Genomic DNA, 57,000 nt, shown 5'->3' on the forward strand with positions numbered 1-57,000 from the left:
GATCTCGGGCGACCTGGGCGATCGGCTTACCCGTCTCCTCGACGATCCGGACCGCCCCATCACGAAACTCCCGGTCGTACTTCTTGCGCTTCTCTGGCATCGTGCTCCTCATTATCGATGCCTCTACGGTTCGGGGGGGAACCTCAGAGATCACCTCGTAGACCAGGTGGGTCGCCGTGGACGTGGGTGTGACGCTGCGCTGCGCGAGTGTGCGCGGCACACCGTCGACGAACAACGGCGTGCCCGAACCGAGTACGACCGGGGCGAGGTGCAGCGAGAGGATGTCGACCAATCCTTCGGCGAGTGCGGAACCGACGGTGGCCCCACCACCCATCACGATGACGTCGAGGTCCTCGCCGCGGGCGTGGGTCGCCGCCTCGGCTCGCTCACGTGCCGCGGCGACGGCATCTTCTATGCCGGTGGTGACGAATGTCCAGTCCATGTCGGTGAGACGTACGGTCTCCGGCGGTGAACCGGTGACGACGACGAAGGACGGCTTGCCGACCTCGCCGGCGCCGTAGCCGACCTCGTCGTCCCAGCCGCCCGGTCCGTCGACCACGTCGAACAGCCGGCGTCCGAGGATGACCGCACCCGACTTGGCCGTCGACTCGGCGAGGAGTCGCCGGTCGTCGGGATCGTCGGAGAACGCCCAGGTGTGCAGTGCTTCTCCGCCGGTGCCCAGGCCGTTGTCCGGCCCCGGGTCGGGTCCGGTGACGAAGCCGTCGAGGGAGATGGAGATGTCGGCGATGATCCGGGTCATGTCAGTACAGACCCGGATGACCGCCCGCAGTCATCGGTGTCAGCGGTCGGTGGCGAGGACGACGTTGCCGAGCGCCGGTGCGCCATCCCGGTCGGCAACCGATGCCGTGATCAGGAGGCGGCCGCCTTCCTCCCAGACGTCGACATCGAGGGTCTCACCGGGGAAGACGACACCGGCGAAGGTCGCCGAGAAGTCCGCGACACGGGCGACGTCTCCGTCCAGGAGTGCGTCCGTCACGGCGCGGCACACACTTCCGTACGTGCACAGGCCGTGCAGGATCGGTCGCGGGAACCCGGCGTTCGCGGCGAAACCCGGATCGGAGTGCAGTGGGTTGCGGTCGCCGCACAGCCGGTACAGCAGCGCCTGTTGCGGCAGCGTCGGCACCGAGATCCGATGATCGGGTGCCCGGTCCGGGTAGGCCACCTTGTTCGACGATCCACGCTCACCGCCGAAGCCGCCCTCGCCTTTGGCGAAGATCGACGAGCGGGTGGTCCACAGTGGTTCGCCTGCGTCATCGGTCGTCACGGTTTCCTGGATGATGACCGCAGCCGACCCCTTGTCCTGCACCTCGACGATCGAGGTCCGGCTCGTCGCCTTGCCTGCGGCCGGCAGCGGACGATGTGCGATCACCTGCTGGGAACCGTGCACCACCTTGGCCAGATCGATGTCGATGCCGGGGAATGACACCTTCGGCGGTTCGGTGGCATGGAACGTGGCGGCGACGGTGGCGAACGACGGCAACACCTTTGGTGACGTGTCGTCGACGTAGGCCAGACCGACCGCGTCCATCGGGTCGGAGGCAGCGCCGACGGCGAGGTGGTACAATGCGACGTCGGATGCCGCCCATTCGAAGCTGACCTCGGGGAGTTCGGCACCGACGGCGACGGCGGGATCGATGGGCACGGTGTTCAGGCTCCTGTAGTGGTCGAGGTGGATGGGGTGGACGCTGCTTTCGATGCGGCGTCGAGGGCAGCGAGGTAGCCGAAAACGAGTGCGGGACCGATGGTTGCGCCGGGCCCGGCGTAGGTGTGTCCCATCACCGGTGCGCTGGTGTTACCCGCAGCGTAGAGGCCGTCGATGATCGATCCGTCGGGCCGCAACGCGCGTCCGGCGGCGTCGGTGTCGATGCCGCCCTTGGTGCCGAGATCTCCCGGCACCATCTTGACCGCGTAGAACGGCGCCTTGGTGAGTGCACCGAGACTCGGGTTCGGTTTGTTGGTGATGTCACCGTAGTAGTGATCGTATCCGCTTGTGCCGCGGCCGAAGTCGGCGTCGACACCGGACCGGGCGAAGCCGTTGAACCGCTCGGTGGTGTTCGCGAGCGCGTCGGCGGGCACGTCGATCTTGTCGGCGAGTTCGCGTATCGAGTCGGCCTTGACGACGACGCCTGCCTCGAACCATTTCTTCGGAAGGGGTTGGCGCGCATTGACTCCGGCGAACAGATACCGGTTGCGGCAGGTCTGGTCCATGATCAGCCACGACGGTACGTTCTCACCGGGGCTCTCGCCGTGGCCGAAGTCGCCGCCGTACATCTGATGGACGGCCTCGACATACGGCAGCGACTCGTTCATGAACCGTTCGCCGCGAACGTTGACGATGAACGTGCCGGGGACCGACCGCTCCGACAGTGCGAACCACGGTCCGCGGGGCAGCGGGATCGTCGGACCCCACCACGAGTCGTCCATCAGAGACACGGCCGCACCGACTTTGAGTCCGGCGGTGATTCCGTCACCCGTGTTGGACGGTGCGCCGGTCGTCCAGTCCGACCCGATCGGCTCGCGCTGGTACTTCTGCCGCATCTCCGCATTGTGCTCGAAGCCGCCGCAGGCGAGGATCACGCCGTGGCGGGCGTGGATCGGGAACTGTGTGCCGTCGGATTCCGCCAGCACCCCGACCACGCGGCCGTCGTCGGTGAGGAGGTCGGCCAGGCCGGTGTTGAGCTTCAGCGGCACGCCGAGTTGCCGCGCCCCGAGCAGTAATTCCGCTGCCAGTGCGGCACCCATCGCGATCAGCTTCTTACCGCGGGAACGGGCCCAGAAGAAGCGGGCGCCGACCTTGGCCATCCGCGCCGGGCCTCGCCAGTGCCGCATACCGGTGTTGAGCCAGCGGTAGTCCGACTGCAGCACCACCATGTTGAGCGGCGCCTTGGTGTACTGCGGGTGCAGCGTCTTCAGGTCGTCGCCGAGTGCTCGGGCATCGAACGGACGCGGCTCCACCGACCGTCCGGCCAGTCGGCCGCCGGGTGCCTCGGGGTAGTAGTCGGAATAGTTCTTGACCCACTCGAGGTCGAGCGGCGCATGCTTCATCAAGAAATCGAGCGCCTCGGGGCCGCGATCGATGTAGGCGTCGATCTTCTCCGCGGGCGCGTGTTCGCCGATGATCGCATGCACATATTCGCGGGCCTTCTCCACGGTGTCGTCCACGCCGTCGCGCTTGAGCACCGAGTTGTTCGGAATCCAGACACCGCCGCCCGACCGCGACGTCGAGCCACCCCAGTACGGGGACTTCTCGATGATGACGGTCTTCAGACCACTCGCGGCCGCGGTGATGGCCGCGCTGAGTCCGGCGGCACCGGCGCCTACGACGATGACGTCGTAGGTTTCCGCGCTGGTCTCCGGGGTGGAAGTGGTCTGGTCTGTCGGTTCGGTCGCGCCGGCCATCGGGGTCCCTTCATGCGCCACGGGTGGAACGTGTTCTCCCTAGAATTAGAACATGTTATAGAAATGGGGCGCCAGAGGTATTGGGTGATGGTCTCTGCGCCTCCCTTCGCAGCGTCGGGTCGTCCGATCGTATGAGCACGTCGAACCCGGCTTCGTGGTTTCGGGGAATTGCCCGTCGAACCTGCGTGTAATGGGTATCAGAAGGTCGTCGGACCAACCTGGCCGGGAGCGTAGCCATGACCGATTCCGCGCAATCTGAACTCCGCATCGCCCTCGTGCTCAACGGCGGCGTCAGTCTCGCCGTGTGGATCGGTGGCGTGGTACACGAGTTGAACCGGCTGAGGGAGGCGTCGCGGGGTGGTGGAGTTTCCGCAGCATGGTCGGACCTGCTCGGGCCCGAGAAGCTGGACCGGCGGGTCGTCATCGATCTGATCGCCGGAACCAGCGCAGGCGGACTCAACGGCGCCGTGCTGGCGACGGCGATCGCGCATGGCACCCGGATGCCGCACATGTTGAACGAAGTGTGGCTTGAAGCGGCGTCGCTCGAGCAGGACGCGCTCATCCACAACAATCCGGAGAACGCGACGTCGGTTCTCGACGGCGCGTTCTTCAAGGGAAGGATCGACGACGTCCTCGAGGGTGTGATCACGCCGTGCTCGGACGACCAGCAGCCCGTGCACGCCGACCGCGGCGACGATTGTGTTCTGCTCATGACCGCCACGGCCCTCGACGCAGCCGTGACGACACGGGAACTCGCCGGTGGTGAGACCGTCGGCGTGCGAGACGGTCGACGGGTGTACAAGTTCGAGCGCCGCCGACAACCACCGGGCATCAGCGACATCTGCCACTTCGCGACGGTCGAACCACTCGCGACCGCCATGCGGGCCACGGCCTCGTTCCCGGTGGCTTTCGACCCGGTCGCCGAAACCACCGAGCTCGCATTACGCGGCGCCGACGGGTCGATCCGGGATCGGCGATGGCTTGTGGACGGCGGCGTGCTCGACAACGCGCCGTTCGAACCGCTCCTTGACGCCTTACTGGAGCGCCCCATCACCGCGCCGCAGGAACGGGTCGTCGTCTACGTGACTCCCGGCGCGGAAGATACGTCCGCTCAGACGGTGTCGGAGCCGGGGCCGATGCCGAACCTGAAGACGATCCTCGGGGGTGTCCTCGACGCCTTCCGTCAGCCGGATCAGCGCCTCGATCACGACCGCCTGGAAGACGCCTTCACGACGATGAATCTGTCGGTGTCGCAGCCGCACACGGTCCTGCGCAACCTGCTTTTCGGCCAAGGAGAGAATGCCGGAGACAACACCCGGGTGAACGCGCCACAGCTCATGACCGCAGCCGAGTGCCTGATGGCCCAGTACCGGCTGTCACGCGCAGAGGCGGCGGAACGAGTGATGTCGCGGGCGCGTCGCGGTGGGCGCATCACCTTCGCGCCCGCGTCGCCGCCCACCCTGACGCCCGAGGAACTGCCGGGAGTTCCGGATTCCATTGGGGTCGGGGACGTCTGGACGTGGGGTGTACCGACGGCCGCACGTGTGCTGCGCTGGCTCGGGCGGGCCGTATCCGACGCCGGGCTCGGCGGAGGCGACGATCTGACCGAACTGCGAAGTGCGATCGCCACGGCGCGACGACTGGTCACCGTCCTAACCTCTCAGCGCGATGAGGTGATCAAGGTGCCCGACGACATGTCCTTGCCGGAGCCTGACCTCATCCGGTGGCAGATCGAGCAGTTGGCGAAGTTCTACCAAGCCAGCGAATCCGCGCTGAGCGAGGTGATGGGTGCGGTCCGCACTGCTGCGGACCCGTTCATGCCGGTGGGCGAGGGTGGTCAGGCGATCGATGTCGCCGAACTGCTCGTCGCTCTCGAGGTGCTCTACTGCAGTTTCAATTGGGGTGGCGCCGAATTCGACACGCCCCGATTCCGGTACGTTCACATGACCCCTGCGGCATCACGGCCGCTCGGGTTCCCCGTCGATTCGGTGTCGCCGCCTGGTTCCGGTTCGGGGACCGGCGAACCGGAGATGGTTTGGCCGAAAGGGAAGCTCTACGGCGAGCAGTGGGGGAACTTCGGTGCCTTTGCGAGTCGGAACGGTCGTACACACGATTGGCGTTGGGGTCGTCTCGATTGCGTCGAGATGATGGTCAGTCATCTGATGCGAGACGCCGAACCGGGCGACATCGAGTCCGCCAAAAGGCAACTCGTCGAAGAGATTCTGGCGGACGAGAAGTCCACTCTCGACGAGATCATCTCGAGCACAACAACGTCGAGATCGATGACGACTGCCGGCCTGTTCGAACTGTGGCATCGAAAAGAAGGTAAGAAGGCACTCGGGGATCTGCTGAAGAGCGTGGATTCGACCCTGGAGAAGGCCGGCATCCCGACATGGATGCAGTACATTCGCTTCGCGCCCACGGCGAGTCTGAGAGTTGTCGCGCCCGCGGTGGCGGTCAAGCGGCGGTGGGACGGGACCCGCAGGTCCGTCGGGAAGTTGGTGAGTCGGATCCGCGGCCGGTGAAACGGGCTCCACGCCGCGCCTGTCGTCCCACTGGCTGGGTTTGTCCCTGCACTTTCTGGCGCGGTGCTCCTACTCTCGATCCGGCAGCCAGGTGACCTGTGGCGGGCGCCGAGAACGAGGTTTGACGAATCACGAGCACTGTGTCGCCAATCTGCAACATGTTCTAAACTAGAACACGTTCACCCGATGGGAATGGAGACGAAGTGGCGGTCGACCAGGCAATACGTGAGCAGATCGCGGCCGAACTGTGGAACGCGGAGCAGTCGGCGGTGGCAATCGATCGTCCTACTGATTCCCACGCGGGCCTCGATGTAGTCGACGCGTATGAGATCCAGTTGATCAACATTCGTAAACGCCTGGACGCCGGCGCGAAGGTCGCCGGACACAAGGTGGGCCTCGCATCGGAGGCCATGCAGAAGATGATGAACGTCGACGAGCCTGACTACGGGCATCTGCTCGACGAGATGCAGTACTTCGAGAAGACCCCGATCGATGCCGGGAAGCTGTGCTTTCCGCGGGTGGAGGTCGAGGTCGGGTTCATCCTCGGCAAAGATCTGCCCGGTGCGGGCTGCACCAACGACGACGTCATCGATGCGGTCGAGTGGGTGGTGCCGTCGATCGAACTGATCGACTCGCGGATCACCGATTGGAAGATCACGCTGTGCGACACGATCGCCGACAACGCATCATCGTGCGGCTGGATTCTGGGCGAGCAGCGTGTCCCGATCAGCGAGATCGACACCGGCGACATCGATGCGGTGTTGCACCGTAATGGGGAGATCGTGGCGAAGGGCAATTCGTCGGCGGTGCTCGGCCACCCGCTCAATGCTGTGTCGTGGTTGGCGCGCAAGGTGGAGAGCTTCGGGGTGCGGCTACGCAAGGGAGATGTGATTTTGCCTGGTACCGCGACCCGTGCCATCGATATCAGCTCGGGTGACCATTTCGTGGCCGAGTTCGCCGGCCTCGGGTCGGTCACCCTCGACTTCGACTAACAGTCCTTTGGTCTCTGAGGAGCGAGCTTGCGAGCGTCAGTCCTTTTGGTCCCTGGAGAGCGGGCGTCAGCCGTTTTGGTCCCTGGAGAGCGAGCGTCAGTCCTTTTGGTCCCTGAGGAGCGAGCTTGCGAGCGTCACGAAGGGCCGGTCCTTCGTGACGGCCCTCCGCAAGCTCCGGGCCTCCTCAGGAACCGGGGTGACTGCCCTCCGCAAGCTCCGGGCCTCCTCAGGAACCAGGTACGGCCCTCCGCAAGCTCCGGGCCTCCTCAGGAACCAGGACACAAACCAACGAGAGGAGTTGTAAATGCCAGCCAAGCTGACCGCAGCGATCATCGGGTCGGGCAACATCGGCACCGACCTGATGTACAAGCTGCAACGATCTGAGGTCATCGAGCCCCGGTGGATGGTCGGTATCGACGCCGACTCGGAGGGCATGAAGCGAGCAGCCGACCACGGGCTGATCACCATGAGCGGCGGTGCCGATGAGTTGCTCGGGTCGTCGGACAAGCCCGATCTGATCTTCGAGGCCACCTCAGCTTACGTGCACCGGGAGTACGCGCCGAAGTACGAGGCAGCCGGGATCACCGCTGTCGACCTCACTCCCGCGGCGGTCGGGCCCGCAGTGGTCCCTCCGGCCAATCTGCGCGAACACCTCGATGCGCCCAACACCAACATGATCACCTGTGGTGGGCAGGCGACGATTCCCATGGTGCATGCGGTGTCGTCGGTGGTGCCGGTGCCGTATGCGGAGATCGTCGCCTCGGTCGCATCGGTCTCGGCCGGGCCGGGTACCCGCGCCAACATCGACGAGTTCACCAAGACCACGTCGAAGGGTATCGAGACCATCGGCGGCGCCGTGCGCGGCAAGGCGATCATCATCCTGAATCCGGCCGACCCGCCGATGATCATGCGCGACACCATCTTCTGCGCGATACCCGAGGACGCCGACACCGACGCGATTGCCGAGTCGATCCACAAGCGTGAGGAAGAGATCCAGTCGTACGTGCCGGGCTATCGGCTGTTGCAGGACCCGCAGTTCGATCCGCCCTCGGCCATCAACGGCGGCCACGCCCGGGTGTCGATCTTCGTCGAGGTCGAAGGCGCCGGCGATTTCCTGCCGCCGTACTCGGGCAACCTCGACATCATGACCGCCGCCGCCACCAAGGTGGGCGAAGAGATCGCGAAGACGAAGTTGGGAGCCTCGGCATGAGCACCGCCACCACAGATCTGATGGCCAACGCCCGCAAGTACTCCGACACCCTCGACATCCGGATCACCGATTCGTCGTTGCGCGACGGCAGTCACCACAAGCGTCACCAGTTCACCGAGCAGGAGGTACGTGACATCGTCGGCGCGCTCGATGCGTCGGGAGTGCCGGTGATCGAGGTGACCCACGGCGACGGACTCGGTGGGTCGTCGTTCAACTACGGCTTCTCCAAAACCCCGGAGCAGCAACTGATCAAGGCCGCCGCAGAGACAGCGAAGCAGGCCAAGATCGCGTTCCTGATGCTGCCCGGGCTCGGCACCAAGGACGACATCCGGGCGGCGCAGGACAACGGTGGGCAGATCTGCCGCATCGCCACCCACTGCACCGAGGCCGACGTGTCGATCCAGCACTTCGGGCTCGCCCGCGATCTTGGGTTGGAGACCGTCGGTTTCCTGATGATGAGCCATTCGCAGCCGCCCGAGAAGCTGGCCGAACAAGCCCGCATCATGGCCGACGCCGGCTGCCAATGCGTGTACGTGGTCGACTCCGCAGGCGCACTGGTCCTCGAGGACGTCACCTACCGGGTCCAGGCGTTGCGCGCAGAGCTCGGTGACGATGCGCAGATCGGTTTCCACGGCCACGAGAACCTCGACATCGCAGTGGCCAACTCCATCAACGCCATTCGTGCCGGTGCGCAGCAGATCGACGGCTCGATCCGCCGCTTCGGCGCCGGCGCCGGTAACACGCCGACCGAGGCATTCGTCGGGGTGTGCGACAAGTTGGGTATCACCACCGGCGTGGATTTCATGAAGATCGCTGACGCCGCCCAGGATGTGGTGCGACCGGCGATGCCGTCGGAATGCCTGGTGGATCGCTCGGCGATGATGATGGGCTACGCCGGCTGCTACTCGAGCTTCCTCAAGCACGCCGAGGGTCACGCCGAACGCTACAACGTCTCGGCCGCCGAGATCCTGCTCGAGGCCGGCAACCGCAAACTCGTTGGTGGGCAAGAGGACCAGCTGATCGACATCGCGTTGGAACTGAAGAAGAAGCAGGACACGAACGCGGGGGTCTGAGCACCACCACACGCCGACGCGGGTCGCGCAGATGGACCGTCGCCAGCATTGCACTGGCACGCACATCGACGCGGCCCGCGTCTGCTGTTCTTGCCCGAAAGTCCTCGCGTCTATCAACTCCACATGGTTAACTACGTTGGATAGGCGGACGAAGGAGAAACATGGATTTCGCGCTGAGTACCGAGCAGCTCGATCTCGCCGAGGCGGAGCGCGCCTGGCTGCACAAGCACGATCCCATCCTTGAACGACGCGAGTCGATCGACGAGTCGCCCGCTCGGCTCACTGCCGCCATGCGCAAGCACGTCGCCGAATCCGGCCTGGCCGGGTTGCTCACCAGCGCCGTCGGCGCTACCCATGTTGATCTGCTGGTGCTCGCCGAAACGCACGGATGGGCGGGCAGTGCATTGCCGCTCGCCGAGATGGCCATCGCGGCGCGACTGCTGGAGGACATCGGACATTCGAGCGCCGAAGACGCGGCCGAGAGCACTGAGATCGTGGTCCCGGTACCTCCGGCACCCGACCTCCACGTGCGTGTCGATGGCGACACCCTCCGGGTCGTCGGCCGCAGTGCGCCCATCACCGGCCTGATGGACGCCGACCGCATCGTGGTGGTGTCACAAACCGACGACGGGGCAGAAGTGGCAGCCGTGATCCGGGTCGAGGCCATCGAGGTCACCGTTCTCGATACGCTCGATCTGTTGCGATCGTGGGCGGTGGCCGACATCGACGTCACCCTCGAATCCGGTGACTGGGCAACGTTGTCCACGGGTTCGGCCGCCGCGTTGTCCGATCAGCTCGCGACCTTCCGCGCCGTCGACGCCCTGGGCTGTGCCGATCGACTTTTCACCATGGCCATCGATTACGCCGGGCAGCGTTCGCAGTTCGGGCAACCGATAGGTTCTTTCCAGGCTGTGAAACATCACCTTGCGAACATGGCGCTCTGGGTGGAGGCTTCGAGATCGACCTTGTGGCGGGCGGCACTCGCGCTCGACGGTGATGACCCCGGCGAGCGCGCGGCGGCGGTGGCCGCGGCGGTGGCCTACGCCTGCAAGAGTTCCGGTGACACCGGCCAACTCGCACTCCAGATCCACGGCGGCATCGGATTCACCTGGGAACACGACGTCCATCTGCTCATCCGGCGGATCAAGGTCGATGAACTCCTCGACGGCACCGTCGCCGACCATCGTCGACGCGTGGTGGATCTGCATGCCGCCGGATGAACGCGACACCGTCGGACTGCCCGACGCCGTTGCCGAATCAGGAGAGCGGAGGCCAAGAGTGACGGGCCGACCCCTGCCGCAGCCCACGTTGCGGTCGGCCGAGTTCTGGGCCTCGGGTGTCGACGGCGTGCTGCGGATCGCGCGATGCGAGTCGTGCGGCCGGCTGTCACATCCGCGGCCACCGATGTGTCCACACTGCCGCAGCCGCGACCTCACCATGAGCCCCGTGTCGGGGCGCGGTGTGGTGGTCGCCGTCACGGTGAACGAACAGCAGTGGCTGCCCGACTTCCCGGCGCCCTACATCATCGCCATCGTTGCGCTGGAAGAGGATTCCGCGGCTCGCCTCACCACCAACATCATCGGCTGCGATCCGGACGACGTACGCGTCGGGACGCGTGTGCGCGTCACCTTCGAACAGGCGGCCGCCGACATCTGGATTCCTCTGTTCGAACTCGACGACGAACGGCCCAACGAGGGCGCGATTCCCGAACCGGAGGATCTGTCTGCGCGCTCGAGGCCGATGGCGTCGCCGGACAAGTTCGAGGATCGGGTGGCCATCACCGGCATCGGACAGTCGGCGGTGGGGCGACGGCTGATGGTCGACCCGTTGACACTGACCGTAGACGCCTGCGAAGCGGCGGTCGCCGATGCCGGGCTGCGCTTCGAGGACATCGACGGGCTGGCGACCTACCCCGGCGGCCCGATCGGCGGTGGCCTCACCGAGGGCGGCACGATGCCGGTCGAGGAGATCCTGCGCATCCGGCCGACCTGGGTCAGCGGCGGCAACGAGTTCCCCGGGCAGAACGGCTCGATCATCGCGGCCATGCTCGCGGTCGCGTCCGGCCTTTGCCGACACGTGCTGTGCTATCGCACGGTCTGGGAGAGCTCGCATGCGGCCATGGTCCGCGACGGCAGATGGGTGGTGCCGGATGCGCGCGCCACCGGGATGACCGAGCATCGGGCCCCCTACGGCGCAATGTCGCCGGCCAACTGGATCGCGTTGTGCGCCAGCAACTATTTTCACCGATACGGTGGTTCCCGGGAGACGCTCGGTGCGATCGCGGTCACTGCTCGACAGCATGCCGCCGCGAATCCTGAGGCGGTGTACCGCGAGCCGATCACCATGGACGACTACCTCGGCGCGCGGATGATCTCGAGCCCGTTCGGTCTCTACGACTGCGACGTCCCCGTCGACGGTGCGGTCGCCGTGGTGGTCTCGGCGGTGGACTACGCCACCGACGGCCCGAACCCGCCGGTGTTCGTCGAAGCCGTCGGTACCCAGATCATGGAGACCCTGTCGTGGGATCAGGGAACCCTGACGCACCTGCCGCAGTCATTGGGGCCGTCGAAGCACCTCTGGACACGGACCGACTGCTCACCGGATGACGTCGACGTGGCCCTGCTCTACGACGGGTTCACCTTCAACGCGTTGTCGTGGCTCGAAGCTCTCGGCTTCTGCGAACTCGGCGGTGCCGCGGACTTCATCGGCGACGGCAGCGCCATCCGACTCGGCGGCCGGCTGCCGGTCAACCCGCACGGTGGTCAGCTCTCCGCCGGACGGCTGCACGGTTACGGCTTTTTTCGCGAGGCGGTCCGACAACTGCGTGGACACGCCGACTCGCGCCAGGTGCCCGATGCCGAACTGGCGGTGGTCACCGCGGGCGGTGGGGTGCCTTCAGGTGCGATCTTGCTCCGCCGATGACGTGAATGTCCAGGTCACGCGCGGTGCTGAGGGTGAGGTAACTTAACAAGTGAACGTTGTCGATGAGAGGACCCATACGTGACCGACAACTCCCTGGCAGCGATCTTTGCGACCCGTTCCGACGGCGAGCGGGGCATCCGGACCCCCAAGACCGCAGAGCTCGTCGCCCGCAAACTGCGCAGCATGATCGTCGACGGCGAATTGGCGGCAGGCGACCATCTGCCGAACGAAGCCGAACTGATGGAGTTGTTCTCGGTCAGCAGGCCGACACTGCGCGAGGCCATCCGTGTGCTCGAGGCCGAACGACTCGTCGAGGTGCGCCGCGGGTCCCGCTCGGGCGCCAAGGTGTGTATCCCCGGACCCGAGGTCGTCGCACGGCCCGCATCGCTGCTGCTGGAACTCGCGGGGGCCACCGTCGCCGATGTTTATCGGGCACTGGAGGCCGTGGAGCCCGCCGCCGCGCGCTTGCTCGCGGAGGAGGGCGACGAGACCGCCTTCGATGAACTCGAGCGATTCGTCGACGAGGTGGTACCCGACGAGTACGCATCCGGGCAATTCGGGAAGGCTGCGGCGGAGTTCCATTCGCTCATGGTGCGGTTGTCGGGCAGCCCGACACTCGCCCTCATCTCCGGCATGGTGCACGAGATCTTCGAACGCAATCACGTCGCGTTTGCGCAGCAGAACGTGAATCGCGATCGTGAGCAACACGAGTCCAACTACAAGTTGTTCGTCCGATCTCAGCGGAAGTTCATCAAGCTGCTCCGCGCGCGCGACGGTGCCGGAGCATTTGCCCACTGGCAGAAACACATGGGCGTCGCCCGTGAGTTCGTCATGCTCGGGCGGGAGGACCTCAAGGTGCAGGACCTGCTGGACTGACCCTGGGCCGTGCGCGCCTGTTCTGCTGATCGGGCCGCCTGAGTGGCACTGAGCGAGCAAGGGTATCGAGGTCAGCGGTCGCAGGAGATCGATTGTTGTGCAAGTGGTCTCGATACGCTGTCTCGCCTAGCGGCTCGACAGCTACTCGACCAGCGGGGGGTGTCCTGCCTGGCTCGACAGCTACTCGACCAGCGGGGGGGTGACCTGCCTGGCTCGACAGGTACTCGACCAGCGGGGAGGGGGCTTGCCTGTGGTTTGACGGCTACTGGACCGGCGGGGGTCTTGCCTGGGCGAACGTCAACCTGGAGTGGCCGCGCTGAGATCACCCATCTAACGTGGCGCGAACCGCTGCCCCGCATCGAGTCGCAGGCACTGCCCGTTGAGCATCGGGTTGTCGACGATGGCCAACGCCAGCTTCGCGTACTCACTCGGCCGTCCCATCCGCTTCGGGAAGGCGGCGTCTTTCACCAACGGGGCCACCTGGTCTTCGCTGAACTTCGCGGTGGCGCCGGTCGAGAACAGGCTCGGTGCGATCGCGACCACGCGAATTCCCAACGGGCCCAGATCGCGGGCCATGGCCAGGGCGCTACCGGCGATCCCGGCTTTCGCTGCGGCGTAGGCGACTTGGCCGATCTGGCCCTCGAAGGCCGCCAACGATGACGTGTTGACGATGACGCCGCGTTCCTCGTCGACGGGATCGTTGGCGCTCATGTGCTGCGCCTGGAGGCGATTCAGGTTGAACGTGCCGACCAGGTTCAGGTCGACGACCTGACGGAACATGTCGAGATCGTGGGGGCCACGGCGGCCCAAGGTCTTCTGCACCTTTCCGCCGCCGGCCGTGTTCACCGCGATGTGCAGTCCACCCATCTCCGACACCGCATCGGCGAGGACTCCTTCGGTTCCGTCGAAGTCCAGGATGTCGACCGCGTGGAAAGTGCCCCCGATTTCGGCGGCGACGTCCTTGCCGTCACTGCCCTCCCGGTCGAGGATTGCCACGGTCGCACCGCCGGCTGCGAGTGCTTCCGCGGTGGCGCGGCCCATGCCCGAGGCACCGCCGACGACGACGGCCTTCCGGTGTGCGAGGTCCATGACGATCTCCTTCGTGTGCGACGCAACGTTGTGCGTCGTCGACGATTGTGATGCAGTTATCATACTAACTAAACTATGTAAGATTTCCGGAGTGGTCCCACACAACGGCATGAGTGGTGTGGTGGCGCGTGTCGTCGCGTGATGATGCCACCGGACAGCGTTATCGGACAGGGAGTGGAGCTCGCATGAACATCGGATTGTTGCTGGACATGGCCGCCGATGGTTTCGGTGACCGGGTGGTCATCGGGCCACGGGACTCCGGGATCACCGCGGCGCAACTGCGCAGCATGGCCGACGCCGGCGCCGAAGTCATCCGAGCGCACTCCGCGGAGGCGGTGGTCTATCTCGCGGTGAACGGCCCGGCGTTTCCGGTGGCGATGTTCGCCGCAGCACGTGCCGGGGTGCCGCTCGTCCCGGTCAACTATCGGCTCGGTTCCGAACAACTCGACGCGCTGCTTTCCAATCACCCGTCGGCGCTCGGCATCGCCGATGCCGAGCACGTGCACATCCTGCAGCGCGCGGGACTCACCACCATCACTCCCGAACAGTGGCTGACCAGTGCGCAGATGACCGAGCCCGCAGCGGACGGCGGCAACGACGCGGCGGCCGACGTCCCGGCGGTGATCATCTACACCTCCGGAACCACTGCGGCACCGAAGGGGGTGTTGTTGCGCAACGAGAATCTGACCTCGTACGTCTTCGGTTCAGTGGAGTTCGCCAACGCAGGGGAGGACCAGGCCGCTCTCGTCAGTGTCCCGCCCTACCACATCGCCGCCGTGGCCAACGTGATCAGCAACCTCTACGCGGGCCGGCGGACGATGGTGCTCGAACAGTTCACACCGGAGCAATGGCTGCACACGGTGCGCGCGGAACATATCACCAACGCGCTCGTCGTGCCGACGATGTTGTCGAGGATCGTCGAGTCCGACGCCGACAAGGACGTGCCGTCACTGCGCAACCTCGCCTATGGGGGTGCGCCGATGCCCTCGCGGGTCATCGAGCGGGCGCTCGAACTCTGGCCCCAGGTCGGCTTCGTGAACGCCTACGGTCTCACCGAGACCAGTTCCACCATTGCTGTTCTCGGACCTGACGATCACCGCGATGCGCTCGCCGGCGACGACGAGCGTATCCGGGCGCGCCTGGGCTCGGTCGGGCGTGCCCTACCCGGCGTCGTCATCGAGATCCGTGACGACGACGGCGCCCTGCTGGGACCTGAGGAGGTGGGCCGGATCTGCGTGGCCGGCGAGCAGGTCTCGGCCGAGTACGCCGGCATCGGCCGGGTGACCGATGAGCAAGGCTTCTTCGACACCCGCGACAAGGGTTACCTCGACGCCGACGGATTTTTGTTCGTCGGTGGCCGTGCGGACGACACCATCATCCGCGGCGCGGAGAACATCGCGCCCGCCGAGATCGAAGACGTCATCCTGCGCCACCCCGACGTCCTCGACGTCGCGGTGGTGGGCGTTCCCGACGACGACTGGGGTCAGCGCATAGAGGCGGCGGTGGTGTTGCGGCCCGGGGTCGAGGTCGACTCGGAGTCGCTGCGTGACCACGTCCGTAAGACGCTGCGCAGCAGCAAGACCCCGGACCGGTTCGTCTACTGGCCCGAGGTGCCGAGGACCGAGACCGGCAAGCTGGTCCGCCGGCATGTGGTGGACCGCCTGGTCAATCTGAGTGAACCGGCGTCGGAGCCCGCATGACCCGGACGCTGCGCACCAACGGAGGCGACATGGATCTCGACAGCCTGACCACGGTGATCGCCGAACTCCACGAGCACGTGCTGACCATCACCCTCAACCGGCCGGAGCGGATGAACTCGTTCACCAACGTCATGCGGAACGAGTTCCGCGACATCTGGGAGTTTGCCCGCGAGGCCGACGACGTGCATGTCATCGTCTTGCGCGGGGCCGGCGAGCGAGCCTTCTCCACCGGGATGGACACCCGCGAGGGCACCTTCGTCTCCGACAACGTGTTCAGCCGGCGCGACCCCGGAATCGATCTGTCGCCCAAGCAGAACGGCTGCTGGAAGCCGCTGATCAGCGCGGTGCACGGGATGGCTGCCGGCGGTGCGCTGTACTGGCTCAACGAATCCGACATCATCGTGGCGAGTGACGACGCCCAGTTCTTCGACCCTCACGTCTCCTACGGCCTGGTGGCCGCGCTCGAACCCATCGGACTGGCGCACCGCATCCCCATCGGTGAGGTGCTCCGGATGGTCCTGCTGGGCCTGGACGAGCGGATGTCCGCCGAGCGAGCCAGAGAGATCGGGTTCGTCTCCGAGATCGTTGCCCGAGAGGAGCTCTGGACACGGGCCGACGTTCTTGCGCGACGCATCGCCGCCAAACCGCCGGCCGCGATCCAGGGCAGTGTTCGGGCCATCTGGGAATCCCGCGACACGGGGAGGTCGCAAGCACTGGCCACCGGAATGGCCTACACATCACTGGGCAACCCGATCGGCAAGGCGCAGGTGGTCCGGTCCGAGGTCGCCACACGCGATTACGAAGTCAGGTAAGTGCCGCAACGTCATCGACGGCGTCGGCAGGGAGTGAGATGGTCATGCACTACGGGACGGGCGCCGAGCTGGACGAATTCCGCGCCGAGGTCCGTGAGTTCGTTCGCGGCCACGCGCCGGCGATCCCGTCCAAGGCCGGGGTGCGCAGCGCCGAGGACGCCGAGGAGCTGGCGCTGCTCAAGAAGTGGACCCGCGATCTCTTCGATGCGGGTTATCTCGGGGGCGCATGGCCGAGAGAGTACGGCGGTAACGGGGCATCCCATCAGCTCGAGCGAGACGTGGTCGTCGGTGAGGAGATCGCCCGCCATCGTGCGCCCGCACCTGTACAGGGGGCCGCGAACCTGGTGGCGAACGCGCTGCTCGACCATGGGACTGCCGAACAGAAACGCCGCCATCTCGGCGGTATCCGGTCCGGCGAGGTCATCTTCTGTCAGCTCTTCAGCGAACCCGGATCGGGCAGCGACCTCGCCTCCCTGCGGACACGCGCAACGCGCCTCGACGACGGCAGCTTCCGGGTCACGGGCCAGAAGGTCTGGACCACCAACGCGCACTGGGCCGATTACGGATACCTGCTGGCGCGGACCGATCCAGAAGCGCCAAAGCACAAGGGCATCAGCGCATTCCTCATCGACATGTCGCTGCCCGGTGTCGACGTTCGGCCATTGCGGGAGATGACCGGCACAGCCGATTTCAACGAGGTGTTCCTCGACGATGTCGTCGTTCCCGCGGATGCGCTGATCGGGGAGGTCAATCAGGGCTGGCGCATCGCCAACTCCAGTCTCGCGCACGAACGAACCGGAGTGGCGAACAACGCGGTCCGATTGCAGTGCAACATCGACGCGCTCGTCGATCTCGCCGCGGTAGTGCAGCGACACGGCCGGCCGGCAATCGAGGACTCGGCGATTCGAGATCGTCTCGGCGCACTCTCGGCGTCTGTCGGCGCGCTGTCGGCACTGGTCTATGCCGGCCTGAGTCGCGCATCCGCGGGCGATGTGCGGCCCGGTGACGCACCGATGGCCAAGCTCATGTACAGCGAACTCGGGGTCGAGATCGCCGCGTTCGCACTCGACCTCTGCGGCGCCGACGGGGTCTTGATCGACACTGACCCTCACGCCGTCGACAGTGGACGGTGGCAGGACGAATTCCTCTATGCCCGGGCCTACACCATCGCCGGCGGCAGTTCCGAGATCATGCGGAACATGATCGCCGAACGTGGTCTCGGGCTGCCTCGTTGAATTGCTCCCACCCGCGCGGGTGATCGGACGAGCGCGCCATCAATCAGGTTGTCTTAGTTAACTATGTCATATACCTTGAATGGGCGATGCAAACGTCTGACGACGACGCCGCCAACTCCGTGACCGGTCTCGGTTGGGGGCCGGCCGGTCGCGGCGCAGTGATGTGAAAGTGAATGGAGGCGGCATGTCGGGTATCAGGCAGGCGCTACGTCAGCTGTGGTCGGCCACCGATGATGCCCGCATGATCCAGCAGGACGGGCGCTGGTACACGTGGGCGGAAGTGCGATCGTTGGCGGAGCAGATCGACCGCGCACTGATCCGCGTGGGCGCGGTGGAAGGCGCTCGGGTCGGCGTGGTCCTGGCCAACCGGGTGGATTCGATCGCCGCCCTGGTCGCCCTGTTGGGCAATGGACGCACACTCACCACGTTGAACCCGATGCAGCCTATCGTGCGCATCTCCGGAGATCTGGAGATGACACGTCCCGACGTGATACTCGCGCCGGAAGAACTTTGGTGTGCCGACGATTTCACGGCCGTGGTCGTCGAACTGGGCATCGACGGTTTCGCCATCGACGCGGGTGTGGCGCAGCGCGCCTGGCGTGCGGACTCGACGTCGTCGAACGGTGCTGTAACTCCGTCGGCGGCCGATCCCGAGTCCCCCGGTGCCATCGCCATCGAGATGTTCACCTCCGGGACGACCGGACCGCCCAAACGCGTACCGCTGACGTGGCGCCAGCTCGATGCCGCGATGGCGGCGGTGCACGGACACGTCGGCACCCAGCACGGCAAGCGCGAACCCCTCACCGGCAGAGTCGCCTTGGTCACACTGGCCATCGTGCACATCGGTGGGATGTGGGGTGTCCTGCAAGCACTGACCGAAGCGCGACCATTCGTGCTTCTCCCACGATTCACCGTCGAGGGCTGGGCGGGCGCGATCGAGGAACACAAACCACGAATAGCGAGTCTCCCTCCGGCAGCGATGCGCTCGGTCCTCAACGCCGACGTGCCGGCGAAACGACTGGCGAGTCTGCGAGCGGTGACGGCCGGCACCACCTTCGTGAGCCCGGATCTGGCCGACGAGTTCATCGGTCGCTACGGAATACCCGTCCTGATCGTCTACGGCGCCACCGAGTTCTCCGGGGCCGTCGCCGGATGGACCAAGCCCATGCACGCGAAATGGTGGGAACGTAAGCGCGGCAGCGTGGGTCGTGCGTTCCCTGGCGTCAGGTTGCGCGTCGTCGACGACGAGGGGAACACGCTGCCCACCGACGAGACCGGCAGGCTCGAGGTCAGTTCGGGGCAGACCGGGTCGGGTACCGGGGATTGGGTTCGTACCAGCGATCTCGCGCACATCGACCCCGACGGTTTTCTCTACATCGACGGTCGCGCCGACGATGCGATCCTGCGTGGGGGATTCAAGGTGCAGCCCGAGGTGGTGGCCAATGCATTGCGTGCCCATCCCGCCGTCCTCGACGCCTCGGTCTACGGTCGAGCCGACGAGCGACTCGGTCAGGTACCGGTCGCGGTCGTCGAGTTGATCGACGGACAGCATGTCGCCGAGGCCGAGCTGAAGGATCACCTGCGCACCCATCTGACGGCGTACGAAGTGCCGGTGAGCATTCACGCGGTCGAGTCCCTTCCCCGCAGCGTGTCGTTGAAGGTGGACCGCAGACGTCTGCTCGAGCTCGTCGCGGAACTCGAGGCCACCACCGCATGAGTGGGTGTGCGGCCACCGGACCCATCGACCAATCGATGCGACCAGCAACGTAGCGAGGAGAGCGTCATGTCAGCAGTCATCGTCGAAGCCGTTCGCACCCCGGTTGGCCGGAGAAACGGAGCACTGTCGGGGATTCACCCGGCCGAGCTGTCGGCCGGCGTTCTGAGCGCACTTGTCGAGGGGGCCGGGATCGAGCCGGACCTGGTCGATGATGTGATCTGGGGCTGCGTCCAGCAGGTGTCCGAGCAATCGATTGACATCGCGCGGACCGCCGTCCTCAGTGCCGGGTGGCCCGAATCCGTCCCCGGCGTCACGGTGGACCGCCAATGTGGGTCATCGCAGCAGGCCCTCAACTTCGCCGTCGCCAGTGTGGAGGCGGGTCACTACGACGTGGTCGTGGCCGGTGGTGTGGAGTCGATGTCACGGGTGCCGATGGGTTCGTCGACGTCGGTCGGCGCTAGCCCGTTCGGGGAGAGCTACCGGTCCCGGTACGACAACGTCATCCCCAACCAAGGTGTCGGTGCGGAGATGATCGCCGCGAAGTGGGGCTTCAGCCGCACCGATGTCGATGCGTATGCGGCCCGTTCGCATGATCGGGCCGCGGCCGCACAGGACGCGGGACTGCTCGACGACCAGATCATCCCGGTCGCAACACCCGACGGTGTGGTCACCGCGGACGAGGGTATTCGTCGCGGCACCACCGTCGAGACTCTCGGCAAGCTGAAGCCCGTGTTCGACGAGAACGGTGTCATCCACGCGGGTAACGCATCACAGATATCGGACGGCTCCGCCGCTCTTCTGGTGATGAGTGACGATGCCGCCTGGCGCCACGGACTGCGGCCGATCGCCCGGATTCACACGGCGGTCGTCACCGGATCGGACCCGGTGATCATGCTGACCGGCCCGATCCCTGCCACCGAGAAAGCCCTGGCGCGCTCGGGTCTCGGGGTCAACGAGATCGGGGTGTTCGAGGTGAACGAGGCGTTCGCACCGGTGCCGATGGCGTGGCAGCGTGAGATCGGCGCCGATGAGGAGTTGCTGAACCCGAACGGTGGTGCCATCGCGTTCGGCCATCCGTTGGGTGGGTCCGGCGCGCGCATCCTCACCGATCTCATCTTCCATATGCGTCGCAACCAGATCCGGTACGGGCTGCAAACGATGTGCGAGGGCGGCGGGCAGGCCAACGCGACGATTCTGGAACTGCTCGGCGACTGAGCAGGTCTCACCAACCGGGAAGTTGCTTTCGCCGGTTCGGGGTGACCCGGCAACCTGCTCGAGGAATTGACGAAGATTGTGAGGAGACGACATGCATCGTCCCATGGAGGGCGTCCGCATTCTGGAGGTGGCACAGTTCACCTTCGTGCCGGCGGCCGGCGCCGTGCTCGCCGACTGGGGTGCGAGCATCGTCAAGATCGAGCATGCCGAGAAGGGCGATGCGCAGCGGGGATTGGTTCGCGTGCTCGGCTATGACGCGGGTGGATCCTCGTTCTCGCCGATCATGGAGGGTCCCAACCGCGGAAAGCGCAGTGTGGGACTGGCTTTAGAGCGGCCAGAGGCACGTCCCGTGCTCGAGGAACTGGTCCGCAACAGCGACGTGTTCCTCACGAATTTTCTGCCCACTGCCCGTGGCAAGTTGGGGATCACCCTCGAGGACATCCGTGCGATCAATCCCGACATCATCTACGTATCCGGCAGTGGTTTCGGTACCGAGGGTCCCGACGCAGAGAAGGGCGGCTACGACTCCACCGCGTTCTGGGCTCGTGGTGGCAGTGCGTTCGGCACCACACCGGCCGGAGCGGATCGGGTGAGCTTCATGCCCGCAGGCGCCTACGGCGACAACATCGGCGGGATGACCATCGCCGGTGGTATCGCAGCCGCACTGTACGGACGCGCGATGACGGGCGAAACCTCTGAACTCGATGTGTCCCTGCTGGCGGTCGGTGCCTGGGCCACCCAGTTCACCGTGAACATGGCGTTGATGAAAGGCGAGGCGCTGCCCGCGCAGTCGACCACCCGCAGATCGGCTGCGGCCGGAAACCCCCTGACCGGCGCGTATCAGACCGCCGACGGGCGCTGGATCCAACTGTCGATGCTTCAGGCCGGTAGATACTGGCCGGAGTTCTGCCGCGCGATCGGCCACGATGAACTCGTCGATGACGATCGATTCGCTACGGACGCACTGATCACCCAGAACTACGCCGAGGCGATGGAGATATTCGCGCAGATCATCGCAGCGCACCCGTTGGCGCACTGGCGAGCCGCGTTGAAGGACGTCCGCGGGCAGTGGGCGGTGATCCAGGATTCGTGGGAGATCGGCAACGACGAGGCGCTGATCGCCAACGGCCGCATCACCGAAGTGCTCGACGCAGAGGGCAACCCACGCAAACTCGTCGCCAACCCCGTGAAGTTCGACAACGCCGGTGTCGACGTGACACGGGCACCGTCGTTCGCCGAACACACCGACGAAGTACTCCGTGAGCTCGGCTTCGACGACGACCGCCTCATCGCGCTGAAGATCGCCGGCGCGGTCACGTGACGCTGGAACAAGGAACGGAGAAGGCGATGAAGGTCAGCATCGATCTGGACAAATGCGCCGGCCACGCCCGCTGCTTTGCGGCGTCGCCGGACCTGTTCGACCTCGACGACGACGGCTATGCGTTGAACGCGGAGATCGACGTACCGGCTGGTCAGGAGGCGACCGCCCTCGAGGCGGTCGCGGCGTGCCCCGAACGCGCCATCGAGAGTCATTGAGCCGCATGCAAGTTCCGACGATCAACGACCACCGACGGCACGCAGCGGGCCCGTTGAGCGGTCTGCGAGTGGTCGAGTTCCTCGGACTCGGACCGGCCCCGTTCGGCTGTATGCTCCTCGCCGACTTCGGTGCCGAGATCGTCTCGCTGCGGCGCCCGGGTTCGGCCCTGCCCGCGCTGGTGCGCAATCGCGACACCGTGGAGGTCGACCTCAAGGACGAGGACGCGCGGGAGTGGGTCCGTGACATCATCGCATCCGCCGACGTCCTGGTCGAGGGATACCGGCCCGGCGTGATGGAACGCCTCGGGCTCGGTCCGGATGATGTCCACGCGCACGAGTCGGGTCTGATCTACGCCCGGATGACCGGGTGGGGGCAGACCGGACCGTTGGCGCACACCGCGGGCCACGACCTGAACTACATCGCCGTCACCGGTGCGCTGCATCTCGCTACCAGGGCCGGCGAGACGCCGGTCCCACCGGCAAACCTGCTCGGTGACTTCGGTGGCGGCGCAATGTATCTCGTCACTTCGATACTGGCCGCGCTGCACGCGCGCGGCCGGACCGGGCAGGGGGCGGTACTCGATGTCGCCATCGTCGACGGGACCACCTACCTGACGTCGATGCAACACGAATATCGCGCCGACGGCCGATGGTCGGACGCCGCCGGAACCAACCGCCTCGACACGGGCGCGCCGTACTACGACGTGTACCCGTGCGCCGACGGGCGGTTCGTGGCGATCGGAGCGCTGGAGGAACCGTTCTTCCTCGCGCTGCTCGACGTACTCGACCTCGATCCAGCACTGGCCGAAGGCCGCGAGAATCCGGCCAAGTGGCCCAGGTTGCGCGCGGCGATCGGTGCCGCGGTGCGCACGCGGACGCGTGACGAATGGGCCCGACGGGCCGAGTGCAGTGACGCATGCCTGTCGCCGGTGCTCGATTTGTCGGAGGCGCCGCGGCACTCGCAGGTCGCCGATCGCGACGTGCTGCTCGCCGCAGACGGTGCGGGCCACTGGACTCCGCGTCTCCCGGGCGGATACGCCGAGACTCCGCCGCGGGTCAGCGATCTGCTGCAGAGTTGGCAGGTGAGGATTCCATCACCCGAACACGTGGGTGAGAGTCCGTCGAGGACAGGAGAATGATGTCAAGCCGTGACGCAGTGATCGTCGAGGCGGTCCGTACCCCCATCGGCAAGCGACGTGGATCGCTCGCCGAAGTCCACGCGGTGGACCTGTCGGCGGTGGTACTCAACGCAATCGTTACCCGTACCGGTATCGATCCCGGCCACATCGATGACGTCATGTGGGGCTGTGTGACCCAGCTCGGTGATCAATCGAGCAACGTCGGACGATTCGCGGTGCTCGCGGCCGGGTGGCCGGATCATGTCCCCGCCGTGACGATCAACCGCGCATGCGGATCGAGTCAGCAGGCCATCGAGTCAGCGGCGCACGCGGTGATCGCGGGTGCCTACGACATGGTGGTGGCCGGCGGTGTCGAGACGATGTCGCGCGTTCCGCTCGGGGCGACCCGGCAGTCCGGATTCGCCTACGGGCAGACCGTTCTGGATCGTTACGGAGTCGACGGCCTGGACCAGGGTTCGGGTGCGGAGATGATCGCGCAGAAGTGGGGGCTGTCGCGGCGCCGGCTCGACGAGTACGCGTCACGGTCTCACGAATTGGCCGCAGCCGCGATCGATCGGGGCGCATTCGATGCCCAAGTCGTCGGGGTCGACGTGGCTGAGGGGGCATTCACCGTGGACGAAGGTCTCCGGCGGGGCACCACCCCGGAGAAACTCGCCGCCCTGACGCCATCGTTCCGCGAGGACGGGGTGATTCACGCCGGCAATGCCTCGCAGATCTCCGATGGCGCGGCAGGAGTGCTGATCATGACCGCCGCGCGCGCCCATGAACTCGGCCTGCGTCCGATCGCACGTATCGTGGCCGGGTCGGTGGTCGGGGACGACCCGGTCATGATGCTCACCGGCCCGATCCCGGCCACCCAGAAGCTTCTCGCGCGGACCGGCCTGTCGATCGACGACATCGGTGTGTTCGAGATCAACGAGGCATTCGCCCCGGTTCCGCTGGCATGGCAGATCGAAGTGGGTGCCGACGCCGACCGGCTGAATCCGCTGGGCGGGGCGATCGCGGTCGGACACCCGCTCGGTGCCTCCGGCGCAATCCTGACCACACGGTTGATCCATCACATGCGCGACAACGACATCCGCTACGGACTGCAGTCGATGTGTGAGGGCGGCGGCACCGCGAATGCCACCCTCTACGAGCTGATCAACTGACCGTCCGAGCCGCCGAGAAGGAGATCGACAGTGACACAGAGCTTCTACGACGCAGATCACGAGGCGTTCCGCGAGGTCGTCGGAGACTTCGTCGCTCGTGACGTGGTGCCGAATCTCGACACCTGGGAGGAGAACCGGGAAACCGGCAGGGAGGTGTGGAAGTCCGCGGGCGCGCTGGGAATCCTCGGACTGCGATTCCCCGAGGAGTTCGGCGGCGGCGGTGCTGTCGACTACCGGTTCCGATGTGTGGTGCAAGAGGAGCTGGCCCGCGTCGGCGCAGCCGCACTCGCCTCGGGCTTCTCGATCAACGAGGACATCGTCGGCTCCTACCTCACCGAACTGGGCACAGACGAGCAGAAGCGGGAGTGGCTGCCCGGGATGTCGCAGGGCGATGTGGTCGCCTCGATCGCCATGTCCGAACCGGCCGCCGGCAGCGATCTGCGCGGGATGAAGACCACTGCAGTCCGCGACGGTGACGAGTGGGTCATCAACGGGGCCAAGACTTTCATCACCAGCGGGTACTCGTCGGATGTGGTCCTGACGGCAGCGCGGACCGGGGAAAAGGACGGCAGACCGCGGCTCTCGCTGATCCTGGTACCGACCACCACGCCCGGCTTCACCCGCGGCCGGAAACTGCGCAAACTCGGGTTGCACGCGCAGGACACCGCCGAGATCGCCTTCACCGACGTCCGAGTTCCGGCGAGCAACCTCGTCGGTGAGGAGGGACGCGGCTTCCATCACCTCACCGCGCAACTCCCGCTGGAGCGGCTCTCCATCGCCTGGCGGGCCCTCACCGCCGCGGAGGCCGCGCTCGACTGGACGGTCCGGTACACGAGCGAGCGCAAGGCTTTCGGGACCCGGATCATCGATTTCCAGAACACTCGGTTCCGGCTCGCGGAGATGACCACCGAGGTCGAGATCACCAGGGCTTTTCTCGAACAAGGTATCCGGGCACTCAACGATGGCGATTTCGACGCGACTCTCGGAGCCAAGGCAAAGTGGTGGACCACCGAGCTGCAGAATCGCATCATCAACGATTGTCTGCAGATGCACGGGGGTTACGGGTACATGGACGAGTACCCGATCTCACGTGCCTATGCCGACGCCCGGGTGCAGACGATCGTGGGGGGTACCACCGAGATCATGAAGGAGATCATCGGACGTGATCTCGCCGGCCGATACCCGAGCTGAGGTCGGCGCACGGGTACAACGGCCGGTGGGTGCGGTGCGGCAGAGTTCGCCGGCCGCATCTCAACCGAGGGTGGTGTGCGGGGGTCGCGACTCGTCGGTCAGCTCCTGGCTCGCCGCCCAGCTGGCGAGAAGGGTGAATTTCTCGCTGGTCGCGGTTCCTGCCGCAGCCGTGTAGGTGGTGATCGACAGCCCCGGCTCGCCGGGAACCTCGAGGACGTCGTAGTCCGCCTCGAGGTCTCCGACCTCGGGGTGATGAAACACCTTCCGGCCCGAGCGGTGTTCGTGGACATCCTGATCCGCCCAGTGACGGCGGAAGCTCGGACTCAGCGTCGACAGCTCACCGATGAGCGCTGTCAGGTCGGTCGACAACGGATCGCGCCCGACCGCGAAGCGCAGCATCGCCGCGTTGAGACTGCAGGCGAGTTCCCAATCGTCGTAGAACGTCTGCGCCCGCGGGTCGAGGAAGGTGAACCTGGCGATGTTCGGACGATCGCTCTCGAACATCTGGACGAACATCGCCCGACCGAGGACGTTCGCGCCGACGATGTCCTGTCGTGTGTCGTAGGCGATCGCCGGTACCGCCATGCTGTCCAGCATCCGCTGGAGCGATTCGCGCAGCGGCTGCGACGTGTGCGCGGTCGGTGCCACGACCGAGCGGGTGGGCCGCGCGAGATCGAACAGGTGAGCCCGCTCGATGTCGTCGAGCGCAAGCGCGCGGGCGATGGCCCCGAGGACGCTGTCGGAGGCGCTCGCGATCTTCCCGCGTTCGAGCTTGGTGTAGTAGTCGGTGCTCACGCCGGCGAGCATGGCGACCTCTTCCCGCCGCAGCCCGGGCACGCGGCGCTCCCCGCCGCCGGCGGTGATGCCCGCCTGCTCCGGCGTCACGTTGGCCCGCCGAGAGATCAGAAAGTCCCTGATCTCGTCTTTCATATCCACCCTCCCAGGATAGAGCTGCCGAGCACGTCCGAGCGTGTGCTCCCGGCGTTACTCCAGTGTGAGCAGCACCTTGGTGGCGCGGCGTTCGTCCATCGCCCGGTAGCCCTCGGCTGCCTCCTCGAGGGGCAGGGTGAGGTCGAAGACCTTGCCGGGATCGATCGCGCCGTTCCAGATGAGATCGATGAGGTCCGGTAGGAATCGCCGTACCGGGGCGGGTCCGCCGAGGGTGTGAATGCCGGCGAAGAAGAGCTCGATGCCCGGAATCTGCACGTCGTAGTTCACCCCGACGTACCCGAGGTGCCCTCCGCCGCGTGTCGCGCCGACGGCCTGCATGAACGATTCCTGGGTGCCGACCGCCTCGATCACGCTGTGCGCACCGAGCCCGTTGGTCAGGTCCTTGATCCTCTGGACACCGGCGTCTCCGCGCTCTTCGACGATGTCGGTGGCGCCGTAGTACCGGGCCAACTCCTGACGCTGCGGATGGCGTGACATGGCGATGATGCGCTCGGCGCCGAGTTGCCTGGCGGCGAGAACGGCCATCAGTCCGACTGCCCCGTCGCCGACGACGGCAACCGTCTTACCCGGGCCCGCCTCGGCGCCGACCGCGGCGTACCAGCCGGTACCGAGGACATCGGACGCTGCCAGCAGCGCCGGGATCTGTTCGGGGGAGGGCTCACCAGGCGTCTTGACGAGGGTGCCGTCGGCGTAGGGGATACGCGCCTTCTCGGCCTGCGTGCCGATGGTCTGCGCAACGAACTCCGCGTGTACGCATTTGGACTGGAAACCTGCCTGGCAGATCTCGCAGGTGTTGTCCGAGATCACGAACGAGCCCACGACGAAGTCGCCGGGCGCGACGTTGGTGACCTCGCTGCCGATCTCTTCGACGACGCCGACGTACTCATGACCCATCACCTGGTGATCGGCGGGTTCGATGCCCCGGTAAGGCCACAGGTCGGAGCCGCAGATGCAGGTCGCAGTCAGTCTGATGACGGCGTCGGTGGGTTCGATGATGGTCGGGTCAGCTCGGTCCTCGACGCGAACGTCGCCGGCGGTGTGCATGATCACTCCGCGCACTGGGAGCCTCCTTGTCGTCGTCTCTCAGCTGTCGTACGGCGGTGGTGGCGCGGCCCCGGTATCTGGCCGCTCATACATAGGCAACCGCGCATCGGACGCCTGTGGGAGGGTCTGTTGTGCCCCCTCACCGAAGCTGACACGGATGCCCTCTCGGTGATCTAGTGGCTCTCGTTCACCACCGATCAGAGGAAGTCCCCGGCCGACATGACCACAACACAACTGTCCGAAACCACCCGTGGCCGAAGTCGGCTGCCCGGCATCGTCTATGTGCTCGCAGCGGGTGTATTCCTCATGGGAACAACCGAGTTCGTCGTGGCCGGAATACTGCCCGAGATCGCAACGGACCTGGACATCACGGTCGCCGACGCGGGCCTGATGGTCACCGTCTTCGCCGTCGGCATGATCGTGGGAACACCGCTCATGGCCGTCGCCACCTTGCGGCTGCGCAGACGCGTGACACTCGCACTCGCGTTGGTCGTGTTCGCGATCGGTCACGTCATCGTCGCGGTGTCATCGAGCTTTCCGGTCATCTTGGGTGCGAGATTCCTCACCGCCCTCAGCACGGGCGGGTTCTGGGCTGTCGCCGCCGTTGTCGCTGCCCGGGCGGCCTGCGCCGGCGCCAGCTCGCGCGCGCTGGGCATCGTGCTGGGCGGTGGCATGCTCGCCAACGTGATCGGCGTGCCACTGGGGGCTTTCGCCGGCCAGACAATCGGCTGGCGCGGACCCTTCTGGGCACTGACTTTTCTCGCGCTGGTCGGTGCCGTGGTGATCTACCGGCTGACGCCAGACGATTCCTCGGACGATCCGGCGCCGTCCATTCGCCGAGAGCTGACCAGTCTGCGCGACGTTCGTGTGTGGCTGGTGCTGGCCGGGTGCGTGGCGGTGTGCGGCTCGTCGCTTGCCGTGTACACGTTCATCGCGCCACTGTTGACCGACAACACCGGATTGTCCAGTGCAGTAGTTCCTCTGGTGCTGATGGTCTATGGTGCCGGGGCGCTGATCGGCTCCAATCTCGGTGGTCGACTGGGCGCTCGACGTCCCTACGGCGTGCTCTTCGCCGCGGCGATCATGACCTTTCTGGTGCTGGTCTTGCTGGGCTTGCTGTCGCACCACGCGATCGTCACGGTCGCCCTCATCGGTTTCCTCGGTCTCTTCGGGATGTCGACCAATCCAGTGCTGATCGGCAAGGCCGTCCGGTATGCCGACCAAGCCCCGACACTTGCTTCGGCGCTGTGCACCTCGGCGTTCAACGTCGGCACCGCCCTGGGGTCCTGGATGGCGGCGGGCGCGCTCGATTCGGCATGGGGCCCGACCGGGCCCGTGGTGGTCGGTGCCGCGGTCGCCGCGTTTTATCTGATTCCGCTCGTCCTGTTATTGATGCGTGACCGGGCGGACAGTCGCGCATCAACTGTCAGATGAGCGCCTCCGGCCCAGAAGCGCATCCACCGCAGGCCGAGTCGCGCTCACCCACTCGGCGTATGCCGCCGGATCATCATGGGCCGAGTCGATCAGGTACAAACCCCGCCCGGGAACTGTTCCGCCGATCTCGGTGAGCACCGGCCTCAACGAGAGTTCGGGAGCGAGGGAGTGTGCGGCGCTGCCACCGAGCATCAGTGGGATGGCAACGCCGGACAACCCGTTTCCGCCGGCAAACCGGTCCAGGAACACCTTGAGCAGCCCTGTGTAGGTGGCCTTGAACGTGGGGCTGGCGAACACGACGAGGTCCGACGCCCCGACCTGTTCGACCAGGTGGTTGACATCGGCGTCGGACCAATCGAGGACGGCGCTACCGAGGGTGGCCAGGTCGACCACCAGGTCGGGCTCCCGGCCGGTGAGTTCTCGTGCCACATGTGTCGCAGCGGAGAGGGTCCGGCTGGCCGGCTTGGGGTTGCCGACCACAACGGCAGTGGTAATGGACATCGGTGCGGACTCCTCGGGTTGGGTTGCTGGGACCTGGGACTCACAGCAGAGGTCGCCGACGGTGATTCTCTACTGTGAGCCTCCCAACGCCCCGACACAACCCTCAGGCGTCTCGCGCGACTTCCGTCTCTTCCGTCAGGAACCACGACAGATCTGCGATGAACTCCTCCTCGTGCTCACGGAGCGCATCGGCCTGCGGCGACGCGAACGCGCGCGCCACGTCACCAACGGACGCGAAATACAATTCCGCGAGACCGTCATAGGGCCACTCGGTCCGATGCGCGATGGCCGGACTCTGGAAGTAGCGAAGCACGCCGGGCATCTGCCATACGAAGGCCGGGTGTTCCACCTGCCACTTCTGCAGGAACTCGTCGCGCCCGATGTCCGGTCGGGCCTTGATCAACGCGACAACCTTCACCGACATGGTTCTCCTCTCACGTGTTCGCGGTCGCGCCGGCCATCAGACGGGCTGGGCCGGTGACCAGTCGGCGTAGTCGACGTAGCCGCGGTCGCCGCCGGTGTAGAACGTCGACTCGTCGGGCTCGGTGAGTTCGAGGTCGTCGCGCAGGCGGCGGACGAGATCGGGATTCGAGATGAAGTATCGGCCGAAGCTGACGAGGTCCGCACCGCGTGCGATCGAATCCTTGGCCGCCTCGAGGTTGGCGTACCGAGTGCTTCCGACAGTCGCGGGATTGACGATCAACGGACCCGACCACTTGCGCCGGATCAGCTCTGCAACCTCCGGTGTCGCGGTTTCGAGAGTGTGCAGGTAGGCGAGACCGAGCGGGTTCAGGGCATCGATGAGTGCGGAATAGAGGGCGGCCGGATCGCTCTCGTGCATGTCGTGGAAGCGGCCCCCGGGGGAGATCCGCAGCCCGACACGTTCGGACCCGATGGCATCGCTCACCGCGGTGGCGACCTCGGCGGCGAACCTGACCCGGTTCTCGGCTGAGCCACCGTACTCGTCGGCGCGCTGATTGCTGTTGTCCGACAGAAACTGTTGGATCAGGTAGCCGTTAGCGCCGTGGAGTTCGACCCCGTCGAACCCGGCCGCGATCGCGCGTTCGGCGGCGCGCACGAACACCTCGACCTGTTCGCGGATCTGCTCCTGTGTCATCTCGATCGGGGTCACGAAGGCCAGACGCCCGCCCGAGTTGAAAATGGTGCCCTGTGCAGCAATGGCGGATGCGCCCAGCGGCTGCATCCCGTTGATCTCGGGGTGGCCGATGCGTCCCCCATGCATGAGCTGGGCGAACACCTTGCCGCCATTGTCGTGCACGGCGGCAGTGATCGGCTTCCACGCCTCCACATGCTCGTCTCGGTACATGCCCGGGATGTTCGGTTCGGACTGCCCCTGGCGCGACGGTGAGAGTCCCTCACTCACGATCAGACCGGCGGTGGCGCGCTGGGCGTAGTAGTCGGCGGCGGACGGCGACGGGACGCCGTCGGCGCTTGCCCGCACTCGTGTCATCGGCGCCATGACGACGCGGTTGGCCAATGGCAATCTGCCCAGTTCATAGGTTTCGAACAGCACGGTGGTTGCTTCTCCTCACGACCGCGATGGATGCGGGTGTCGACGAATCTGCACGCAGCAGGGCAACGGCCCTAGGAAAACGTACGTGCGTTCGTTAGTATCGTGATGAGGGTCCGATGTGTCAACGGTCACGTCTGAGCCCCGCAGATGACGCAGCAAACGTGGGAGATGAGAGTTATGCACACCATCGCGCCGGACGCCGTCGACACCGATGCCGTCGACGTGGAGAGCGCGGCCATCCGCGAGTTGGTGAACGATCTCATCGATCGTCACTCGCCGCCGGAGGTGACCGCCCGCCTGGATCGCGAGCGGGCGTTCAACACGGCACTGCACGAGGCGCTGGCCGACGCCGGTTTGATCGGTCTCGGCAATGACGCCGCCACCTCGACGCCGCCCGACCCAAGGCTCGAGGTCGCTGTACTCGAAGAACTCGGCGCGGGACCGACCTCGATGGCGGTGTGCCTGGTTGTGCAGTACATGGGCGTCGGTCTTCTGGCACAGTATGCCGACGAGGCGCAGCGGGCGGAGGTCTTGGCCCCGCTCGTCGGCGGCCGGGGGCGCGTGGCGTTTGCGCTCAGTGAGCCCGACGGCGGCACAGATGTCGCCGCTGCCATGCGTACCCGTGCGACTCGACGCGCCGACGGGACCTGGTCGGTGAGTGGTACCAAGACCTGGATCTCGGGTCCGCTGGTCGCCGACAATCTCATTCTGCTCGCCCGAACCTCGGAGCCGACCCGCAGCAGCATCGACGGCATCACGATGTTTCTCGTTCCGCGGGATTCCGACAGGCTGCGGATCACCGAACTCGACACCTTCGCCGTACACGGCCTCGACACGTGCACGGTCGAACTCGATGAGGTGGCGTTGCCGTCGCACGCTGTGCTGGGTGAGGTCGGGATGGGCTTCCGGCAGGTGCTCTCGACCCTCAACGGCGAACGGCTCAACGCCGCGGCCGTCGCGCTCGGGATCGCCAGGGGAGCGATGGCGGTTGCGACCAAATATGCCAAGGAACGCAACGCATTCCGGCGTCCCATCGCTTCCTTTCAGGCGTTGCAGGTACGCTTGGTCGACAGTGCAATCCAGATCGAGAGCGCTCGCGCTCTACTGGATCGCGCGGCAACCGCTGCAGCGCAGGGGCGGCGCGCAGACACCCTCAGTGCGATGGCGAAGGTGGCGGCGTCGGAAGCCGCAGTTTCCGCCACCGACACCGGCATGCGGGTGATGGCGGGCGCGGGGTTCAGTACCGAGTTCCCGATGGAACGGCTGTTCCGCGACGCGCGTCTGTACACCTTCGCACCACTGACCAACGAGATGCTCCGTAACTATCTCGCCGAGAACCACCTGGGCCTCCCGCGGTCCTTCTAGTCGCCTGAATCGAGGCGACGAAACATCAAGTCATCGAACACCTATCGAGAAGGAGAAGGCACATGACAACGACGTCCAAGCGTCACCAGCTGCTCATCGACGGCAAGTGGGTGGACGCACTCGACGGCGCGACGATCGCCACGGTGAACCCGTCGACCGGTGAGACCATCGCGGATCTGGCGGCAGCGACGGACACCGATGTCGACCTCGCGGTCGACGCAGCGCGCCGCGCCTTCGACTCCGGCCCGTGGCGTCGGATGCCGGCCGAGGAGCGCGCCCGGATCATGCACCGTTTCGCCGACCTCATCGAGGCCAATGCCGACGAGATCGCGCTGATCGACACCACCGACTGTGGGAAGCCGTTCGCCTTCATCCGCGACGTCGATCTGCCCAACATGGCCGACCTGGTCCGCTACATGGCCGGGTGGGCAACCAAGTTGGAGGGGCGCACGATCCCGCTGTCGCGTCAGCAGCCCAACGACTTCCTGTCCTACACCCGGCGTCAGCCGGTGGGCGTTGTCGCGCAGGTCATCCCCTGGAACGGTGCGGCCCTGGCGGCGACGTGGAAGCTCGCACCGGCACTGGCGGCGGGTTGCACCGTGGTTCTCAAACCGGCCGAACTGGCCTCACTGGCCCCCATTCGGCTGGCCGAGCTCGCGATGGAGGCGGGCTTCCCTGATGGGGTCGTCAACGTGGTGACGGGCACGGGCGCCGATGCTGGCGCACCGCTGGTCGGGCACTCGCGGGTCGACAAGGTGGCCTTCACCGGTTCGGTGGAAACCGGAAAGCGCATCGTGTCCGCGGCGGCAACGAATCTGACCAAGATGACGCTGGAACTCGGCGGCAAATCCCCGGTGGTGATCTACGACGACGCGGACCTCGACAAGGCGGTGGACGGCGCGCTGGGAGCAGTGCTCTATGCCCAGGGCGAGGCGTGCACGGCCGGTTCCCGGATGTATGTGCAGCGAAGCATCGTCGAAGAAGTCCAGGAACGCATCGTGGCCGCTGTTCCGAAGATCGCCATCGGCGACAGCTCGCAGCGTGATGTGCTCGTCGGCCCGATGATCTCCGACCAGCAGCGGTCAAAGGTGGTGTCGTTTGTCGACGGTGCGCTTGAGCAGGGCGCCGATGTGCTCGTGGGCGGAGCGACGGTCCGTGAACCCGGCTACTTCCTCGAACCCACTGTGTTGCGCGGTGTCACCGACACGATGACGGTGGCGCGCGACGAGATCTTCGGTCCGGTCGTGTCGGTCATGCCCTTCGACGACGAGGCCGAGGTCATCGCGCGCGCCAACAACACGACCTTCGGACTGGCCGCCGGTGTCTGGACGTCGAATGTCGGACGGGCACACCGCTATGCCGAGGCCGTCAACGCCGGTGCGGTGTGGATCAACTGTTACAACGTCTTCGACGCCGCGCTTCCGTTCGGCGGATTCAAGCACTCGGGATGGGGCAAGGAGATGGGTGGCGAAGCTCTCGACAGCTACCTGCAGAGCAAGGCGATCACGGTGTCGATGGCCTGACCCCTCGTTGCGCCGGTGCGGGTGGAGCTCCCAGGAAGGAGTGCTCCACCCGCGCCGGTTTCAGGCGATCGGATGTCCTCCGCGTGGCACCAGGGGGTGTCGGCCCAGCCGCGCTCCCGTGGTCTCAGAGAACCAGTGCAGCTGCTCGGGGTCAGGAGCGAGGTGGATGACATCCCCCTTGGACGGAGTCGGCTGTCCGGTGAGCCGGACGGTGAGCGGGTGCCGGTGCGTGTCCCGCCCGAGCGCACCGTAGACGTACTCGTCCGCGCCCAGTTCCTCGACCACCTCGACCGCTACCGGCGTGCCTCCCGAACCGACCCGCCACGCCTCCGGTCGGATGCCGATCGTGACCTGTGGTTGGGTGAGCTGGTCGGTGACCGCCCGCGGAACGGGCACCTCGATGTCGCCGAGGTGTGCGGTGCCGCCACTCACCTCGACAGTGAGCAGGTTCATCGCCGGTGAGCCGATGAATCCGGCGACAAAGACATTGGCGGGGGTCTCATAGAGCACCTTGGGGCTCGCGCACTGTTGCAGGACGCCGGCTTTCAGGATGGCGACCCGGTCTCCCATCGTCATTGCCTCGACCTGATCGTGTGTGACATAGACGGTGGTGGTGCCGAGCCGTCGTTGCAACTGAGCGATCTGCGTACGGGTCTGCACGCGGAGCTTGGCGTCGAGGTTGGACAGCGGCTCGTCCATCAGGAACACCTGCGGCTCACGGACGATGGCACGGCCCATCGCGACGCGCTGGCGTTGCCCACCCGAGAGTGCTTTGGGCTTGCGGTCGAGATACTCGGTCAGGTCGAGGATCTTCGCGGCCTCCGCGACGCGCTCCTGGATGTCGCGTTTGTGGTGTCCGGACATCTTGAGCGCGAAGCCCATGTTCTGGGCGACTGTCATGTGGGGGTAGAGGGCGTAGTTCTGAAAGACCATCGCGACGTCGCGTTCCTTGGGCGGGATGGTCGTCACGTCACGGTCCCCGATGCGGATGGCGCCGTAGTCGACGTCTTCGAGACCGGCGAGCATGCGGAGAGATGTGGATTTGCCGCAGCCGGAGGGGCCGACGAGGACGAGGAACTCACCGTCTTCGACTTCCAGCTCGAGGTTGTCGACGGCCGCTTTATCGGTACCGGGGAAGAGTTTGGTCGCTTTGTCGAAGGTCACGGGGGCCATGTCGGAGTGCTCCTGAGGGTGGGGATGGCGGGCAGGTCGTCAGTACAAACGGTGCGCGGCTTGAGAGGGTGCGCCGGCGAGGAATTGCGGAGCCGGCAGGCCTTGAGCGCGGGCCGAACGGGTGATCGCCTGGGACACGGCATCACTCGTGCCCGCCGGGATGAGCGCGATGGCGGAGCCACCGAAGCCGCCGCCGGTCATTCGTGCACCCAAGGCTCCGGCGTCGAGTGCCCCGGCGACCGCGTTGTCGAGTTCGGGGCAACTGACCTCGTAGTCGGTGCGCAGTGATTCACCCGATCGGATCAGCTCCTCGCCGATGTCGGCGACGGCGCCGGCGCGAAGTTTGGTGACGACGGCATCCACGCGACGAATCTCGGTGAGGACGTGTCGCATTCGCGGCACCGCCGCGGGTTGGTTGGCGCCGAGCGCGTGGAGTATCGCCTCCACGTCGGGTTCGTCGCGGAGCAATCGCGGGCCGATCCGCCTGCTGATTCGCTCCACGCTGGCGCGTCGCCGACCGTACTCACCGTCGGCGAGTCGGTGTGGGGCGTTGGTGTTGATGACCAGGAGTTCGAGCCCGGCCGCGGTGAAGTCGAGCGGGATCTGCTCGGCCGTGAAGTCTGTGCAGTCGAGATGCAGTGCGTGGCCGGTGCGGGCGCGCAGCGCAGCGGACTGGTCCATGCCGCCGGTTTGTGCGCCGACGACGATGTTTTCCGCGGCGACGCAGTCGCGGGCGAGGCGGCTGCGGCCGTGGTCGTCTGTGGGCGCGCCGAGTAGTTCGGCAACGGCCAGCGCAAGAGCGCATTCCAGTGCGGCGGAACTCGACAGCCCGGAGCCGCGCGGCACGCTGGAGTGCACGGCGATGTCCATGCCCGGTACGTGCGCGAGGGTCTCGTGATACGCGATCGCCCAAAGGACCCCGGCCGGGTATGCGGCCCATCCGCGGGGATCGCCGGGACCGACCTCGCCGACCTTGCCGGTCCAGGCGCGGGTGGTGGCCGAGGAGATGCAGCGAACCACGTCGTCGTCGCGCAATCGCACGGCGACCACGGTGCCGTGGGGCAACGCAAACGGCAGCACTCTCCCGCCCACGTAGTCGATGTGCTCGCCGATCAGGTTCACCCGACCGGGGGCGAACCACACGCCGTCCGGGTCCTTGCCGAAACGGTCGGCAAAGAGCAGGGTGACCTCATCGGCGAGTTGCTGCTCGGCGATCGGCTCCAGCCAATCGGCGATGACCTCGGATCCCGCGGTCATGGTGCCACCGCATTCAGTCGATCGGCGATCTCCTCGGGAGTCGTGTCGTTGACCCAGGCGCCCATCGCCGACTCGGAACCGGCCAGGAACTTCATTCGGCCCGGCGAGCGCATCAGCGAGAACAGCTGTAGGTGCAGCCGTCCGTGGTGGCGGTCCTGCCCGACCGGGGCTTGGTGCCATGCTGCGATGTAGGGGGTTTCGTCGACGCCCTCGAAGAAGCGGTCGACGCGACCGAGCAGGTCGAGATACACCGCCGCGAGTTCGGCCCGTTCGGCATCGGTGAGCGCGGGGAAGTCGGGAACGTGACGGTTCGGAACGAGTTGCACCTCCAGCGGCCAGCGCGCCGCGGCGGGGACGAATGCGGTCCAATGCTCACCGGTTGCCACGATGCGCCGTCCGGAGCGGCGCTCTGCGGCGAGATTGTCGGCGAGCAGGTTGCCGCCGGTGGCGGCGTGGTGGGCGCGTGCCTGACGGATCAAGGACTGGGTGCGTGGTGGGAGATAGGGATAGGCGTAGATCTGCCCATGAGGATGCGTCAGCGTGACACCGATCTCCTTGCCGCGGTTCTCGAAGCAGAACACCTGCTCGATGCCGGCCATGCGGGACAGTTCGGCGGTGCGGTCGGCCCAGGCCTCGATCACGGTGCGCACACGGGGCAGATCGAGCGTAGCGAAGCTGGCGTCGGGGTCGCTGGTGAAGCACACGACCTCGCAGCGACCGGTGCCGGGCGTCAACGGCCACAGAGGCTCACCGTCCACGCTCGTCGCCGGTGGGTATCGTTCGGCCAGCCGCGACAGTGACGGGAACCGGTTCTCGAAGACCACGACGTCGTAGTCGTCGGCCGGGATCTCTGTGGCGGGCCGGCCCGGTTGAGTGGGCGCGAGCGGAGACAGATCGGGCGGCGGGAGGAACGTGCGCTCCATCCGGGCGGCGGCGATGGTCACCCACTCCCCGCTGAGTACGTCATAGCGCAGTTGCGATTCCGACGACGCCGGGGCGAGCGGGCGGGTGTCGACGAGCGCGCGGGTGCGTTCGCCGGAGACGTACGGCGGGGAGTCGTCGTAGTAGATCAACTCACGGCCGTCGGCCAGCGTGGTCGCTGTCTTCCGCACTCGTGCGGCGACGGATACGGACGAGTCATGCACGGTCATCGGTGCCTTCCTTGACGGCGGAGGACGCGACGGAGTGTTCGAGTCCGTCGGGGGCGGACCCGGCCGCGTCCGGCGCAACGATCAGGTCGTGCACGTTGTCGGCGAGGATCTCGCGGGCGCTGTCGTCGAGACCGGAGTCGGTCACGAGGACGTCCACGTCCGACAGTCGGAGCGTGCTGGCCAGCGCGGTGACGCCCCACTTGGTGTGATCGGCGAGCACGACCACCCGGCGTGACGCGGCGACCATCGCCTGATTCGCCTGAGCCTCCAGTAGATTCGGACATGTCAGTCCGGCGTTGACGTGCACGCCGTGGGTACCCAGGAACAGAACGTCGAGGTGAAGCCGCTCTAGGGTGACCACGGTCAGCGGGCCGACCAGGGCCATGGAGGGGGTCCGCTGCCCCCCGGTGAGGAGGATCGTCTGGTCGTCACGGCCGCGATCGTTGAAGATGTCGGCGACCGGCAGCGAGTTGGTGACGACGGTCAGCCCAGGTACATCGAGCAGTTCGCTCGCGAACGTGTGGGTCGTGGTGCCACCGGAGATGCCGATGCAGGTGTCGGGCCGCACGAGCGTGGCGGCAGTCTTGGCGATCGCGCGCTTGGCGTCCAGGGCCCGGGTCGACTTGGCGTAGAAACCGGGCTCGTCCTTGCTCGTCGCGCGCGGCAGCGTGACTCCGCCGTGCACTCTCTCGACGAGGCCGCGATCCTCGAGGTCCTTGAGATCGCGCCGAATCGTCATGTCCGACACGCCCAGTGCCGCGCAGAGTCCGGCGACCTTCACCGCGCCGTGCGCGGCGACCTGCGCGAGGATCTCGTCCTGTCGTTGCCGAGCCAACATCACCGGTGCTCTCCTTCGTTGTTGCTGCCACGCCGCCACGCTTGTGGCCGCCATCACAGTGTTGCACACCCTCGAACAGAAGCAAACCAAAATAAACAGAATCAGCCGTCTGCACTGCCGTTCACGGCTTGACAGGCGAGCGATCGGTGTGGTCCTGTTATCTGCATCACATGCTCTTACCTGGCTTGATTCAGATATGGCGGAAAATGTTCGATATTGGGGATTCAATCGTCTCTCTTCGGATTGCGGTGTCCACTGCCCCCCTCGCAGTTCATGGCGCCGTCACCGGCGACCCGGCAAGTCCGAACCCCGTCAGCCGTTGAAGGAGACCGACATCATGACCGAATCTGCGGCAACTCGCCGTCCGGCACGGAATCGTCCCAGGCGGGATGACACCCGGCTGGCCGTGCTGTTCATCGCGCCGGCCGCGACGGGCTTCGGTGTGTTCATCTTCTGGCCGCTTATCCGGGGAATCCAGTTCAGTTTCACCGACTACAACCTGCTGACCCCGGCGAAATTCGTCGGGTTCGACAACTACGTGCGCATGGTGCACGACCCCGTGTTCTGGAACGCGGTGCGGGTCACCCTCTACTACGTCGTCCTCAACATCGGCATCCAGACCGTGGTCGCACTGGTCATCGCCGTGCTCATGCAGCGGCTTACCCAGTCCTCGCTGGTGCGGGGCCTGGTGTTGACGCCGTATCTCATGGCGAATGTGATTGCAGCCCTGTTGTTCTTGTGGATACTCGACTACAAGTTGGGGATCGGGAACCAAGTTCTCGAATGGTTGGGATTGGACCGAATCGCGTTCTGGGGCGACGAGAACTGGGTCATCCCGACCGCCGCGTTGGTCAACGTCTGGCGTCATGTCGGCTACACCGCGCTGCTCATCTTCGCCGGACTGCAGACGATTCCGCCGACTGTGTACGAGGCCGCGAAACTGGACGGCGCGAGCGAGACGTCGATGTTTTTTCGGATCACGGTGCCGCTGCTGCGTCCGATCCTGGCGCTGGTCCTGATCGTCACGATGGTCGGCTCGTTCCAGATCTTCGACACCATCGCGGTGACCACCGCCGGCGGACCGGGCGACTCGTCGCGAGTGCTGCAGATGTACATCTACGACCTCGCGTTCGGGCGTTTCCAGTTCGGCTACGCGTTCGCGATGTCGGTGGCGCTGTTGCTGATCCTGGCCACCGTCACCTTCCTGCAATACCGGCTCATCCGCGCCGATGCGACGGATCTGGACTAGGAGCAAGCCATGACTCTCGCCAGCCAAGAAGTGGTGATCGTCGAACCCGACGAGCGTCCCGCAGCCGCGAAGCGGGTGCGACGGTGGACCCTGGGGCGAATTCTTGCCTGGGCGGTCATGATCGCCATCATCTTCGTCAGCCTCTTCCCCTTCTACTGGGCGCTGCGCACCGCGCTGTCGAGCAACGCCGCGTTGTCTGCGGGCTCGCAGAGTCTTCTCCCGGCCGACCCGACGCTCAGTGGGTTCGCGCGGGTGTTCGGGCTGCAGACCGGACAGGAGGCGATTGACGCGGGCGGTGCCGGGCAGCCGATGAACTTTTGGCGTTACCTGCTCAATTCGGTTGTGGTCGCGACACTGATCACCTTGGGGCAGGTGTTCTTCTCCGCCATGGCCGCCTACGCGTTCGCGCGGCTGCGGTGGCGGCACCGTGACAAGGTGTTCGCGGTGTTCTTGGCCGGGCTGATGGTTCCGGCGATCTTCACGCTGCTGCCGAACTTCGTGCTGATCAAGCAACTCGGCCTTGTGGACACGCTGCTGGGCATCGCGTTGCCGAGCATGCTGATGACCCCGTTCGCCGTGTTCTTCCTGCGACAATTTTTTCTCACCATTCCCCGTGAGATCGAGGAAGCGGCGTTGATGGACGGTGCGTCCAAGGTCAGGATCTTCTTCTCCCTGGTGATGCCGATGTCGGCCGCGCCGATCGCGACACTGGCCATCCTCACCTACATCGGAGCCTGGAACGACTACTTCTGGCCCCTGATGGTGTCCTACACCGACTCCTCGCGGGTACTGACAGTTGCGCTCGGGGTGTTCAAGTCGCAGACCCCGCAAACCGGGCCGGACTGGTCGGGACTGATGGCAGCCACTCTGGTCGCGGCGCTACCGATGCTGCTGCTGTTCCTCGCATTCGCCAGACGGATCGTGAACTCCATCGGGTTCAGCGGTCTCAAGTGAGGTGCTGACATGAGAGCGATCACGATGACACGAATCGGCAGACTCGCCGGCGCACTGGCCTCCGCGTCGGTCGTGGCACTGAGTACCGCGTGCGGTATCGGCGGGGGCGACGGTGATCCCAACACGATCGACTACTGGCTGTGGGATTCCGCGCAGCAGCCGGCCTACCAGAAGTGCGCGGAGGAATTCGAGACGCGCAATCCCGGCCTGACGATCGAGTTCACCCAATACGGATGGGCCGACTACTGGTCCAAGCTCACCGCGGGCTTCATCGCCGACACCGGACCCGACGTGTTCACCGACCACCTGTCCAAGTACGCACAGTTCGTCGAACTGGATGTGCTCTACCCGCTCGACGAACTCGCCGCGACCGAGGACATTCAAGACAGCGACTACATGGCCGGGCTCGCCGAACTGTGGAAGGGGCAGGACGGGCACCGCTACGGCGCACCCAAGGACTGGGACACCGTCGGCTACTTCTACAACCGCACCATGACGCGGCAAGCCGGGATCACCGACGAACAGCTGCGCACGATGACGTGGAACCCGCAGGACGGCGGCACATTCGAGAAGATCATCGCGCACCTGTCCGTGGACGCCAACGGGATTCGTGGTGACGAGCCGGGTTTCGACCCGAACAACGTGAAGACTTATGGACTGGCCGGTAGCGATTCGGGCTTCGGCGGATTCGGGCAGACGCAATGGTCGCCCTACACCGGCTCCATCGGGTGGCAATACACCAACCAGAACCCGTGGGGCGATCAGTTCAACTTCGATGATCCCCGCTTCCAGAGGACCGTGGACTGGTACTTTGGTCTCGCTGAGAAGGGCTACATGGCACCGTATTCGGTGGCCGGAAACCCGAGTGCCGCCTTCGGCGGAGACAAGCAACTCAGTTCGGGTACCGCGGCGATGGCGCTCAACGGTGACTGGATGATCTCGACTTACACCACGCTGACCGATGCCGACGGCAACGCCATGGATGTCGCGGTCGCGCCGACCCCGATCGGGCCGACCGGACAGCGTGCGTCGATGTTCAACGGTCTGGCCGATTCGGTGTCGAAGCAGGCCGAGAATCCCGAGGCCGCGGCGAAGTGGGTGGCCTTCCTCGCCGGTGACGAATGCCAGCGGATCGTTGGTGAGAGCGCGGTGGTGTTCCCCGCGCGGCCGGCGGGCACCGCCGCCGCGCTCGCGGCACACGCCGCGGCCGGATTCGACGTCTCCGCGTTCACCGACCACACCAAGGACGGCACCACCTTCCTTTTCCCGGTGACCTACAACGCTGCCGACATCACGGCCTACCTGCGGCCGGCCCTGGATTCCATCTACCTCGGCGAGCACGACGCCTCCGTTCTGACCGCGACCAACGGCCAGATCAACTCGCTGCTCGAACTCACCACGAGCAGCAAGTAGTGGATCGTCAGACGACATTCGCGCGATTCCCGAACGATCAGAAAGTGGACAGAATGACCGAGACCAACCACCGATGGGCAGTGCTGCGTCGCGACGGCGCCGCCCTTGTTGTCGGACCGGGGGCCCCGGATGGCCTTCCCGCGGTGCTGCACTGGGGTGCGGACCTGGGTGAGCTGTCCGACGAGACGCTCGAGGCACTGCGACTGGCGGCAGCACCGGCGGTGCCGCACAGCAGCATCGACGTGCCGCGATGGTTGAGCCTGGCACCAGGACAAGACGACTCCTGGGAGGGAACGCCCGCCCTGGCGTTGCACCGCAATGGGCGTGGGATTCATCCGCGGTGGACACGGGTTCGCCTCGCGCAGGACGACTGCGGTCACGCGACGGTCACCGCTGCCGATGCATTGAACGGACTGTCGTGGCGGATGGACCTCGAACTCGCGGTCGGCGGCATCCTGCGCGTCCGGCAGACCGTCACCAACACCTTGCCCGGTCAGGAGGCACTGACGTTGGACGGGGCGCAGATCCTGCTGCCGCTGCCGGACACCGCGACCGAAGTGCTCGATACCACCGGACGCCATTGTCGCGAGCACACCCCACAGCGGCGTGCGTTCGGGCACGGCACCACTCTGCGGGCCTCGCGCCGCGGCCGCACCGGACACGACGCGACGCTGCTCCTGTTCGCGGGCTCCGCGGGGTTCGGCTTCCGCAGCGGTGAGGTGTGGGGTGTGCATGTGGCATGGAGCGGCAATCACGCGCACTTCGCCGAACGCCTGCCTGAGCGGGCCGGACAGTCGTCGGCGGTGATCGGTGGGGGCGAGCTCCTTGCCGCGGGTGAGATCGTGCTGGCGGCGGACGAGTCGTACACCTCGCCGTGGGTGTCGTTCGTCTATTCCGGTTGCGGGCTCGACGGCGCTGCCGCGGCCATGCACCGCTGGCTGCGCGAACGCCCCGGGCACCCGCGGTCGGCGCGGCCTCTGGTGGTGAACACCTGGGAAGGCGTCTACTTCGACCACGATCTGTCCCGGCTGCTGCGCCTCGCCGACGCCGCCGCGAAGGTTGGTGCAGAGCGCTTCGTCCTCGACGACGGCTGGTTCCGCAACCGCCGCGACGACCGAGCCGGCCTCGGCGACTGGACGATCGACCCGGAGGTGTGGCCGTCGGGTCTCGCGCCGCTGTTCGACCACGTCCGTGCCCTCGGTATGGAGCCGGGGCTGTGGGTGGAGCCCGAGATGGCCAACCCCGACTCCGATCTGGTGCGAGAGCACCCCGACTGGTTCCTGGCCCCGGCCGATCGGTTGCCGGCGAGCTGGCGGTACCAGCACGTGCTGGACCTGAGCCGCCCCGAGGTGTACGACTACCTGGTCGCGAGCCTGGATGCGGTGATCACCGCCGAGCGGCCGGGCTACCTCAAATGGGACCACAATCGGGACGTGATCGCCGCGCTCAGCCGCGACGGGCACGCCGGGGTGCACCGGCAGACCGACGCCCTGTACCGGCTGCTCGACGATCTGCGGGCCCGGCATCCCGGCCTGGAGATCGAGTCCTGCGCGTCCGGGGGCGCCCGGGTGGACCTGGGCATTCTCGAGCACACCGACCGGGTGTGGGCCTCGGACACCAACGACCCCCTGGAACGGCAGCGACTCCAGCGCTGGACCGCCCAGCTGATCCCGCCGGAACTGCTGGGTGCACACGTCGGGCCGGCGATCTCGCACACCACCGGCCGATACGCGACATTGCAGTTCCGGTGCCTGACGGCGTTGTTCGGGCACGCCGGGATGGAACTCGATCTGAGCGGTCTCGAGGAGACCGAACTCGAGCAGCTGGCCCGGTGGGCTTTGCGCTACAAGGAGTTCCGCGGATTGATCCACACCGGCACGATGGTGCGTTCCGACCATCCCGATCCGTCGGTGTGGGTGCACGGTGCGGTATCCGCGGAGCGCGACGAGGCGGTGTTCGCGGTGGTGAAGATGGATACGTCCGCAGAGGACCGCTCGGACCGGATCCGGTTGCCGGGCCTCGATGCGACGCGCACCTACCGCGTGTCGCTCGTCCCGGAGCTCACCGACGCCGGACACTCGGTCGCGCCACCGCAATGGATCCTCGACGGTGGGCAGCTTGTGGCCCCCGGAGCAGTGCTCGCCCACGCGGGGTTCGCGATCCCGGTCCTTTACCCGCAGACCGGCATGCTGCTGCACGTGCGGGCGATCGAGGCGGACGTGCGATGAAGCTGCTCGTCACCGGCGGGGCCGGATACGTCGGCAGCGTCTGCGCGCGAGTGCTGCTCGATCGCGGTCACGAGGTGGTGATCGTCGACGACCTGTCCACCGGCAGCGAACAGGCGATCCCCGCCGGGGCCGCGTTCGTCGCCGGTGACGTCGGCGAGGCCGCCGGCTGGTTGCTCGACGGAGGGGTATTCGACGGGGTGCTGCACTTCGCGGCGCGTTCGCTCGTCGGCGAGTCGGTGCAGTCACCGGAGACGTACTGGTACGGCAACGTGGTGAAGACCCTGGAACTGCTCGAGGCGATGCGGGTCTCGCGGACTCCGCGCCTGGTGTTCTCGTCGACCGCGGCGACCTACGGCGAACCGGATTCAACACCGATCACCGAAGACGCGCCCACCCGGCCAACCAACCCGTACGGGGCCACCAAACTCGCGGTGGACCACGCGATCGGGTCGTACGCGGTTGCGCACGGCCTGGCTGCGACGAGCCTGCGGTACTTCAACGTCGCCGGAGCATTCGCCGGGCTCGGCGAAAACCACCCGACCGAAACGCATCTGATCCCGTTGGTGTTACAGGTCGCGGCCGGACGTCGGGAGGCGATCTCGGTGTTCGGCACCGACTGGCCGACCCGCGACGGCACCGCGATCCGCGACTACATCCACATCCGCGACCTCGCCGAGGCGCATGTGCTCGCTCTCGAGTCCTCCCGGGCCGGCTCGCACCATATCTACAACCTCGGCAGCGGTGCCGGAGCCACCGTGCGCGAGGTGATCTCGGCATGTGAGCGGGTCACCGGACGCCCGATCCCCTCCGTTGACGGGCCACGTCGCGCCGGTGACCCCGCCGTGCTGGTCGCATCGAGTGAGAAGGCGACGGTCGAACTGGGCTGGCGACCACGGCACGCCGGTCTTGACGAGATCGTTCTCGATGCCTGGGAACTCTTCCGGACGCGATTGCCCACTGGGTGGTAGCGCAGTCATCGCGCCCAGCCCCGCATGGATTCGCCCGGCCGGTTTGATGACCGGCCGGGCGAATCCACGCGGAGCGACTGCTGAGAGTGTCAGCCGCGATGCGTCAACCGTTGTACTTGGCGAGCATTCCCGCATCGACCGGGAGGTTGATCCCGGTGACCCGCTTGGACTCGTCGGACAGCAGCCACACCACCGCGTCGGTGACGTCGGAGACGTCGATCCACGGCATGTCGAGCAGATTGATGCGCTTGAGCACCTCCACGCCGTCGTCGAGGCTCGGCTCATCCAAGTCAGGACGGAAGATCTTGGCGGCCAGCGGATTGTCGATCATCGGGGTGCGAACGTTGGTCGGATGGATCGAGTTCGCCCGGATTCCGTAGGGGGCGAGCTCATTGGCGAGCGAGCCGATGAGCCCGACGACACCGTGTTTCGCGGCAACGTAGTGACTCACCCCGGGAATTCCGCGCAACCCCGCGATCGAGCTGATGCCGACCAGCGATCCGCCGTTGCCGGCGTCGATCATGTGCGGGATCGCGGCGCGGAACGTGGACCAGACGCCGGTGAGGTTGACGTCGAGCATGGTGCGCCACTGCTCGGGCGTGAGCTGCCAGGTCTGGGCCGGCGCGCCGAGGATGCCGGCGTTGGCGACCACGGCGTCGAGTCTGCCGAGGTCGGCGACCGCCGACGTCACTGTCTCGACCATCGCGTCGGCGTCGCGCACGTCGACGGTGGCGCGGTGGACTCGGGCGCCGAGTTCCTTCAGTTCGCGGTGTACGTCGTCGAGCTCGTCGGCGGTGCCCAGCGGGTACCCCACGGTGTCCACCGTGCCGGCGATGTCGGTGATGACGAGATCGGCGCCCTCTGCGGCGAGTGCAAGTGCGTGCGACCGGCCCTGTCCGCGCGCGGCACCCGTAACGAGAGCGACCTTTCCGACCATGCGGCCGGTTCGCGGTGAGTCAGGTGCGTTGGATGTCATGGGATACCTCAGCTTTCGCGGATCAGAACGATGCGCTCACGCGCGGCGGTAGCCTTCGAGGCTGGCGTCGTCGACATCGTCGAGGTTCACGACGATGTTGTCGGGGGTGCGGGTGGTCAGCCAGATGAGCTCCTCGGTCGTGCTCATGTTCGCCTCCACATGCGGCATGAACGGCGGAACGAACACGAAGTCGCCCTCGGCCATGTCGTAGTACTCGGTGTAGTTCTCGCCGAAGTAGATGCGCCCGTGGCCCTTGAGGACGTAACCGCCGGTCTCGGCCTCTCCGTGGTGATGCGGGAACGAACGGTATCCGGGCTTGTTGGACACTTTCCCGTACCAGATCTTGGTCGCCGGGGTGTGCTGGATGCTGACGCCCGAGACGCGCACTGCGCCCCCGGACTGTCCGGTGTCCCCGTACTCCTCGCCCTGCCGAGTGATCACCGGTTTGTCGGTTGCGGCCATGATGGCTCCTCCTTGTAACAAACGAACGTACGCTCGCAACTTTAGCGCCGTTGGTGTGACGCCCGCAATAGGTCCAAAGGCCCTATGTCGTGGGCGCGCGGACGAGACCCTCCTGATTGGCCGTGGCCACCAGTGCTCCGGTGGCGTCACGGAAGTGCGCGGTGCACAGTGCCCGGCCGCCGGCGGTGACCGGACTCGTCTGCTCGACGCTCAACCACTGGTCCACGTGGGGAATCGCGTGGAACCACATCGCATGATCGACACTGGCACCCTCGGTGTACCCGTTCCCGTACCAGGACCGCCCGAGCGGCATGAGTGCGGGATCGAGCAGGTTCAGGTCGGACAGGAAGGCCAGAAGGGCGCAGTTCGTCGTCGGATCGAGCTGCTGGTCAACTCGCGGCTCCGCCGCCCGAGCCCAGAACCGCTGAATCGGCCTCTGTGTCACGCCGGATGCGAGAGCCGACGGGTCATCGACGAAGCGGATGTCGAAGGGTTGCCCATCGGCCCACCACGCTGGGAGCGCGGACCGTGCGGATGCGAGGCGGTCGCCCAGCTCAGCAAGTGTTGTCGGCTCTGGCAGCGGGGTTGCGTCCGACTCCTGTCGATCGAGCTCGGTCTCGCCGAAGAGTTCTTTCGCGGCGAACGACGTGGTCATGGTGAAGATCTGGTTGTCGTGCTGGCGCGCGTGTACGACACGGGTGCTGAGGGTGCCGCCGTCGCGAACCGTGTCCACGTCCAGGTGAACCGGCAGATCCGGATCTCCTCCGCGGAGGAAGTAGGCGTGCAGCGAATGCGGAGCTCGGCCGGTGGGCACCGTGTATCCGGCGGCCACCAGTGCCTGGGCCAACACCTGGCCGCCGAAGAGCCGGGGTAGCCGATGGGTCCACGTCGGTCCGACGAAGGTGCACTCGCCGCGGCGGGCGACGTCGAGAACGTCGAGGAGCTCGGTGAACAGCGCAGCGCTCATGTCGAACCTCCAAGAACGGCACGGGTGCCGAATGGGTAATGCGGGGCTGTTGACGTTCTATCCGGAACCACGCTAGATTACAAACGAACGCTTGTTCTTACAGTGAGGGTGATGATGAGGTTTGCCACGGTGCGGACGCCCGACGGTCCCCGCGTGTTGATGGACCGCCGAGGTAGTCGGATCCAGTTGCCGTTCTCGTCGATGCGTGAGGCGCTCGACGCAGGGGTGCACGAACACGCCGATGACTACTCTGGGTTCGAGATCGGTTCGGGCTCTGTCGACCTCGCGCCCGCCGTGGTCGATCCGGGCAAGGTCATCTGTGTCGGCCACAACTATCGTGCACACATCCTCGAGATGGGTCATCCGCTGCCCGAGGTGCCCAACGTGTTCTCGAAGTTCACGACAGCGTTGGTCGGACCTGACGATCCGATCAGCCTGTGGACGGACTCGGCCGCATGGGATTGGGAAGCCGAGCTCGCGCTCGTTGTCGGCCGTCGGGTACACCGCGCCGATGCTGACGAAGCTCGCGCGGCGATTGCCGGATACACGGTGGCCAACGACATCTCCGCGCGAGACTGGCAGCGTCGTTCCACGCAGTGGCTGCTCGGCAAGACTTTTGATGCGACCACTCCCGTTGGTCCGTGGATCGTGACGCCGGACGAGGTCGACCATGCCGCGGATCTGGAGATCACCTGCACCGTCGACGGCCGGGTGGTGCAGCACTCGAGCACCGCCGATCTCCTGTTCGGTCCCGCCGAACTCGTCTCGTACCTCTCGACGGTCATGACCCTGCATCCCGGTGACCTCGTTCTGACCGGCACGCCGGCGGGGGTGGGTGCCGGTCGCGATCCTCAGGTGTTCCTCACGCCTGGCCAGACGGTGCGGACAGAGATCGCAGGCCTGGGTGCCTGCACCAACGAATGCGTGGCTCGCGCAGGCAGCCGGGCGGACAAGGAGTTGACCTCATGATCGGCAAACTGTTGATCGCCAACCGTGGCGAGATCGCGGTTCGGATCATCCGAACCTGCACCGAACTCGGGATCGCGAGCGTCGCGGTGCACTCCGACCCCGATGCGGCGGCTCGCCACGTGCGACTGGCCGACGAGGCGGTCGCGCTCGGTGGTGTCTCGCCCGGCGAGTCGTATCTCGACATCGACAAGATCATCTCCGCGGCGAAGCAGACCGGTGCCGAAGCCGTTCACCCGGGGTACGGGTTCCTTGCCGAGAACGCGGACTTCGCTCAGGCGGTGCAGGACGCCGGTCTGATCTGGGTCGGGCCGCCCCCGAAGGCGATCGATGTCATGGGTGAGAAGGTGGCCGCCCGGGCGGTTGCCCAGCGCGCCGATGTGCCCGGCGTGCCGGGCAGCGGCGGCGCCATCGAATCGGCGGATCAGGTCACCGAGTTCGGCGCCGAGTACGGCTATCCGGTGGCGATCAAGGCCTCCTACGGCGGTGGTGGGCGTGGTATGCGCGTGGTGGCCGATGCGTCGCATGCCGCAGCGTCCTTCGACGCCGCGCGCACCGAGGCGACGGCGGCCTTCGGCCGTGGTGATGTGTACCTCGAGCGCTATCTGTCCCACGCTCGTCACGTCGAGGTTCAGGTCTTCGCCGACCAGTACGGAAATGCGGTCTGGCTCGGTGACCGCGACTGCTCGGTGCAGCGTCGGCACCAGAAACTGGTCGAGGAGGCGCCGGCGCCCGGACTGTCCGACGCGCTGCGGCGGGCGATGGGGGAGGCATCGGTTCGCCTCGCCAAGGAAGTCGACTACGTCGGCGCGGGCACCGTCGAGTATCTGGTCGAAGCGGCCGACGACCGCTTCTACTTTCTCGAGATGAACACTCGAATTCAGGTGGAGCATCCGGTCACCGAGGCCACCCTCGGGGTTGATCTCATTGCCGAACAACTCAGGGTCGCCTCCGGCGAGCCGTTGAGCTTCCGCGGGTCCGGGATCGAGCCGCGTGGCCACGCGATCGAGGTCCGCATCAACGCCGAAAACGTCGCCGACGGCCTGTTCCTGCCGTCACCGGGACCACTCGGCACCGTCTCCGCTCCCGACCGTGCCGGTGTCCGTTGGGACTCCGGCTACGACTCGGGCGACGAGGTGGCGCCCCACTACGACAGCATGGTCGGCAAGCTCATCGCGTGGGCACCCACCCGCACGCATGCGATCGCCCGGATGCGCAGGGCGCTCGACGAACTGACGATCACCGGGGTCCCCACCACAGCGCCTGCTGCGCAGGCGGTACTCGCCCAGGACGATTTCGCCGCGGCCGCCATCAACACCAACTGGCTCGAACGCGACATCGATCTGGCCGCGCTGCTGCCGTCCGCTGGGTCAACGCCATCGGTCGGGGAGGACGCGGACACCAGTGATGACGAGCCCGCTGCACGCGACGAGGTGTGGGTGGGCGACCGTCGCTACGTCATCCCGTTCTTCGGGGCGTCGCAGGTGGTCTCTGGCGCAGCCGACACGACCATCGCACAGGCGTCGCCGCGCCGCGCAGGCGGTGCCGGTTCCCGGCGCAAGGGTAAGCGGGCATCGGCGGCCGGTAGCGGGCAGGTGACCAGCCCGATGCAGGGCACGGTGACCGACGTCAACGTGGCCCAGGGGCAGGCCGTGTCCGTCGGTGAGATCCTGATGATCGTCGAGGCGATGAAGATGCAGAACCCGATCCGTGCCGCCATCGACGGGGTGGTGTCCAGTCTCGCGGCGAAGGTGGGCGACGTCGTCGCCTCCGGCGACGAACTCGCGGTCATCGCGCCGGCTGCGGACGACTGACGCCCATGGTCTCCGTCACCCTCGTCACCGGCGCCGCGGGTGGGCTCGGAACAGCGGTCGTCGACAGGTTCGCCCAGCGCGGCGACACGATTGTCGCGGTCGATCGCGACGCGGAGTTGCTTCAGGCAGTCGTGGACACATCCCGTGCACGCGGGGCCGATGTCCACGCGTTCGCCGCTGACCTGACGGACGCCGCCGCCATCGGCGATCTCGCCGCGCGGGTGCACGAGCGGGTCGGACGCGTGACCACTCTGCTCAACCTCGCTGGATACCTTCATCGCGGACGAGTTGCCGACACCGACCTGGACCAATGGTCGCGCAGCCTCGACGTCAACGTGACCGCACCGTTCCTGCTCACCAAGGCGTTCCGCGACGACCTCCGCGAGGCGACTCGAGGTCGGATCGTGAACTGCTCGTCGATCAGCGCCTCGGTGGGATATCCGTTGCCGGCCTACGCCGCCTCCAAGGCGGCGCTGTCGAGTCTGACCCGGTCATCGCTGTTCGATTTCTGGGGGACGTCGGTGACCGTCAATGCGGTCGCGCCCGGAGCGATGCGCACGCCGATGGTCGACATCGCCAACGAGGCGAGCATGGTCGCCAAGACGCCGGGTGGCCGTATCGTCACCCCACAGGAAGTCGCCGCCACGATCGCCTTCCTGGCGAGCGACGACGCGCAGGGTATCAACGGTGTCACCGTCACCATCGACGGCGGCGCCACCGCAGTGTTCAGCTACCTCGCCTAGGCGACGCAATGTTGTCCACATTGCAGGTTGACACCAGCTGTGTGGTGACTCACACTTAAATACGAACGTACGCTAGTTTTTAGCGAAACCGCCGCGCACCGTGAAAGGCGCGGCACGGACATGAGGAGTTGGCATGGGCAAGCTGGACGGCAAGGTCGCCTTCATCACGGGAGCGGCGCGTGGGCAGGGCAGATCGCATGCCATCGGCCTGGCGCAGGAGGGGGCCGACATCGTCGCCGTCGACATCGCCAAACAGGTCGACAGCATTCCCTATCCGATGGCGTCGCCCGAGGACTTGAACGAGACCGTCCGTCAGATCGAGGCTCTCGGCCGCAAGGTCGTCGCCGTCGAGGCCGACGTCCGTGACCTCGACCAGATGACCGAGGCCGCCAACCGTGGTCTCGAAGCGCTCGGACGCATCGACGTGGTGTGTGCCAATGCCGGGGTCATCTCTGCCGGCCGGGTGCTGGACCTGACGCCGGATCAATGGCGCGACATGATCGACACCAACCTGACCGGCGTGTGGCACACCGTCAAGGCGGCGGTTCCCGACATGGTGAACCGAGGCGAGGGCGGGTCGATCATCTTCACCGGCAGCACCTCCAGCCTTGGCGGCTACCCCAACGTCGGACATTACGTCACCGCCAAGCACGGGATCATCGGCCTCATGCACACTCTCGCCAACGAGCTCGGGCCCCAAGGGATTCGGGTCAACGCAGTGTCGCCGACCAACGTCAACACTGACCTGCTGCAGAACCCCACGTTCTACAAGCTGTTCCGCCCCGATCTCGACGCGCCGACCGAAGACGATGCCAAGCCGGCGTTCGCGACGATGCACTCGCTGCCGGATCTGCCCTACGTCGAGCCCATCGACATCACCCGCGCGGTTGTCTACCTGGCGACCGACGACTCACGCTACGTGACCGGCGTCAACCTGCCCATCGACGCGGGCGCCAGCCAGAAGGTCGGCGGATGATATCCCGCCCGCCACGGGGTTTTCCTCGTGGCGGGCGGTCCCACCCACGTTCCGTGCCGATCGACCCCGCCCGAGGAGAAACCCGAGATGTTCACGCTCGTTGATGCGATTCACCGCAACGAACGGCTCAACCCGGCCGCCGAGGCCATCGCCGACGACACCGGTCGGCTGACACACGGCGAACTCGCCGACCGCGCATTCCGCATTGCCGGTGTGCTGCGCTCCCACGGCGTGGCTCGGCACGACACGGTCGGTGTGCTCGCCGACAACGGCATCTTCGGCGTGGAAACCATGCTGGGTGCGGTTGCCGCCGGCGCCGCCTACGTCCCGTACAACTGGCGATGGGCACAGGCCGAGCTCGTTCACGGCATCAATGAGACAGACGCCTCGGTGATTCTGGTTGCCGATCATTTCGCGGATGCGTTGGCAGCTGCGGTCGGCGACACCGAGATCCGGCGATCGATCACCGTGATCACCCAGTCTGAACTCGATGCGCTGCAATCGAATGCGGATCGGCTCGACACCGTGCGAGTCGGGGAGCAGGATGCGGCGTGCATCTTGTTCACCGGCGGTACGACCGGCTTCTCCAAAGGTGTGGTGTTGTCGCATCGGGCGGCGATGACCAACGCTCTCAACGAGATCTCCGACTGTAGAGTCGGGGCGCGGCCCGGAGATCGCGGTCTCGTCACGACCCCGCTCTTCCATTCTGCGGGTCTGCTCTGTTGGGTCGTGCCGCACTACATCACCGGACGCAGCACCTACGTGGTGCAGAAGTTCGACGAGGGGCGAGTCGCCGAGCTGGTCGAGCGCGAGTCGATCACCAACATGTTCTTGGTTCCCAACATGATTCGGCGCATGCTGAAGGCGGGAGCCTTCGACACCCCGGGTTTCCGTGGTGGTTTCGCCGCGCTGCACTCCGGGGCCGGGCTATTGCGTATGCCGGACAAAGAGGCTGTGTCGTCGCTGATCCCGGGCGTCGACCTCTACTTTCGGTATGGCCTCACCGAGGCCGGGCCGATGGTCACCCGATTGCTGCCCGCCGACATGATGCGACCTGAGGTCGACGGCTCGATCGGTACCGAGTATCTGTTGGCGGAGGTGGAGCTGCGCGACCTCATCGACGGCACGCCCGTCCCCGCCGGAAGCATCGGTGAGATCTGCGTTCGCGGCCCCGGCGTGATGACCGGGTACTACGGTCGGCCGGACGCCACCGCCGAGGTGCTCGACGATGCCGGATGGTTGCGTACCGGAGATCTCGCAGAGAGAGACGACACCGGCTACCTGTATTTCCGCGACCGGGCGAAGGACATGATCAAGACCGGGGGAGAGAACGTCTACTCCTCGGAGATCGAACAGCTCTTGCACACGCACCCCGCGGTGATGGAGGCGGCAGTCATCGGTGTCCCCAGCCTGCAATGGGACGAGGAAGTCCGCGCGGTCATCGCCGTGCGGTCCGGGATCACGGTGACCGAGGACGAGTTGAGTACTTTCCTGCGCACTCGTCTCGCCGGTTACAAGGTGCCCAAGGTGATCAAACTCGTGGGCCACGAGGACCTTCCGGTCAATCCGAGCGGCAAGATCGTCAAGACGAAGATCCGTACCGCCATGGGCTGGTGACGGACGCCGCGGCGTCGTCGGAAGTCGCCGTCCGGGCGCGCAGACAACACAATTGACAAGACAGAGAGGTAACAGCCATGACGATTCGTACCGTAGCGTTGCTCAAGCGCAAGAAGGGGATGTCCTTCGCGGAGTTCGACAAGTACTGGCGCGACGTGCATGCGCCGTTGGCCGCCGACCTCCCGGGGGTGGTGCGCTACGTGCAGCGCCACGTCGTACCCCAGGGGGACGCCGACGAGCCGGACAACGTTTTCGATCTCGACGGGATGGTCATCCTGGACTACGAGAGCGCCGAGGCCATGGACGCGGCGTGGGCGTCGCCGGCGGGGCAGAAGGCCATCGACGACATCGACAACTTTCTTGACGTCAACAGTGTCGTGGTGCTCGACGACTATGTCGTGGTCGACAAGGAATGACCTGAGCAGCAGCTCATCGCCTGCACGACGCCGGTTGGTCGACGACGACCGGCCGGCGTCGCCGCGCAAGTCCAGACAAAAAGCAACGTACGATAGTTTGTGAGTTCGCCGAACACCGAACCTCGGAGGAGCCATGCCCCGTGCCACCCGCCTCACCACCGGTGGAGCGCGCACCCGGAAGTCGATCCGGGAGGCCGCGGTCAAGCTCTTCTATGAGCAGGGCTACGAGGCGACTTCCCTGCGTGGCGTCGCTGCTGAAGTCGACCTTCAGGTGGGCAGTCTCTACAACCACATCAACGGCAAAGAGGACCTGCTCGCCGACATCATGATCTCGGTGATGGACGAACTGCTCGATTCGGTACACGACGCGGTGGAGGCTGCGGAGCCGACCGCACTCGCGCGATACGAGGCAGCGGTTGGGTGCCACATCCGGTACCACGCCGAGCATGCGCAGCAGGTGTTCATCGGAAACTCGGAACTGCGCTCCCTCAACGAGGACAACCGCACCAAGGTGCTCACCAAACGAGCTGAGTACGAGAATCTGTTCCTGCGGCTGGTGAAGAAGGTGGCTGCGGAGACCGGTGCCGATGTGATCGACCCGAAGATCCAGGCATACTCGGTGCTCGCCCAGGGGGCCCATGTGTCCTCTTGGTATCGCCCCTCCGGGCCCAAGTCCCTCGACAAGCTGGTGGGCACCTATATCAAGTTGGCGGTTCGGGAGCTCGGCCTGCCTGCGTCCTGACGGACATAGGCCCGCAGAGTTCAACGGCGCCCCTCCCGACTCGGGAAGGGCGCCGTTTGCGTGAGATCAGTTTCGGCGCCAGATCATGAATGAACTCTGAAACGTCATCACGACCTCGCCGCGCTGATTCGTCACCGTGTAGGCGAACGTCCAGATGCCGCGATCGTCTTTTTTGGTGTGACGTGCGACGACGAGTTCGGCCTCTACCCGGATGGAATCACCGATGAGGACCGGTTGCTGGGCACGAACCTCGTCAAGACCCAGCCACGCAACGACATTGGCGAAGTAGCCGGTCTGGGTGATCAGGCCGAGCGCGGTCGACAACGTGAACGGACCATGCGCGATCCGCTGGCCGAACTGGGTGGTCGCGGCGTACTGCTCGTCGAGGTGCAGCGACACGATGTCGCCGGTCAGTCCGGCCCAGGTGACCAGGTGGGCATCGGTCACCGTGATTCCCGGGCTGCACAGCACGTCGCCCAGTTGTAGGTCCTCCCAACGGCGATCGGGTACGCCGATGCGCTCAGGGCTGTTGACGTCGATCGCAGTCATGAAAACTCCTTATGGCCATTCGTGGGGTGCCCGTGCTAACCTACGAGCAAACGTTCGTTTTTAGAATAGGTTCCGGCCCTACCCAAGGTCAAGCAAACGTCAACAACAAGCTCGGGATGTGACCACATGACACAGACAACGGAGTCGATCAACACCACTGCCGAGGCGCTCGGGCCTCACGAGGAACTCGACGCGCGTCTGGCCGCGGCGCGCCTCGGCGGCAGCGAGAAGCAGCGTCGCAAGCAGGTCGAGGCGGGCAAGATGCTTGTGCGCGACCGACTCGCGCTCCTGTTCGACGACGGGTGGTCCTTCGAGGACGGTCTGCTCGCGCGCTACGACGAAGGCCTTCCGGGCGACGCAGTCGTGACTTGCGTGGGCAAGGTCGACGGCCGAGATGTCGTGGTGATTGCCAATGACTACACCGTCAAGGCGGGCACCTGGGGTAAGCGAACCTTCGAGAAGATCATTCGGGCCCAGGAACTCGCCGATTCGACCGGAGTCCCGATCGTCTATCTGTTCGACTCGGCGGGTGCCCGTATCGATGAGCAGTTCGAGAGCTTCGCCGGCCGTCGGGCATGGGGCAACATCTTCTACAACCAGGTGCAGTACTCCGGCCGCGTGCCACAGGTGTGCGCACTGTTCGGGCCCTCTCCTGCAGGGTCGGCATACGTTCCCGCACTGTGCGATCTGACGATCATGGTGCGTGGACACGCCACCGCCTACCTGGGTTCGCCGCGTCTCGCCCAGATGGTGACCGGCGAGGACGTCACGCTGGAGGAGATGGGCGGCGCCGAGATGCACTCCACGGTGTCGGGCTTGAGCGACGTCCTCGTCGACGACGACGAGGAGGCGATCTCGGCCATTCGCGTATGGCTGTCGTACCTGCCGTCGAATTGGCAGCAAGAGCCGCCGATGACCGAACCGGTCGATCCATCGGACGGCCGCTCCATCAAGGACATCGTCCCGGAGGTGGAGTCGGAGGTCTTCGACATCCACGAACTGATCGACGCACTGGTGGACGACTCCACCTTCTTCCCCTACAAGGACCTGTTTGCTCCTGAGCTGGTGACCGGGTTCGCCCGGATCAACGGTCGCAGCGTCGGATTGGTGGCGAATCAGCCGACAGTGAAGGGCGGGGTGATCTTCCCCGACTCCTCGGACAAGGCGGCACGATTCATCTGGATCTGTAATGCCTTCAACATCCCGATCCTCTTCCTGGTCGACATCGCCGGCTACATGATCGGCTCAGCGGTCGAACGCCAGGGCATCATTCGTCACGGGGCGAAGATGATCTTCGCCGTCTCCGAGGCCCGCGTCCCACGCATCACGGTCCTGCTGCGCAAGGCCTACGGCGGCGGCTATCTGGCGATGTCGGGGGCGCCGATG

Annotated in this window: 50 protein-coding genes (1 of these 50 only partly in view); 33 read left to right on the plus strand and 17 right to left on the minus strand. The window is 66.0% G+C overall.

Annotated features, from left to right (window positions below; translation table 11 throughout):
- From V1Y59_RS09570 to kstD, 3 genes are all read right to left on the minus strand, one after another.
- Nucleotides 1-760 (minus strand): dihydrofolate reductase family protein (locus V1Y59_RS09570; RefSeq protein WP_330504614.1); only part of this gene is annotated, 760 nt, incomplete at its 3' end.
- Nucleotides 761-799: 39 nt separating this feature from the next.
- Nucleotides 800-1,663: a MaoC/PaaZ C-terminal domain-containing protein gene (locus V1Y59_RS09575; RefSeq protein WP_330504615.1), complete on the minus strand. Its 864-nt coding sequence runs from the start codon at nt 1,661-1,663 to the stop codon at nt 800-802.
- Nucleotides 1,664-1,668: 5 nt separating this feature from the next.
- The gene (kstD, locus tag V1Y59_RS09580) at nt 1,669-3,420 is read right to left on the minus strand and encodes a 3-oxosteroid 1-dehydrogenase (RefSeq protein ID WP_330504942.1); all 1,752 of its coding nucleotides are present in this window, start codon (nt 3,418-3,420) and stop codon (nt 1,669-1,671) included.
- Between the two features lie 236 nt (nt 3,421-3,656).
- Between kstD and V1Y59_RS09585 the strand changes: the two genes are divergently transcribed.
- From V1Y59_RS09585 to V1Y59_RS09615, 7 genes are all read left to right on the plus strand, one after another.
- Complete coding sequence (locus V1Y59_RS09585; RefSeq protein WP_330504616.1) at nt 3,657-5,945, plus strand: DUF3376 domain-containing protein; 2,289 nt, start codon at nt 3,657-3,659, stop codon at nt 5,943-5,945.
- A 203-nt stretch (nt 5,946-6,148) separates the two neighbouring features.
- Nucleotides 6,149-6,937, plus strand: coding sequence for a 2-keto-4-pentenoate hydratase (locus V1Y59_RS09590; RefSeq protein WP_330504617.1), 789 nt, complete (start codon nt 6,149-6,151; stop codon nt 6,935-6,937).
- Between the two features lie 304 nt (nt 6,938-7,241).
- Nucleotides 7,242-8,147, plus strand: coding sequence for an acetaldehyde dehydrogenase (acetylating) (locus tag V1Y59_RS09595; protein WP_330504618.1), 906 nt, complete (start codon nt 7,242-7,244; stop codon nt 8,145-8,147).
- Complete coding sequence (gene dmpG / locus V1Y59_RS09600) at nt 8,144-9,220, plus strand: 4-hydroxy-2-oxovalerate aldolase (protein ID WP_330504619.1); 1,077 nt, start codon at nt 8,144-8,146, stop codon at nt 9,218-9,220. Before V1Y59_RS09595 ends, dmpG begins: the two co-directional genes overlap by 4 nt.
- Before the next feature lie 161 nt (nt 9,221-9,381).
- Nucleotides 9,382-10,440, plus strand: coding sequence for an acyl-CoA dehydrogenase family protein (locus tag V1Y59_RS09605; RefSeq protein ID WP_330504620.1), 1,059 nt, complete (start codon nt 9,382-9,384; stop codon nt 10,438-10,440).
- On the plus strand, nt 10,373-12,142 hold the full coding sequence (locus tag V1Y59_RS09610; protein ID WP_330504621.1) for a thiolase C-terminal domain-containing protein: 1,770 nt from the start codon (nt 10,373-10,375) through the stop codon (nt 12,140-12,142). Before V1Y59_RS09605 ends, V1Y59_RS09610 begins: the two co-directional genes overlap by 68 nt.
- Nucleotides 12,143-12,220: 78 nt before the next feature.
- Nucleotides 12,221-13,018, plus strand: coding sequence for a FadR/GntR family transcriptional regulator (locus tag V1Y59_RS09615; RefSeq protein ID WP_330504622.1), 798 nt, complete (start codon nt 12,221-12,223; stop codon nt 13,016-13,018).
- A 330-nt stretch (nt 13,019-13,348) separates the two neighbouring features.
- On the opposite strand, the gene V1Y59_RS09620 is transcribed toward V1Y59_RS09615, so the two are convergent.
- Nucleotides 13,349-14,107 (minus strand): SDR family NAD(P)-dependent oxidoreductase, encoded by a 759-nt coding sequence (locus V1Y59_RS09620; RefSeq protein ID WP_330504623.1) that lies wholly within the window; start codon nt 14,105-14,107, stop codon nt 13,349-13,351.
- Nucleotides 14,108-14,292: 185 nt separating this feature from the next.
- Here V1Y59_RS09620 and V1Y59_RS09625 point away from each other — a divergent pair, with 185 nt between their 5' ends.
- From V1Y59_RS09625 to V1Y59_RS09670, 10 genes are all read left to right on the plus strand, one after another.
- Nucleotides 14,293-15,807, plus strand: coding sequence for a class I adenylate-forming enzyme family protein (locus tag V1Y59_RS09625; protein ID WP_330504624.1), 1,515 nt, complete (start codon nt 14,293-14,295; stop codon nt 15,805-15,807).
- Between the two features lie 29 nt (nt 15,808-15,836).
- Entirely contained in the window at nt 15,837-16,619 is a 783-nt protein-coding gene (locus tag V1Y59_RS09630; protein ID WP_330504943.1) for an enoyl-CoA hydratase/isomerase family protein, read from the plus strand.
- A 44-nt stretch (nt 16,620-16,663) separates the two neighbouring features.
- Nucleotides 16,664-17,854 carry an acyl-CoA dehydrogenase family protein gene (locus tag V1Y59_RS09635; protein ID WP_330504625.1) on the plus strand — a complete coding sequence of 397 codons (1,191 nt, stop codon included), beginning with the start codon at nt 16,664-16,666 and terminating at the stop codon, nt 17,852-17,854.
- A 184-nt stretch (nt 17,855-18,038) separates the two neighbouring features.
- On the plus strand, nt 18,039-19,571 hold the full coding sequence (locus V1Y59_RS09640) for a class I adenylate-forming enzyme family protein (protein ID WP_330504626.1): 1,533 nt from the start codon (nt 18,039-18,041) through the stop codon (nt 19,569-19,571).
- 66 nt (nt 19,572-19,637) lie between these two features.
- Complete coding sequence (locus V1Y59_RS09645) at nt 19,638-20,786, plus strand: thiolase family protein (protein WP_330504627.1); 1,149 nt, start codon at nt 19,638-19,640, stop codon at nt 20,784-20,786.
- Nucleotides 20,787-20,877: 91 nt separating this feature from the next.
- Nucleotides 20,878-22,107 (plus strand): CaiB/BaiF CoA transferase family protein, encoded by a 1,230-nt coding sequence (locus tag V1Y59_RS09650; RefSeq protein ID WP_330504628.1) that lies wholly within the window; start codon nt 20,878-20,880, stop codon nt 22,105-22,107.
- 26 nt (nt 22,108-22,133) lie between these two features.
- A complete protein-coding gene (locus V1Y59_RS09655) occupies nt 22,134-22,322 on the plus strand; it encodes a ferredoxin (RefSeq protein ID WP_330504629.1) in 189 nt (62 codons plus the stop codon).
- Between the two features lie 5 nt (nt 22,323-22,327).
- Complete coding sequence (locus V1Y59_RS09660) at nt 22,328-23,461, plus strand: CaiB/BaiF CoA transferase family protein (protein ID WP_330504630.1); 1,134 nt, start codon at nt 22,328-22,330, stop codon at nt 23,459-23,461.
- The gene (locus V1Y59_RS09665) at nt 23,461-24,612 is read left to right on the plus strand and encodes a thiolase family protein (RefSeq protein ID WP_330504944.1); all 1,152 of its coding nucleotides are present in this window, start codon (nt 23,461-23,463) and stop codon (nt 24,610-24,612) included. Before V1Y59_RS09660 ends, V1Y59_RS09665 begins: the two co-directional genes overlap by 1 nt.
- A 30-nt stretch (nt 24,613-24,642) precedes the next feature.
- Nucleotides 24,643-25,803 (plus strand): acyl-CoA dehydrogenase family protein, encoded by a 1,161-nt coding sequence (locus V1Y59_RS09670; RefSeq protein WP_330504631.1) that lies wholly within the window; start codon nt 24,643-24,645, stop codon nt 25,801-25,803.
- A gap of 60 nt (nt 25,804-25,863) precedes the next feature.
- Here the strand turns inward: V1Y59_RS09670 and V1Y59_RS09675 are convergent, their stop codons facing one another.
- A complete protein-coding gene (locus tag V1Y59_RS09675; protein WP_330504945.1) occupies nt 25,864-26,733 on the minus strand; it encodes a helix-turn-helix transcriptional regulator in 870 nt (289 codons plus the stop codon).
- A gap of 54 nt (nt 26,734-26,787) precedes the next feature.
- Nucleotides 26,788-27,813, minus strand: a complete 1,026-nt coding sequence (locus V1Y59_RS09680; protein ID WP_330504632.1) for a zinc-dependent alcohol dehydrogenase family protein — start codon at nt 27,811-27,813, stop codon at nt 26,788-26,790.
- 204 nt (nt 27,814-28,017) lie between these two features.
- Between V1Y59_RS09680 and V1Y59_RS09685 the strand changes: the two genes are divergently transcribed.
- Nucleotides 28,018-29,232, plus strand: coding sequence for an MFS transporter (locus tag V1Y59_RS09685; RefSeq protein WP_330504633.1), 1,215 nt, complete (start codon nt 28,018-28,020; stop codon nt 29,230-29,232).
- Here the strand turns inward: V1Y59_RS09685 and V1Y59_RS09690 are convergent.
- The 3 genes from V1Y59_RS09690 to V1Y59_RS09700 form a co-directional block, all read right to left on the minus strand.
- Nucleotides 29,218-29,727 (minus strand): NAD(P)H-dependent oxidoreductase, encoded by a 510-nt coding sequence (locus tag V1Y59_RS09690; RefSeq protein ID WP_330504946.1) that lies wholly within the window; start codon nt 29,725-29,727, stop codon nt 29,218-29,220. The genes V1Y59_RS09685 and V1Y59_RS09690 overlap by 15 nt on opposite strands.
- Before the next feature lie 109 nt (nt 29,728-29,836).
- Nucleotides 29,837-30,157 carry an EthD family reductase gene (locus tag V1Y59_RS09695; protein WP_330504634.1) on the minus strand — a complete coding sequence of 107 codons (321 nt, stop codon included), beginning with the start codon at nt 30,155-30,157 and terminating at the stop codon, nt 29,837-29,839.
- 36 nt (nt 30,158-30,193) lie between these two features.
- Complete coding sequence (locus V1Y59_RS09700) at nt 30,194-31,267, minus strand: alkene reductase (protein ID WP_330504636.1); 1,074 nt, start codon at nt 31,265-31,267, stop codon at nt 30,194-30,196.
- A gap of 177 nt (nt 31,268-31,444) precedes the next feature.
- On the opposite strand from V1Y59_RS09700, the gene V1Y59_RS09705 reads away from it, so the two are divergent.
- On the plus strand, nt 31,445-32,632 hold the full coding sequence (locus V1Y59_RS09705; RefSeq protein WP_330504637.1) for an acyl-CoA dehydrogenase family protein: 1,188 nt from the start codon (nt 31,445-31,447) through the stop codon (nt 32,630-32,632).
- Between the two features lie 62 nt (nt 32,633-32,694).
- Nucleotides 32,695-34,155: an aldehyde dehydrogenase family protein gene (locus V1Y59_RS09710; RefSeq protein ID WP_330504638.1), complete on the plus strand. Its 1,461-nt coding sequence runs from the start codon at nt 32,695-32,697 to the stop codon at nt 34,153-34,155.
- Nucleotides 34,156-34,215: 60 nt separating this feature from the next.
- On the opposite strand, the gene V1Y59_RS09715 is transcribed toward V1Y59_RS09710, so the two are convergent.
- Genes V1Y59_RS09715 through V1Y59_RS09730 form a run of 4 tightly spaced genes read right to left on the minus strand, consistent with a single transcriptional unit; the run spans nt 34,216 to nt 38,574 of the window.
- Nucleotides 34,216-35,328: an ABC transporter ATP-binding protein gene (locus tag V1Y59_RS09715; protein ID WP_330504639.1), complete on the minus strand. Its 1,113-nt coding sequence runs from the start codon at nt 35,326-35,328 to the stop codon at nt 34,216-34,218.
- A 39-nt stretch (nt 35,329-35,367) separates the two neighbouring features.
- Nucleotides 35,368-36,585: a galactokinase gene (galK, locus tag V1Y59_RS09720; protein ID WP_330504641.1), complete on the minus strand. Its 1,218-nt coding sequence runs from the start codon at nt 36,583-36,585 to the stop codon at nt 35,368-35,370.
- A complete protein-coding gene (gene galT, locus V1Y59_RS09725) occupies nt 36,582-37,736 on the minus strand; it encodes a galactose-1-phosphate uridylyltransferase (RefSeq protein WP_330504642.1) in 1,155 nt (384 codons plus the stop codon). The genes galK and galT overlap by 4 nt, the downstream gene beginning before the upstream one ends.
- The gene (locus V1Y59_RS09730; RefSeq protein ID WP_330504947.1) at nt 37,723-38,574 is read right to left on the minus strand and encodes a DeoR/GlpR family DNA-binding transcription regulator; all 852 of its coding nucleotides are present in this window, start codon (nt 38,572-38,574) and stop codon (nt 37,723-37,725) included. The genes galT and V1Y59_RS09730 overlap by 14 nt, the downstream gene beginning before the upstream one ends.
- A gap of 337 nt (nt 38,575-38,911) precedes the next feature.
- On the opposite strand from V1Y59_RS09730, the gene V1Y59_RS09735 reads away from it, so the two are divergent.
- Genes V1Y59_RS09735 through galE form a run of 5 tightly spaced genes read left to right on the plus strand, consistent with a single transcriptional unit; the run spans nt 38,912 to nt 45,386 of the window.
- Nucleotides 38,912-39,823 (plus strand): carbohydrate ABC transporter permease, encoded by a 912-nt coding sequence (locus tag V1Y59_RS09735; protein ID WP_330504643.1) that lies wholly within the window; start codon nt 38,912-38,914, stop codon nt 39,821-39,823.
- A 9-nt stretch (nt 39,824-39,832) separates the two neighbouring features.
- The gene (locus V1Y59_RS09740; RefSeq protein ID WP_330504644.1) at nt 39,833-40,777 is read left to right on the plus strand and encodes a carbohydrate ABC transporter permease; all 945 of its coding nucleotides are present in this window, start codon (nt 39,833-39,835) and stop codon (nt 40,775-40,777) included.
- A 9-nt stretch (nt 40,778-40,786) separates the two neighbouring features.
- Nucleotides 40,787-42,190, plus strand: a complete 1,404-nt coding sequence (locus V1Y59_RS09745; RefSeq protein WP_330504646.1) for an ABC transporter substrate-binding protein — start codon at nt 40,787-40,789, stop codon at nt 42,188-42,190.
- A 53-nt stretch (nt 42,191-42,243) separates the two neighbouring features.
- Entirely contained in the window at nt 42,244-44,418 is a 2,175-nt protein-coding gene (locus V1Y59_RS09750; protein WP_330504648.1) for an alpha-galactosidase, read from the plus strand.
- Complete coding sequence (galE, locus tag V1Y59_RS09755) at nt 44,415-45,386, plus strand: UDP-glucose 4-epimerase GalE (RefSeq protein ID WP_330504650.1); 972 nt, start codon at nt 44,415-44,417, stop codon at nt 45,384-45,386. Before V1Y59_RS09750 ends, galE begins: the two co-directional genes overlap by 4 nt.
- Before the next feature lie 103 nt (nt 45,387-45,489).
- Here the strand turns inward: galE and V1Y59_RS09760 are convergent, their stop codons facing one another.
- From V1Y59_RS09760 to V1Y59_RS09770, 3 genes are all read right to left on the minus strand, one after another.
- Entirely contained in the window at nt 45,490-46,362 is an 873-nt protein-coding gene (locus V1Y59_RS09760) for a mycofactocin-coupled SDR family oxidoreductase (protein ID WP_330504651.1), read from the minus strand.
- 36 nt (nt 46,363-46,398) lie between these two features.
- On the minus strand, nt 46,399-46,824 hold the full coding sequence (locus tag V1Y59_RS09765) for a cupin domain-containing protein (protein WP_330504652.1): 426 nt from the start codon (nt 46,822-46,824) through the stop codon (nt 46,399-46,401).
- Nucleotides 46,825-46,906: 82 nt separating this feature from the next.
- Nucleotides 46,907-47,791 (minus strand): acyl-CoA thioesterase, encoded by an 885-nt coding sequence (locus tag V1Y59_RS09770; RefSeq protein ID WP_330504653.1) that lies wholly within the window; start codon nt 47,789-47,791, stop codon nt 46,907-46,909.
- 111 nt (nt 47,792-47,902) lie between these two features.
- Between V1Y59_RS09770 and V1Y59_RS09775 the strand changes: the two genes are divergently transcribed.
- From V1Y59_RS09775 to V1Y59_RS09805, 7 genes are all read left to right on the plus strand, one after another.
- Complete coding sequence (locus V1Y59_RS09775; protein WP_330504654.1) at nt 47,903-48,760, plus strand: fumarylacetoacetate hydrolase family protein; 858 nt, start codon at nt 47,903-47,905, stop codon at nt 48,758-48,760.
- Nucleotides 48,757-50,571, plus strand: coding sequence for an acetyl-CoA carboxylase biotin carboxylase subunit (locus tag V1Y59_RS09780; RefSeq protein ID WP_330504655.1), 1,815 nt, complete (start codon nt 48,757-48,759; stop codon nt 50,569-50,571). Before V1Y59_RS09775 ends, V1Y59_RS09780 begins: the two co-directional genes overlap by 4 nt.
- A 5-nt stretch (nt 50,572-50,576) precedes the next feature.
- Nucleotides 50,577-51,314, plus strand: a complete 738-nt coding sequence (locus V1Y59_RS09785) for an SDR family NAD(P)-dependent oxidoreductase (RefSeq protein WP_330504656.1) — start codon at nt 50,577-50,579, stop codon at nt 51,312-51,314.
- 133 nt (nt 51,315-51,447) lie between these two features.
- Nucleotides 51,448-52,290, plus strand: coding sequence for a mycofactocin-coupled SDR family oxidoreductase (locus tag V1Y59_RS09790; RefSeq protein WP_330504658.1), 843 nt, complete (start codon nt 51,448-51,450; stop codon nt 52,288-52,290).
- Between the two features lie 87 nt (nt 52,291-52,377).
- Entirely contained in the window at nt 52,378-53,907 is a 1,530-nt protein-coding gene (locus tag V1Y59_RS09795; protein ID WP_330504659.1) for a class I adenylate-forming enzyme family protein, read from the plus strand.
- A gap of 77 nt (nt 53,908-53,984) precedes the next feature.
- Nucleotides 53,985-54,323, plus strand: coding sequence for an EthD domain-containing protein (locus V1Y59_RS09800; RefSeq protein WP_330504661.1), 339 nt, complete (start codon nt 53,985-53,987; stop codon nt 54,321-54,323).
- 133 nt (nt 54,324-54,456) lie between these two features.
- Complete coding sequence (locus V1Y59_RS09805; protein WP_330504662.1) at nt 54,457-55,065, plus strand: TetR/AcrR family transcriptional regulator; 609 nt, start codon at nt 54,457-54,459, stop codon at nt 55,063-55,065.
- Between the two features lie 66 nt (nt 55,066-55,131).
- Here the strand turns inward: V1Y59_RS09805 and V1Y59_RS09810 are convergent, their stop codons facing one another.
- Nucleotides 55,132-55,614, minus strand: coding sequence for a MaoC/PaaZ C-terminal domain-containing protein (locus V1Y59_RS09810; RefSeq protein ID WP_330504663.1), 483 nt, complete (start codon nt 55,612-55,614; stop codon nt 55,132-55,134).
- A gap of 126 nt (nt 55,615-55,740) precedes the next feature.
- On the opposite strand from V1Y59_RS09810, the gene V1Y59_RS09815 reads away from it, so the two are divergent.
- Nucleotides 55,741-57,000, plus strand: the 5' portion of a protein-coding gene (locus V1Y59_RS09815; RefSeq protein ID WP_330504664.1) for an acyl-CoA carboxylase subunit beta. It continues 309 nt past the right edge of the window; 1,260 of the gene's 1,569 nt are visible here — the first part of the coding sequence; the start codon lies at nt 55,741-55,743; its stop codon lies beyond the right edge, outside the window.

Origin of the sequence: Gordonia prachuapensis (assembly GCF_036350515.1) — a bacterium.
GTDB classification, from domain to species: Bacteria; Actinomycetota; Actinomycetes; order Mycobacteriales; family Mycobacteriaceae; genus Gordonia; species Gordonia prachuapensis.

What these genes read in the sequence shown, in the direction of transcription:
- kstD (WP_330504942.1), bottom strand. Translation starts at nt 3,420, where the DNA reads ATGGCCGGCGCGACCGAACCGACAGACCAGACCACTTCCACCCCGGAG.
- V1Y59_RS09585 (WP_330504616.1), top strand. Translation starts at nt 3,657, where the DNA reads ATGACCGATTCCGCGCAATCTGAACTCCGCATCGCCCTCGTGCTCAAC.
- V1Y59_RS09595 (WP_330504618.1), top strand. Translation starts at nt 7,242, where the DNA reads ATGCCAGCCAAGCTGACCGCAGCGATCATCGGGTCGGGCAACATCGGC.
- dmpG (WP_330504619.1), top strand. Translation starts at nt 8,144, where the DNA reads ATGAGCACCGCCACCACAGATCTGATGGCCAACGCCCGCAAGTACTCC.
- V1Y59_RS09605 (WP_330504620.1), top strand. Translation starts at nt 9,382, where the DNA reads ATGGATTTCGCGCTGAGTACCGAGCAGCTCGATCTCGCCGAGGCGGAG.
- V1Y59_RS09610 (WP_330504621.1), top strand. Translation starts at nt 10,373, where the DNA reads ATGAACTCCTCGACGGCACCGTCGCCGACCATCGTCGACGCGTGGTGG.
- V1Y59_RS09620 (WP_330504623.1), bottom strand. Translation starts at nt 14,107, where the DNA reads ATGGACCTCGCACACCGGAAGGCCGTCGTCGTCGGCGGTGCCTCGGGC.
- V1Y59_RS09625 (WP_330504624.1), top strand. Translation starts at nt 14,293, where the DNA reads ATGAACATCGGATTGTTGCTGGACATGGCCGCCGATGGTTTCGGTGAC.
- V1Y59_RS09630 (WP_330504943.1), top strand. Translation starts at nt 15,837, where the DNA reads ATGGATCTCGACAGCCTGACCACGGTGATCGCCGAACTCCACGAGCAC.
- V1Y59_RS09635 (WP_330504625.1), top strand. Translation starts at nt 16,664, where the DNA reads ATGCACTACGGGACGGGCGCCGAGCTGGACGAATTCCGCGCCGAGGTC.
- V1Y59_RS09640 (WP_330504626.1), top strand. Translation starts at nt 18,039, where the DNA reads ATGTCGGGTATCAGGCAGGCGCTACGTCAGCTGTGGTCGGCCACCGAT.
- V1Y59_RS09645 (WP_330504627.1), top strand. Translation starts at nt 19,638, where the DNA reads ATGTCAGCAGTCATCGTCGAAGCCGTTCGCACCCCGGTTGGCCGGAGA.
- V1Y59_RS09650 (WP_330504628.1), top strand. Translation starts at nt 20,878, where the DNA reads ATGCATCGTCCCATGGAGGGCGTCCGCATTCTGGAGGTGGCACAGTTC.
- V1Y59_RS09655 (WP_330504629.1), top strand. Translation starts at nt 22,134, where the DNA reads ATGAAGGTCAGCATCGATCTGGACAAATGCGCCGGCCACGCCCGCTGC.
- V1Y59_RS09660 (WP_330504630.1), top strand. Translation starts at nt 22,328, where the DNA reads ATGCAAGTTCCGACGATCAACGACCACCGACGGCACGCAGCGGGCCCG.
- V1Y59_RS09665 (WP_330504944.1), top strand. Translation starts at nt 23,461, where the DNA reads ATGTCAAGCCGTGACGCAGTGATCGTCGAGGCGGTCCGTACCCCCATC.
- V1Y59_RS09675 (WP_330504945.1), bottom strand. Translation starts at nt 26,733, where the DNA reads ATGAAAGACGAGATCAGGGACTTTCTGATCTCTCGGCGGGCCAACGTG.
- V1Y59_RS09685 (WP_330504633.1), top strand. Translation starts at nt 28,018, where the DNA reads ATGACCACAACACAACTGTCCGAAACCACCCGTGGCCGAAGTCGGCTG.
- V1Y59_RS09695 (WP_330504634.1), bottom strand. Translation starts at nt 30,157, where the DNA reads ATGTCGGTGAAGGTTGTCGCGTTGATCAAGGCCCGACCGGACATCGGG.
- V1Y59_RS09705 (WP_330504637.1), top strand. Translation starts at nt 31,445, where the DNA reads ATGCACACCATCGCGCCGGACGCCGTCGACACCGATGCCGTCGACGTG.
- V1Y59_RS09710 (WP_330504638.1), top strand. Translation starts at nt 32,695, where the DNA reads ATGACAACGACGTCCAAGCGTCACCAGCTGCTCATCGACGGCAAGTGG.
- V1Y59_RS09715 (WP_330504639.1), bottom strand. Translation starts at nt 35,328, where the DNA reads ATGGCCCCCGTGACCTTCGACAAAGCGACCAAACTCTTCCCCGGTACC.
- galK (WP_330504641.1), bottom strand. Translation starts at nt 36,585, where the DNA reads ATGACCGCGGGATCCGAGGTCATCGCCGATTGGCTGGAGCCGATCGCC.
- galT (WP_330504642.1), bottom strand. Translation starts at nt 37,736, where the DNA reads ATGACCGTGCATGACTCGTCCGTATCCGTCGCCGCACGAGTGCGGAAG.
- V1Y59_RS09730 (WP_330504947.1), bottom strand. Translation starts at nt 38,574, where the DNA reads ATGTTGGCTCGGCAACGACAGGACGAGATCCTCGCGCAGGTCGCCGCG.
- V1Y59_RS09735 (WP_330504643.1), top strand. Translation starts at nt 38,912, where the DNA reads ATGACCGAATCTGCGGCAACTCGCCGTCCGGCACGGAATCGTCCCAGG.
- V1Y59_RS09740 (WP_330504644.1), top strand. Translation starts at nt 39,833, where the DNA reads ATGACTCTCGCCAGCCAAGAAGTGGTGATCGTCGAACCCGACGAGCGT.
- V1Y59_RS09745 (WP_330504646.1), top strand. Translation starts at nt 40,787, where the DNA reads ATGAGAGCGATCACGATGACACGAATCGGCAGACTCGCCGGCGCACTG.
- V1Y59_RS09750 (WP_330504648.1), top strand. Translation starts at nt 42,244, where the DNA reads ATGACCGAGACCAACCACCGATGGGCAGTGCTGCGTCGCGACGGCGCC.
- galE (WP_330504650.1), top strand. Translation starts at nt 44,415, where the DNA reads ATGAAGCTGCTCGTCACCGGCGGGGCCGGATACGTCGGCAGCGTCTGC.
- V1Y59_RS09760 (WP_330504651.1), bottom strand. Translation starts at nt 46,362, where the DNA reads ATGACATCCAACGCACCTGACTCACCGCGAACCGGCCGCATGGTCGGA.
- V1Y59_RS09765 (WP_330504652.1), bottom strand. Translation starts at nt 46,824, where the DNA reads ATGGCCGCAACCGACAAACCGGTGATCACTCGGCAGGGCGAGGAGTAC.
- V1Y59_RS09770 (WP_330504653.1), bottom strand. Translation starts at nt 47,791, where the DNA reads ATGAGCGCTGCGCTGTTCACCGAGCTCCTCGACGTTCTCGACGTCGCC.
- V1Y59_RS09775 (WP_330504654.1), top strand. Translation starts at nt 47,903, where the DNA reads ATGATGAGGTTTGCCACGGTGCGGACGCCCGACGGTCCCCGCGTGTTG.
- V1Y59_RS09780 (WP_330504655.1), top strand. Translation starts at nt 48,757, where the DNA reads ATGATCGGCAAACTGTTGATCGCCAACCGTGGCGAGATCGCGGTTCGG.
- V1Y59_RS09785 (WP_330504656.1), top strand. Translation starts at nt 50,577, where the DNA reads ATGGTCTCCGTCACCCTCGTCACCGGCGCCGCGGGTGGGCTCGGAACA.
- V1Y59_RS09790 (WP_330504658.1), top strand. Translation starts at nt 51,448, where the DNA reads ATGGGCAAGCTGGACGGCAAGGTCGCCTTCATCACGGGAGCGGCGCGT.
- V1Y59_RS09795 (WP_330504659.1), top strand. Translation starts at nt 52,378, where the DNA reads ATGTTCACGCTCGTTGATGCGATTCACCGCAACGAACGGCTCAACCCG.
- V1Y59_RS09800 (WP_330504661.1), top strand. Translation starts at nt 53,985, where the DNA reads ATGACGATTCGTACCGTAGCGTTGCTCAAGCGCAAGAAGGGGATGTCC.
- V1Y59_RS09805 (WP_330504662.1), top strand. Translation starts at nt 54,457, where the DNA reads ATGCCCCGTGCCACCCGCCTCACCACCGGTGGAGCGCGCACCCGGAAG.
- V1Y59_RS09810 (WP_330504663.1), bottom strand. Translation starts at nt 55,614, where the DNA reads ATGACTGCGATCGACGTCAACAGCCCTGAGCGCATCGGCGTACCCGAT.